This is a genomic window from Pseudomonas sp. KBN12P06040 (genome assembly GCF_037574965.1).
Taxonomy (GTDB): Bacteria; Pseudomonadota; Gammaproteobacteria; order Pseudomonadales; family Pseudomonadaceae; genus Pseudomonas; species Pseudomonas aeruginosa.
The window spans coordinates 4096489-4152616 of the sequence record NZ_JBBELS010000001.1; the positions used below are offsets into that span (position 1 = coordinate 4096489).

52 protein-coding genes and 1 pseudogene (2 of these 53 running past the window's edge) are annotated in these 56128 nt (G+C 67.1%); 19 read left to right on the forward strand and 34 right to left on the reverse strand.

Features of this window, described 5'->3' with window-relative positions; translation table 11 throughout:
• Window positions 1–1291: the 3' portion of an Orn/Lys/Arg family decarboxylase gene (locus tag VQ067_RS19215; protein WP_033990187.1), read on the forward strand. 275 nt of this gene lie to the left of the window's left edge; 1291 of the gene's 1566 nt are visible here — the last part of the coding sequence; its start codon lies off the left edge, out of view; it ends in the stop codon at window positions 1289–1291.
• Window positions 1292–1301: 10 nt separating this feature from the next.
• Here VQ067_RS19215 and VQ067_RS19220 read toward each other — a convergent pair whose 3' ends face one another.
• From VQ067_RS19220 to pagP, 3 genes are all read right to left on the reverse strand, one after another.
• Complete coding sequence (locus tag VQ067_RS19220; RefSeq protein ID WP_074241272.1) at window positions 1302–2891, reverse strand: RimK family protein; 1590 nt, start codon at window positions 2889–2891, stop codon at window positions 1302–1304.
• 183 nt (window positions 2892–3074) lie between these two features.
• A complete protein-coding gene (locus tag VQ067_RS19225; RefSeq protein WP_003082773.1) occupies window positions 3075–3869 on the reverse strand; it encodes an SDR family NAD(P)-dependent oxidoreductase in 795 nt (264 codons plus the stop codon).
• Between the two features lie 95 nt (window positions 3870–3964).
• Window positions 3965–4423 carry a palmitoyltransferase PagP gene (pagP, locus tag VQ067_RS19230; RefSeq protein ID WP_003082771.1) on the reverse strand — a complete coding sequence of 153 codons (459 nt, stop codon included), beginning with the start codon at window positions 4421–4423 and terminating at the stop codon, window positions 3965–3967.
• Between the two features lie 451 nt (window positions 4424–4874).
• On the opposite strand from pagP, the gene VQ067_RS19235 reads away from it, so the two are divergent.
• The 10 genes from VQ067_RS19235 to VQ067_RS19280 all read left to right on the forward strand — a co-directional run bounded on the left by VQ067_RS19235 (window position 4875) and on the right by VQ067_RS19280 (window position 16169).
• Window positions 4875–5783, forward strand: a complete 909-nt coding sequence (locus VQ067_RS19235) for a glutamate/aspartate ABC transporter substrate-binding protein (protein ID WP_003140367.1) — start codon at window positions 4875–4877, stop codon at window positions 5781–5783.
• 202 nt (window positions 5784–5985) lie between these two features.
• A complete protein-coding gene (locus tag VQ067_RS19240; protein ID WP_003082767.1) occupies window positions 5986–6732 on the forward strand; it encodes an amino acid ABC transporter permease in 747 nt (248 codons plus the stop codon).
• Window positions 6729–7397 carry an amino acid ABC transporter permease gene (locus tag VQ067_RS19245; RefSeq protein ID WP_003082765.1) on the forward strand — a complete coding sequence of 223 codons (669 nt, stop codon included), beginning with the start codon at window positions 6729–6731 and terminating at the stop codon, window positions 7395–7397. Before VQ067_RS19240 ends, VQ067_RS19245 begins: the two co-directional genes overlap by 4 nt.
• Window positions 7394–8128, forward strand: coding sequence for an amino acid ABC transporter ATP-binding protein (locus VQ067_RS19250; RefSeq protein ID WP_003082761.1), 735 nt, complete (start codon window positions 7394–7396; stop codon window positions 8126–8128). Before VQ067_RS19245 ends, VQ067_RS19250 begins: the two co-directional genes overlap by 4 nt.
• 77 nt (window positions 8129–8205) lie before the next feature.
• Window positions 8206–9879 (forward strand): gamma-glutamyltransferase, encoded by a 1674-nt coding sequence (gene ggt, locus VQ067_RS19255; RefSeq protein WP_033990188.1) that lies wholly within the window; start codon window positions 8206–8208, stop codon window positions 9877–9879.
• Between the two features lie 85 nt (window positions 9880–9964).
• Window positions 9965–11053 carry an asparaginase gene (locus VQ067_RS19260; RefSeq protein WP_003109247.1) on the forward strand — a complete coding sequence of 363 codons (1089 nt, stop codon included), beginning with the start codon at window positions 9965–9967 and terminating at the stop codon, window positions 11051–11053.
• A 95-nt stretch (window positions 11054–11148) separates the two neighbouring features.
• A complete protein-coding gene (locus tag VQ067_RS19265; RefSeq protein WP_340080887.1) occupies window positions 11149–13050 on the forward strand; it encodes a sensor histidine kinase in 1902 nt (633 codons plus the stop codon).
• Entirely contained in the window at window positions 13047–14372 is a 1326-nt protein-coding gene (locus tag VQ067_RS19270; RefSeq protein ID WP_003086877.1) for a sigma-54-dependent transcriptional regulator, read from the forward strand. The genes VQ067_RS19265 and VQ067_RS19270 overlap by 4 nt, the downstream gene beginning before the upstream one ends.
• A gap of 283 nt (window positions 14373–14655) precedes the next feature.
• Window positions 14656–15768, forward strand: a complete 1113-nt coding sequence (locus VQ067_RS19275; RefSeq protein ID WP_003109249.1) for an alkene reductase — start codon at window positions 14656–14658, stop codon at window positions 15766–15768.
• Window positions 15769–15962: 194 nt separating this feature from the next.
• Complete coding sequence (locus VQ067_RS19280; RefSeq protein WP_003086874.1) at window positions 15963–16169, forward strand: hypothetical protein; 207 nt, start codon at window positions 15963–15965, stop codon at window positions 16167–16169.
• Between the two features lie 5 nt (window positions 16170–16174).
• Here VQ067_RS19280 and VQ067_RS19285 read toward each other — a convergent pair whose 3' ends face one another.
• Window positions 16175–16798: a class I SAM-dependent DNA methyltransferase gene (locus VQ067_RS19285; protein ID WP_023083049.1), complete on the reverse strand. Its 624-nt coding sequence runs from the start codon at window positions 16796–16798 to the stop codon at window positions 16175–16177.
• A 325-nt stretch (window positions 16799–17123) separates the two neighbouring features.
• Between VQ067_RS19285 and VQ067_RS19290 the strand changes: the two genes are divergently transcribed.
• Window positions 17124–18671 (forward strand): TerC family protein, encoded by a 1548-nt coding sequence (locus VQ067_RS19290; protein ID WP_003082751.1) that lies wholly within the window; start codon window positions 17124–17126, stop codon window positions 18669–18671.
• Between the two features lie 55 nt (window positions 18672–18726).
• Here the strand turns inward: VQ067_RS19290 and VQ067_RS19295 are convergent, their stop codons facing one another.
• A complete protein-coding gene (locus VQ067_RS19295) occupies window positions 18727–19506 on the reverse strand; it encodes an SDR family oxidoreductase (protein WP_003082745.1) in 780 nt (259 codons plus the stop codon).
• A gap of 5 nt (window positions 19507–19511) precedes the next feature.
• A complete protein-coding gene (locus tag VQ067_RS19300; RefSeq protein ID WP_003082743.1) occupies window positions 19512–19943 on the reverse strand; it encodes a GlcG/HbpS family heme-binding protein in 432 nt (143 codons plus the stop codon).
• 84 nt (window positions 19944–20027) lie between these two features.
• Between VQ067_RS19300 and VQ067_RS19305 the strand changes: the two genes are divergently transcribed.
• Window positions 20028–20936 (forward strand): LysR family transcriptional regulator, encoded by a 909-nt coding sequence (locus tag VQ067_RS19305; RefSeq protein ID WP_016263741.1) that lies wholly within the window; start codon window positions 20028–20030, stop codon window positions 20934–20936.
• A 3-nt stretch (window positions 20937–20939) separates the two neighbouring features.
• Here the strand turns inward: VQ067_RS19305 and VQ067_RS19310 are convergent, their stop codons facing one another.
• The 12 genes from VQ067_RS19310 to VQ067_RS19365 all read right to left on the reverse strand — a co-directional run bounded on the left by VQ067_RS19310 (window position 20940) and on the right by VQ067_RS19365 (window position 35662).
• A complete protein-coding gene (locus VQ067_RS19310) occupies window positions 20940–22868 on the reverse strand; it encodes a DNA/RNA non-specific endonuclease (protein ID WP_003116047.1) in 1929 nt (642 codons plus the stop codon).
• A gap of 91 nt (window positions 22869–22959) precedes the next feature.
• Entirely contained in the window at window positions 22960–24507 is a 1548-nt protein-coding gene (gene ilvA / locus VQ067_RS19315; protein ID WP_003082739.1) for a threonine ammonia-lyase, biosynthetic, read from the reverse strand.
• Complete coding sequence (locus VQ067_RS19320; RefSeq protein ID WP_003133421.1) at window positions 24504–24911, reverse strand: YybH family protein; 408 nt, start codon at window positions 24909–24911, stop codon at window positions 24504–24506. Before VQ067_RS19320 ends, ilvA begins: the two co-directional genes overlap by 4 nt.
• 265 nt (window positions 24912–25176) lie before the next feature.
• Complete coding sequence (locus tag VQ067_RS19325; RefSeq protein WP_003082734.1) at window positions 25177–25689, reverse strand: prealbumin-like fold domain-containing protein; 513 nt, start codon at window positions 25687–25689, stop codon at window positions 25177–25179.
• 59 nt (window positions 25690–25748) lie between these two features.
• Entirely contained in the window at window positions 25749–26081 is a 333-nt protein-coding gene (locus VQ067_RS19330; RefSeq protein ID WP_003082731.1) for a DUF883 family protein, read from the reverse strand.
• A gap of 128 nt (window positions 26082–26209) precedes the next feature.
• The gene (locus VQ067_RS19335; protein ID WP_003145267.1) at window positions 26210–28408 is read right to left on the reverse strand and encodes a TonB-dependent receptor; all 2199 of its coding nucleotides are present in this window, start codon (window positions 28406–28408) and stop codon (window positions 26210–26212) included.
• 238 nt (window positions 28409–28646) lie between these two features.
• The gene (gene cyoE / locus VQ067_RS19340; protein ID WP_003082726.1) at window positions 28647–29537 is read right to left on the reverse strand and encodes a heme o synthase; all 891 of its coding nucleotides are present in this window, start codon (window positions 29535–29537) and stop codon (window positions 28647–28649) included.
• Between the two features lie 10 nt (window positions 29538–29547).
• The gene (gene cyoD / locus VQ067_RS19345; RefSeq protein WP_003109258.1) at window positions 29548–29883 is read right to left on the reverse strand and encodes a cytochrome o ubiquinol oxidase subunit IV; all 336 of its coding nucleotides are present in this window, start codon (window positions 29881–29883) and stop codon (window positions 29548–29550) included.
• Complete coding sequence (gene cyoC / locus VQ067_RS19350) at window positions 29883–30512, reverse strand: cytochrome o ubiquinol oxidase subunit III (RefSeq protein WP_003086858.1); 630 nt, start codon at window positions 30510–30512, stop codon at window positions 29883–29885. The genes cyoD and cyoC overlap by 1 nt, the downstream gene beginning before the upstream one ends.
• Before the next feature lie 3 nt (window positions 30513–30515).
• Window positions 30516–32492, reverse strand: coding sequence for a cytochrome o ubiquinol oxidase subunit I (gene cyoB / locus VQ067_RS19355; protein ID WP_003082705.1), 1977 nt, complete (start codon window positions 32490–32492; stop codon window positions 30516–30518).
• A 6-nt stretch (window positions 32493–32498) separates the two neighbouring features.
• Window positions 32499–33494, reverse strand: a complete 996-nt coding sequence (cyoA, locus tag VQ067_RS19360) for a ubiquinol oxidase subunit II (RefSeq protein ID WP_003082702.1) — start codon at window positions 33492–33494, stop codon at window positions 32499–32501.
• Window positions 33495–34120: 626 nt separating this feature from the next.
• Window positions 34121–35662: an MFS transporter gene (locus tag VQ067_RS19365; RefSeq protein ID WP_003112370.1), complete on the reverse strand. Its 1542-nt coding sequence runs from the start codon at window positions 35660–35662 to the stop codon at window positions 34121–34123.
• A gap of 157 nt (window positions 35663–35819) precedes the next feature.
• On the opposite strand from VQ067_RS19365, the gene VQ067_RS19370 reads away from it, so the two are divergent.
• Complete coding sequence (locus tag VQ067_RS19370) at window positions 35820–36434, forward strand: TetR/AcrR family transcriptional regulator (RefSeq protein WP_003082696.1); 615 nt, start codon at window positions 35820–35822, stop codon at window positions 36432–36434.
• A gap of 7 nt (window positions 36435–36441) precedes the next feature.
• Here VQ067_RS19370 and VQ067_RS19375 read toward each other — a convergent pair whose 3' ends face one another.
• The gene (locus tag VQ067_RS19375; protein WP_003082694.1) at window positions 36442–36828 is read right to left on the reverse strand and encodes a DUF4440 domain-containing protein; all 387 of its coding nucleotides are present in this window, start codon (window positions 36826–36828) and stop codon (window positions 36442–36444) included.
• Between the two features lie 13 nt (window positions 36829–36841).
• Window positions 36842–38189 (reverse strand): annotated as a pseudogene (locus VQ067_RS19380) (MDR family MFS transporter).
• 107 nt (window positions 38190–38296) lie between these two features.
• Between VQ067_RS19380 and VQ067_RS19385 the strand changes: the two are divergent.
• Complete coding sequence (locus VQ067_RS19385; protein ID WP_003082689.1) at window positions 38297–39208, forward strand: LysR family transcriptional regulator; 912 nt, start codon at window positions 38297–38299, stop codon at window positions 39206–39208.
• Window positions 39209–39258: 50 nt separating this feature from the next.
• On the opposite strand, the gene phnX is transcribed toward VQ067_RS19385, so the two are convergent.
• Entirely contained in the window at window positions 39259–40086 is an 828-nt protein-coding gene (phnX, locus tag VQ067_RS19390; protein ID WP_033990191.1) for a phosphonoacetaldehyde hydrolase, read from the reverse strand.
• A 35-nt stretch (window positions 40087–40121) separates the two neighbouring features.
• Complete coding sequence (gene phnW, locus VQ067_RS19395; protein WP_015503246.1) at window positions 40122–41237, reverse strand: 2-aminoethylphosphonate--pyruvate transaminase; 1116 nt, start codon at window positions 41235–41237, stop codon at window positions 40122–40124.
• 167 nt (window positions 41238–41404) lie between these two features.
• On the opposite strand from phnW, the gene VQ067_RS19400 reads away from it, so the two are divergent.
• Complete coding sequence (locus tag VQ067_RS19400; RefSeq protein WP_003109262.1) at window positions 41405–42265, forward strand: LysR substrate-binding domain-containing protein; 861 nt, start codon at window positions 41405–41407, stop codon at window positions 42263–42265.
• 9 nt (window positions 42266–42274) lie between these two features.
• Here the strand turns inward: VQ067_RS19400 and VQ067_RS19405 are convergent, their stop codons facing one another.
• The 4 genes from VQ067_RS19405 to VQ067_RS19420 all read right to left on the reverse strand — a co-directional run bounded on the left by VQ067_RS19405 (window position 42275) and on the right by VQ067_RS19420 (window position 44601).
• A complete protein-coding gene (locus VQ067_RS19405; RefSeq protein WP_003086848.1) occupies window positions 42275–42799 on the reverse strand; it encodes a DUF2937 family protein in 525 nt (174 codons plus the stop codon).
• A 26-nt stretch (window positions 42800–42825) separates the two neighbouring features.
• A complete protein-coding gene (locus VQ067_RS19410; RefSeq protein ID WP_003082680.1) occupies window positions 42826–43599 on the reverse strand; it encodes a class II glutamine amidotransferase in 774 nt (257 codons plus the stop codon).
• A 3-nt stretch (window positions 43600–43602) separates the two neighbouring features.
• Window positions 43603–44064, reverse strand: coding sequence for an HIT family protein (locus tag VQ067_RS19415; protein ID WP_003086845.1), 462 nt, complete (start codon window positions 44062–44064; stop codon window positions 43603–43605).
• 63 nt (window positions 44065–44127) lie between these two features.
• Window positions 44128–44601, reverse strand: a complete 474-nt coding sequence (locus VQ067_RS19420) for a hypothetical protein (RefSeq protein ID WP_003086834.1) — start codon at window positions 44599–44601, stop codon at window positions 44128–44130.
• A gap of 148 nt (window positions 44602–44749) precedes the next feature.
• Between VQ067_RS19420 and VQ067_RS19425 the strand changes: the two genes are divergently transcribed.
• Both VQ067_RS19425 and lepB read left to right on the forward strand, forming a co-directional pair.
• Window positions 44750–46801, forward strand: a complete 2052-nt coding sequence (locus tag VQ067_RS19425; RefSeq protein ID WP_042852732.1) for a S9 family peptidase — start codon at window positions 44750–44752, stop codon at window positions 46799–46801.
• A 76-nt stretch (window positions 46802–46877) separates the two neighbouring features.
• Complete coding sequence (lepB, locus tag VQ067_RS19430) at window positions 46878–47417, forward strand: signal peptidase I (RefSeq protein WP_003133458.1); 540 nt, start codon at window positions 46878–46880, stop codon at window positions 47415–47417.
• A 6-nt stretch (window positions 47418–47423) separates the two neighbouring features.
• Here lepB and hxuC read toward each other — a convergent pair whose 3' ends face one another.
• From hxuC to VQ067_RS19455, 5 genes are all read right to left on the reverse strand, one after another.
• Window positions 47424–49979, reverse strand: a complete 2556-nt coding sequence (gene hxuC, locus VQ067_RS19435) for a heme receptor HxuC (RefSeq protein WP_031693353.1) — start codon at window positions 49977–49979, stop codon at window positions 47424–47426.
• A gap of 128 nt (window positions 49980–50107) precedes the next feature.
• Entirely contained in the window at window positions 50108–51091 is a 984-nt protein-coding gene (locus VQ067_RS19440; RefSeq protein WP_024947057.1) for a FecR family protein, read from the reverse strand.
• A complete protein-coding gene (locus VQ067_RS19445; protein ID WP_033988803.1) occupies window positions 51088–51615 on the reverse strand; it encodes an RNA polymerase sigma factor in 528 nt (175 codons plus the stop codon). Before VQ067_RS19445 ends, VQ067_RS19440 begins: the two co-directional genes overlap by 4 nt.
• Before the next feature lie 149 nt (window positions 51616–51764).
• Entirely contained in the window at window positions 51765–52214 is a 450-nt protein-coding gene (locus VQ067_RS19450; RefSeq protein WP_003082662.1) for a YcgN family cysteine cluster protein, read from the reverse strand.
• Window positions 52215–52290: 76 nt separating this feature from the next.
• Complete coding sequence (locus VQ067_RS19455) at window positions 52291–52566, reverse strand: metal/formaldehyde-sensitive transcriptional repressor (protein WP_003082658.1); 276 nt, start codon at window positions 52564–52566, stop codon at window positions 52291–52293.
• Window positions 52567–52633: 67 nt separating this feature from the next.
• On the opposite strand from VQ067_RS19455, the gene aitP reads away from it, so the two are divergent.
• Window positions 52634–53596: a CDF family iron/cobalt efflux transporter AitP gene (aitP, locus tag VQ067_RS19460; RefSeq protein ID WP_033958315.1), complete on the forward strand. Its 963-nt coding sequence runs from the start codon at window positions 52634–52636 to the stop codon at window positions 53594–53596.
• 11 nt (window positions 53597–53607) lie between these two features.
• Here aitP and VQ067_RS19465 read toward each other — a convergent pair whose 3' ends face one another.
• From VQ067_RS19465 to rnd, 3 genes are all read right to left on the reverse strand, one after another.
• The gene (locus VQ067_RS19465; protein ID WP_015503252.1) at window positions 53608–54540 is read right to left on the reverse strand and encodes a D-2-hydroxyacid dehydrogenase; all 933 of its coding nucleotides are present in this window, start codon (window positions 54538–54540) and stop codon (window positions 53608–53610) included.
• Window positions 54541–54794: 254 nt separating this feature from the next.
• Complete coding sequence (locus tag VQ067_RS19470) at window positions 54795–55088, reverse strand: YcgL domain-containing protein (protein WP_003082651.1); 294 nt, start codon at window positions 55086–55088, stop codon at window positions 54795–54797.
• Window positions 55085–56128: the 3' portion of a ribonuclease D gene (gene rnd / locus VQ067_RS19475; RefSeq protein ID WP_003086813.1), read on the reverse strand. It continues 81 nt past the right edge of the window; 1044 of the gene's 1125 nt are visible here — the last part of the coding sequence; its start codon lies off the right edge, out of view; it ends in the stop codon at window positions 55085–55087. The genes VQ067_RS19470 and rnd overlap by 4 nt, the downstream gene beginning before the upstream one ends.

Sequence of the window (56128 nt, forward strand, 5' to 3'; positions counted from 1 at the left end):
GGTCGCGCCGTCCATCCCGCTGTTCCTGTTGTTTCGTCAACTGCGCATCGAGCAGTTGTCCAGCCAGCTACCGGACGAGGTCCTGGGATGCTTCAACCTGGCCGCCGGCCCCGCACGCTTCATCGCCGAGCGCATCGACAGCGACCTGCGCGAATGGCGCGCCCCGGCGGGCCCCAGGCGGCTGCGCGACTATGCCCCGCCAGTCCCGCGCACGCCGGTGAGCGCCCGCTACAACGGCCGCGCACGCCTCGACCTGGCGCCGGCCAAGCAGTGGCGGATCGGCTCGGAGAGCACCGCGGAGCACCTGGCGACGCCGCTGAACGACCTCTCCACGGCCTACCGCAAGACGTCCGCAGGAGCCCCGGCGGCGCACGCCGGCGACATCGCCGAGGCCTTTCGCCGGGCGCTCTGGGAAGCCGCCGCGCGGCTCGCCAGGGAGGATGGCGATACGTGGTTCTTCGAGATACTGCGGGGCAACCCGGGGCCTGGCATCGAGGCCGGCCGGGAGACGCCGGCGAAGCGCTGGCACGGGCTCGCCGAGACACTCGACAGCAGTCCTCGGCTGGACCCGCTGCGCGTCGCCCTGAGCGCCCCCGGCCTCGATTCGCGCGGTCGCCCGGCCAGCTTCGGAGTACCCGCCGCGGTGGTCTGCCGCTACCTGCGCCGGCACGGCATCGCCCCGTTGCGCACCGGCGACTATCGCTTCCTGCTGCTGTTTCCCCAGGGCGCCAGGGCGGAACACGCGCAGCCGCTGGTGGACAGGCTGTGCGAATTCAAACGCCGGCACGACGACGATGCGCCGCTGAAGCAGGTGTTGCCGGAGTTGCTCGACAGCTCGCCGCTGTACCGCTACATCGGCCTGCGCGAACTCTGCGCGATGATCCACGAAGCCAGCCTGCGGCTGCACCTGACCGCCCTCGCCGACGCCGCCGCCAGGGCTGCCGGCCACGCCGCGCTGGCGCCGGCCACGGTCTATGGGCACCTGGTCAGGGACGAAACCGAAGCGGTGGCGATCGACAGGCTCGGCGGCCGTGTGGTCGCCAGCCTGGTCGGCGTCCATCCGGCGGCCGCGCCGCTGCTGTTGCCCGGCGAACGGGTGGCCGAGGAATCGCCGGCGCTGATCGACTACCTGCTGGCCTTGCAGGCCTTCGGCGAGCACTTTCCCGGTTTCGCTCCCGAGTTGCAGGGCATCGAGATCGATGAGCGCGGCCGCTACCGGGTCCGTTGCGTCAGGCCGGCCGCCCTCGCCCGCGGCTCCGGCCTGCGCCTGGCCACGCGCCGGCCGGACTGAAGCGCGCCGCTCAGCGCAGCGCCTTGCTCAACTGGCCACGGTGCTTGAGTTCCAGGCGCTGGACGAAGGCCTGGAGGATGCGCCGGTAGAGTTCGTCGCCGAGCTGGCCGTCCTCGATGCCGGCATCGATATTCGGGTTGTCGTTGACCTCGATGACCAGCACCTTGTCGCCGGCCTGCTTCAGGTCCACCCCGTAGAGGCCGTCGCCGATCCGCCCGGCGGCCTCCAGGGCCAGCTCCAGCACCGCCGGCGGCACCTGCTCCAGCGGCACGGCGTGGCACTCGCCGTTGACGTCCTGGCCGTCGGCCTTGTGGTTGTAGATCTGCCAGTGGCCGCGCGACATGAAGTACTGGCAGGCGTACAGCGGTTGGCGGTCGAGCACGCCGATGCGCCAGTCGTACTCGGTGTAGAAGAACTCCTGGGCCAGCAACAGGACCGAGCGCTCGAACAGCTCGCTCGCCGCCGCCAGCAGTTCGCTGTCGTCGTTGACCTTGACCACGCCACGGGAGAAGCAGCCATCGGGAATCTTCAGCACCAGCGGGAAGCCCAGGCGCCGGGCCACCCGCTGCCAGTCCTGCGGGCGTTCCTTGTAGAGGATCTCGGTGAGCGGCATGCCCAGTTGCCGGCAACCAAGCAGGTCGGCCAGGTAGACCTTGTTGGTGCAGCGCAGGATCGATGCCGGGTCGTCCATCACCACCAGGCCTTCGCGCTCGGCCTTCTCGGCGAAGCGATAGGTATGGTGGTCGACCCGGGTGGTCTCGCGGATCAGCAGGGCGTCGAACTCGGCCAGGCGCGCGTAGTCCTTGCGTCCGATCAGTTCGACGTCGATGCCGAGGCTGGCGCCGACCCGTACGAAGTTGGCCAGCGCCTGCGGGTTGGACGGCGGCAGCGCTTCGTCGGGATCGTGCAGGATCGCCATGTCGTAGCGTGCCACCCGCCGCGAACGCGGCATGCGCCAGGCGCGCCGGCTGAAACCGTCGAGGGCATCGGCGAAGACATCCTCCTGGTCGCTGCGCAAGCGGTTCAGCACGCCAGGGCGCACGCCCTCGATATGCCAGCCCTGCTGGCGACGGAACTCCACCAGCAGGATCGGACAGGGAAAGGCTTCGAACAACTGGCGCGCGAGGTCGGCCAGCGGCTCGAACTCAGTATGGCCGAAATACAGGGTCAGGGTGAAGCCGTCGGTGGCGCCATAGGGCGTACGGCACAGCGCCTTGTCCAGGGCCTTGTCGAGGCCACCCAGGGCCAGCCCGTACACCGACTTGCGAGCCAGTTCGCTGATGCAGCGCAGCGACGGGATCACCCGGTGGCCACGGGCCTCGGCCAGCAGCGAACAGTAGTAGCCGAGGCCGAGGTACTTGTAGCCGCGGCACAGGTTGATCACCTGCACGCGGCGGCCGCCGTGGTCGCGCGCCGATTGCTCGAGGTATTCCTGGGCGGTGAGTACTTCCTCGCTGGGCAGGTAGGAGGCCCAGTCCTCGCGTCGCTCGACGACGATCATCAGGCGGCTGCCGAGGTCGGCGAGAGCCGGCGGTCGGGGTTGCTCGACGGGGGTCATGCGGAGCGACCCGTCGAGGGTGGCTAACGAGGCTGCTGACATGAGTGGCGGTATCCTCTGAATGACGGTACCTGCCGTTCTAGACCTGCCGGCGCCTCCTGTCGCGCCTCGTTACGCAAGCTTTACGAGCGCCGCCGCCAGGCGCCGGCGCAGCAACCGGCCAGGGCCGCCGGGTACCGCGCCGCGAGTGCCGAGGAGCATTTTTACGCTGGCGTTGCGCGCTCGTCAGGCCAGGCTGTCGAGCACCCCGCCGTCGACCCGCAGGGCCGCTCCGGTGGTCGCCGAGGCCTGGGTCGAGCAGGTGTAGACCACCAGGTTGGCGACTTCCTCGGGCGTCGCCAGGCGCTGGATGATCGAACTGGAACGGTGCTGCCGGACAAAGGCGGTGCCGGCCTCTTCTATGCTCTGCCCGGCCTTCTGCGCATCCTCGCGGAGCATCTCGGCGACGCCTTCGGTGAGGGTCGGTCCGGGCAGCACCGCATTCACCGTCACCCCGGTGCCGGCCAGGCGCTTGGCCAGGCCGCGCGACACCGAGAGGTTGGCGGTCTTGCTGAAGCCGTAGTGGATCATGTCCGCCGGGATGTTCAACGCCGATTCCGAAGACAGGAACACCACTCGCCCCCAACCGCGCTCGACCATTCCCGGGACGTAGGCGCGGGCCAGGCGCACCCCGGACATCACGTTGACCTCGAAGAAGCGGCTCCACTCGGCGTCCTCGATGTCGAAGAAGTCCTTCAGCTCGAAGATGCCCAGGTTGTTGACCAGGATGTCCGCCTTCGGCTCGGCCGCAACGAAAGCCGCGCAGCCTTCCGCCGTGCCCAGGTCGCCGGCGACGCCGCGTACCCTGGCATCCGGCTGGCCGTTCCGGATCGCCGCGATCGCACGGTCCACCGCCGCCTGGCTGCGTCCGTTGACCACCACGGTGGCGCCGGCGGCGGCGAGGCCGCTGGCGATGGCGAAGCCGATGCCGGCGGTGGAACCGCTGACGATTGCCAGTTTGTCGCTCAGATCGATCTGCATGGGAGTCTCCTGTCGAGTGACGAACCGCTCAGGAACGCGGCTCGGGGAACAGACGACAGCCTAGACCAGCCAGCGTTCCGTGCCCGCCCTGGGCCTCAGAGACGCAGGCCGAGGTTGATCATCGCCGCCGAATTGCCGAGCAGCACCAGCTCGCTGCCCAGCGGGCCGAAGCGAACGCCCACCGAGGGGATGATCGCCGGCGCGACGCCGAAGCGGTTCAGCGGGATCTTGTCGCGGTATTCGCCGCGATAGCCCTGCAACAGGCCGCCGGTGAGCTTCAGGTAGACCGGGTAGCTGTCACTGTCGAAGCGCTTGCCCAGGTAGGCGTAGTTGGAGCGCTGGCTGAACGAGTTGCGGAAGGTCGCGCCGCCGGCCAGCACGCCATCGGCGCGGTTGTATTCGAGGCCGAGCAGGTCCTGGTGATTGTTGTGTTCCGGATCCGGGTTGAAATGCCGGGTGTAGACGCTGGTCTGCAGGTACCAGAAGTCGCCGTCGTCGGCAGCCCAGGCAGGTGCGGCGAGCACGGCCAGCAGGCTCAGGATGAGATAGCGCATGGGGACTCCAGGCGGCCGTCGCCAGGTAAGAAAGGCAAGACGTGACGGCTTGCGCCTCGCAGCGTGAATTCTGCTGAACCCGGCCTGAATCGGGCCTGAACGAAGCCTGAACAATTTCTGAACGAACCGTCAGAAAAACCCGGAATGGCTCAAGAACGGACCTCGGCGAAACGTTCGGAAAACCGAACGCCATGCCCCGAAAATATTCGGAAGAGCGGACGAAAGGCCATTTCGGGGCATTTTCATCCAAATTTAATTTCTTTTACTTTCAAATATTTAGGCTAAAAAAAGCCGGATTTCATAAGCTGGCATGCATCCTGCCACTACACTGTTCGGCAAGCACGATACTCTCGTGGCTTCCCCCGCCGGGGAAAACCGCGAAACACCCTGTCCCGGAGAGGCCAGGCGCTCGCGGCTCAATAAAAATCAAAACAAGTCGAGGAAGAAATTCATGCGTATCGCTCCCAGTCTGCTGAGCACCGCCATCGTGGCCGCTCTGTTGTCCGCTCCGGTCGTCGCTGACGAGCTCACCGGCACGCTGAAGAAGATCAAGGACACCGGCACCATCACCCTCGGTCACCGTGACGCTTCGATTCCCTTCTCCTACCTCGGCACCGAGCCGGGCAAGCCGATCGGCTACTCCCACGACCTGCAACTGAAAGTGGTCGAGGCGGTGAAGAAGGAACTCAACCTCCCCGACCTGAAGGTCCGCTATAACCTGGTCACCTCGCAGACCCGCATCCCGCTGGTGCAGAACGGCACCGTGGACATCGAGTGCGGCTCTACCACCAACAACGAAGAGCGCCAGAAGCAGGTCGACTTCTCCGTCGGCATCTTCGAGGTCGGCACCCGCCTGCTGTCGAAGAAGACCGCCAACATCAAGGACTTCGACGACCTCAAGGGCAAGAACGTGGTGACCACCGCCGGCACCACCTCCGAGCGCCTGCTCAAGGCCATGAACGCGGACAAGAAGATGGGCATGAACATCATCTCCGCCAAGGACCACGGCGAGTCCTTCATGATGCTCGAGTCCGGCCGCGCGGTGGCCTTCATGATGGACGACGCGCTGCTCTACGGCGAAATGGCCAAGGCCAAGAAGCCGGACGACTGGGTCGTCGGCGGCACCCCGCAGTCCTTCGAGATCTACGGCTGCATGGTGCGCAAGGGCGACGCGGCGTTCAAGAAAGTGGTCGACAAGGCCATCACCGATACCTACGCCTCCGGCGAGGTCAACAAGATCTACGACAAGTGGTTCACCCAGCCGATCCCGCCGAAGGGCCTGAACCTCAACTTCCCCATGAGCGAAGAGCTGAAGAAGCTGATCGCCAGCCCGACCGACAAGGCCGCCGAGCAGATGTAACGAGCGCCAGGCGTTCCTCCCGGAGCGCCAGCGCTTCGCGCGTCGCCCCCGCCTCGCGGCGGGGCCTCGGGGACGCGGGAGGGGCCTGCCCCTCCCCAGCCGTCTCCCCCGGAAGAGCAGCGCCGCCGGCCCGCACGGCCGCGCCGGCGCCTGCCTTCCCCGCCAGTGTCTGCAACCGATTGAACCGAGGGGAAACCCCAACATGAATTACAACTGGGACTGGGGCGTGTTCTTCAAGTCCACCGGGATCGGCAGCGAAACCTACCTCGACTGGTACATCGCCGGTCTGGGCTGGACCATCGCCATCGCCCTGGTCGGCTGGATCATCGCCCTGGCGCTGGGCTCGCTGCTCGGCGTCATGCGCACCGTGCCGAACCGCCTGGTATCGGGGATCGCCACCGCCTACGTGGAAATCTTCCGCAACGTGCCGCTGCTGGTGCAGCTGTTCATCTGGTACTTCCTGGTACCCGACCTGCTGCCCGAGGGCCTGCAGACCTGGTTCAAGCAGGACCTCAACCCGACTACCTCGGCCTACCTCAGCGTGGTCGTCTGCCTCGGCCTGTTCACCGCCGCGCGGGTCTGCGAGCAGGTGCGCACCGGCATCCAGGCGCTGCCCTACGGGCAGACCTCGGCGGCCCGCGCGATGGGCTTCCGCCTACCGCAGATCTACCGCCACGTGCTGCTGCCGCAGGCCTTCCGGATCATCATCCCGCCGCTGACCTCGGAGTTCCTCAACATCTTCAAGAACTCCTCGGTGGCGTCGCTGATCGGCCTGATGGAGCTGCTGGCGCAGACCAAGCAGACCGCCGAGTTCTCCGCCAACCTGTTCGAGGCCTTCACCCTGGCCACGCTGATCTACTTCACGCTGAACATGAGCCTGATGCTGATCATGCGCCTGGTGGAGAGAAAGGTCGCCGTACCGGGCCTGATCTCCGTAGGAGGTAAATGATGGACTTCAGTGGAATCGTTCCCGCCCTGCCGAGCCTCTGGGAAGGCATGCTGATGACCCTCAAGCTGATGGTCCTCGGCGTCCTCGGCGGCGTCGCGCTGGGTACCGTGCTGGCGCTGATGCGGCTGTCACACAGCAAGTTGCTGTCGAACATCGCCGGCTTCTACGTCAACTACTTCCGCTCGATCCCGCTGCTGCTGGTGATCACCTGGTTCTACTTCGCGGTGCCCTTCATCCTGCGCTGGATCACTGGCGAGGACACCCCGGTGGGGGCGTTCACCTCCTGCCTGGTGGCCTTCATGATGTTCGAGGCGGCCTACTACTGCGAGATCGTCCGCGCCGGCATCCAGGCCATCCCGAAAGGCCAGATGGGCGCCGCCCAGGCACTGGGCATGACCTACGGGCAGACCATGCGCCTGGTGATCCTGCCGCAGGCGTTCCGCAAGATGACCCCGCTGCTGCTGCAACAGAGCATCATCCTGTTCCAGGACACCTCGCTGGTCTATACCGTCGGCCTGATGGACTTCCTCAATTCGGCCCGTTCGCGCGGCGACATCATCGGCCAGGCCAACGAGTTCCTGATTTTCGCCGGCCTGGTCTACTTCGTCGTAAGCTTCACCGCCTCGTTCGCCGTCAAACGTCTGCAGAAAAGGTTAACCGTATGATTTCCATCAAGAATGTCAGCAAGTGGTATGGCGACTTCCAGGTCCTGACCGACTGCTCCACCGAGGTTGCGAAAGGCGAAGTGGTGGTGGTCTGCGGGCCGTCCGGCTCGGGCAAGTCGACCCTGATCAAGTGCGTCAACGCACTGGAACCCTTCCAGAAGGGCGACATCGTCGTCGACGGCACCTCCATCGCCGATCCGAAGACCAACCTGCCCAAGCTGCGCTCGCGGGTCGGCATGGTGTTCCAGCATTTCGAGCTGTTCCCCCACCTGAGCATCACCGAGAACCTGACCATCGCGCAGATCAAGGTGCTCGGCCGCAGCAAGGAAGAAGCCACCAAGAAGGGCCTGGCCCTGCTCGAGCGCGTCGGTCTCAAGGAGCACGCGCACAAGCACCCCGGCCAGCTCTCCGGCGGCCAGCAGCAGCGCGTGGCGATCGCCCGCGCGCTGGCGATGGACCCGGTGGTGATGCTGTTCGACGAGCCGACCTCGGCGCTCGACCCGGAAATGGTCAACGAAGTGCTCGACGTGATGGTCCAGCTGGCCCACGAAGGCATGACCATGATGTGCGTGACCCACGAGATGGGCTTCGCGCGCAAGGTCGCCAACCGGGTGATCTTCATGGACCGCGGGCAGATCGTGGAAGACTGCGAGAAGGAGGAGTTCTTCGGCGACGTCAGCGCCCGCTCCGAACGCGCCCAGCAGTTCCTCGCCAAGATCCTCCCGCACTGATGTACCCGCCCTCGCCGGCCCGCCCGGCGGGGGCCTGCTCTACCCTCGCCTGCGATAACAATAAATAGGGAAAGCCCATGCAACCTGTGCTCTTCAGAACCCTGTCCCTCGGCGTCGCCATTGCCGCCGCATCCTCCTCGGCCTTCGCCGCCACGCTCGACGGCGGCGCCGTCGCCGCGCCCGACGAGTACGGCGCCAAGGTCGCCGCGCAGATCCTCAAGGCCGGCGGCAACGCGGTGGACGCCGCGGTGGCCACCGCCTTCACCCTGGCGGTCACCTACCCCGAGGCCGGCAACATCGGCGGCGGCGGCTTCATGACCCTGTACATGGACGGCAAGCCGTACTTCCTCGACTACCGCGAGGTGGCGCCGAAGGCCGCGAGCAAGACCATGTACCTGGACGACAAGGGCGAGGTGATCGAGAACCTCAGCCTGGTCGGCGCCAAGGCCGCCGGCGTGCCGGGCACCGTGATGGGCCTCTGGGAAGCCCACAAGCGTTTCGGCAAGCTGCCCTGGAGCGAGCTGCTGACCCCGGCCATCGGCTACGCGCAAAAGGGCTTCAAGGTCGCCGACAAGCAGTTCCAGTACCGCCAGGACGCCGTCGCGCTGTTCAACGGCAAGACCAACTTCGGCGACTACTTCGGCCACATGAAGGCCGGCGAGGCGTTCCTCCAGCCGGACCTGGCGAAGACCCTGGAGCGTATCGCCGACAAGGGCCCGGACGAGTTCTACAAAGGCCATACCGCCGACCTGCTGGTGGCACAGATGCAGCAGGACAAGGGACTGATCACCCACCAGGACCTCGCCGACTACAAGGTCAGGTGGCGCGAACCGATGCGCGTCGACTGGCAGGGCAACACGCTCTATACCGCGCCGCTGCCAAGCTCCGGCGGGATCGCCCTGGCCCAGTTGCTGGGCATCAAGGAAAACCGTGCCGCCGACTTCAAGGGCGTCGAGCTGAATTCCGCGCGCTACATCCACCTGCTGGCGGAGATCGAGAAACGCGTGTTCGCCGACCGCGCCGACTACCTCGGCGATCCGGACTTCTCCAAGGTCCCGGTGGCGCGCCTGACCGATCCGGCATACCTGAAGCAGCGTGCCGCCGAGGTCAACCCGACGGCGATCTCGCCGACCGAGAAGGTCCGTCCCGGCCTGGAACCGCACCAGACCACGCACTTCTCCATCGTCGACGCCGACGGCAACGCGGTGAGCAACACCTACACCCTCAACTGGGACTTCGGCAGCGGCGTGGTGGTCAAGGGCGCCGGCTTCCTGCTCAACGACGAGATGGACGACTTCAGCGCCAAACCGGGCGTGGCCAACGCCTTCGGCGTGGTCGGCAGCGACGCCAACGCCATCGAGCCGGGCAAGCGCATGCTCTCCTCGATGAGCCCGAGCATCGTCACCCGCGACGGCAAGGTCAGCCTGGTGGTCGGCACGCCCGGCGGCTCGCGGATCTTCACCTCGATCTTCCAGGTGCTGAACAACATCTACGACTTCCACCTGCCGCTGGAGAAGGCCGTGGCCGCGCAGCGCGTGCACCACCAGTTGCTGCCCAAGGACACGATCTACTACGACGCCTACGCGCCGCTCGCCGGCAAGGTCGCCGAGGAGCTGAAGGCGATGGGCTACACCCTGGAGGACCAGGGCTGGAACATGGGCGATATCCAGGCCGTCCGCGTCGACGGCAAGGCCCTGGAGACCGCCTCCGATCCCCGTGGCCGCGGCGTCGGCCTGGTGGTGAAACCCTGACAGGACGGCGGGCGGCCGACGCCGCCCGCGCCTGATTGCGTGCAACGACGATAACCCTACCAACCTACCGACACGAGATATCGCCATGAAGCCATTGCTCCACGCGTTCGCCCCCGGTGTTATGGCCCTGATGCTCCTGCTGCCGCAGGCCGCCCAGGCCAAGGAAGTCGCACCGCAACAGAAACTGTCCAACGTGGTCATCCTGGCCACCGGCGGTACCATCGCCGGCGCCGGCGCCAGCGCCGCCAACAGCGCCACCTACACCGCCGCCAAGGTGCCGGTCGACCAACTGCTGGCCAGCGTGCCGCAGCTCAAGGACATCGCCAACGTCCGCGGCCAACAGGTGTTCCAGATCGCCTCGGAAAGCTTCACCAACGAGAACCTGCTGGAACTGGGCAAGACCGTCGCCAAGCTGGCCGATAGCGACGACGTCGACGGCATCGTGATCACCCACGGTACCGACACCCTGGAAGAGACCGCCTACTTCCTGACCCTGGTCGAGCACACCGAGAAGCCCATCGTGGTGGTCGGCTCGATGCGCCCGGGCACCGCGATGTCCGCCGACGGCATGCTCAACCTGTACAACGCCGTGGCGGTGGCCGGCGACAAGTCGGCGCGCGGCAAGGGCGTGCTGATCACCATGAACGACGAGATTCTCTCCGGCCGCGACGCGAGCAAGATGGTCAACATCAAGACCGAAGCGTTCAAGAGCCCGTGGGGCCCGCTGGGCATGGTGGTCGAGGGCAAGAGCTACTGGTTCCGCGCACCGGTGAAGCGGCACACGGTGAACTCCGAGTTCGACATCAAGCAGATCTCCGCGCTGGCTCCGGTGGAAATCGCCTACAGCTACGGCAACGTCAGCGACACCGCCTACAAGGCCCTGGCCCAGGCCGGCGCCAAGGCGATCATCCATGCCGGCACCGGCAACGGCTCGGTGCCCGCGCGCGTGGTGCCGACCCTGCAGGAACTGCGCAAGCAGGGCGTGCAGATCATCCGCTCCTCGCACGTCAATGCCGGCGGCTTCGTCCTGCGCAACGCCGAGCAGCCGGACGACAAGAACGACTGGATCGTCGCCCACGACCTGAACCCGCAGAAGGCGCGCATCCTGGCCGCGGTCGCGATGACCAAGACCCAGGACAGCAAGGAGCTGCAACGGATCTTCTGGGAATACTGAGTGAACCCTTCCGGCGCCGCCTGCCGGCCGTGCCGGAAAACCGCCCGCTCCGCCGCCCATCGTGGCGGCGGGCTGGCCTAGCCGCGACGACTGTGATGGAATCCCCCGACCCGCCCTGCAGCGTACCTCCGTCACTGACCGTGAAGCCCCGCCTCGTCCGCCAGTTGCTGCTCCCCATTCCCCTGCTCCTGCTGATGCTCGGCTTCGGCTACGGCGGCTACCGGATCAGCGAGAGCGCCGGCATCCGTGCCCTCGCCGAGAATGGCGAACGCCAGCTGGAGCTGCATGCGCGGACGGTCGAGAGCGAGATCAGCAAGTACACCTACCTGCCCAGCCTGCTGGAACTGGAGCGCAGCGTCAGCCACCTGCTCACCGACCCGACGCCATACCGGCGCAACCAGGTCAACGCCTACCTCGAAGGCCTCAATCGCCGCGCCGGCAGCCGCGCGGTGTACCTGCTGGACACCAACGGTCGGGTCCTGGCCACCAGCAACTGGAGCGACCCGGACAGCTACCTCGGCGAGGACCTGTCGTTCCGCGCCTACTGGCAGGACGCGATGAAGGGCAAGCCGGGCCGCTTCTACGGCATCGGCAGCACCCGCGGCGAGCCGGGCTACTACCTGGCCCACGGCCTGGTCCACGGCGGCCGGATCATCGGCGTGGCGGTGGTCAAGGTGAAGATGGACGCCCTCGAGGAGCGCTGGGAGAAGGCGCGCCTGGAAGCCTTCGTCAGCGACGAGAACGGCATCATCATCCTCTCCAGCAACCCTGCCCTGCGCCTGAAGGCGGTGCGCTCCCTGAGCGCCGACGACAAGGAGCGCCTGGCGCGCAGCATGCAGTACTACTGGTGGGCGCTGAACGAGTGGCAGCCGCTGCTGCGCGAGCCGCTGGCCGCCGGAGTGGAGAAGCTCAGTTTCCCCGCCGATGAACAGCATCCGCGCGGCGAAGCGGTCACCTACCTGGCGCAGACCCGCGCGCTGAACGACACACCGTGGAACCTGACCCTGCTCAGTCCGCTGGAAGACCTGCGCCGCGACGCGGTACGCAACGGCATGCTGGCCGCCATCGGTTTCGCCCTCCTGGCCTTCCTGCTGATCGCCTGGAACGAGCGGCGCAAGGTACTCGCCACCCGCCTCGCCGCGCGCGAGGCGCTGCAACGGGCCAACGGCGAGCTGGAAGTGAAGATCGCCGAACGTAGCGCCGACCTGCAGGCCAGCAACGCACGCCTGACCGCCGAGATCCACGAGCGCCAGCAGGCCGAGGACACCCTGCGCAAGGCCCAGGACGAACTGGTCCAGGCCGGCAAGCTGGCGGTGATCGGGCAGATGTCCACCAGCATCGCCCACGAACTCAACCAACCGCTGGCGGCGCTGCGTACGCTGTCCGGCAACACCGTGCGCTTCCTCCAGCGCGGCAAACTGGAGACCGCCAGCACCAACCTCGCCACCATCAATGAACTGGTCGACCGCATGGGCCGCATCACCGCCAGCCTGCGTGCCTTCGCCCGGCGCAGCGACGACGCCGGCCAGGCCAGCCTGGCCAAGGCGGTGGACGCGGCGCTGCTGATCCTGCACGGGCGCCTGGAGCAGGACCCGCCGACCCTGCACCGGCATTTCGACGACGTACGCCTGGGCATCGACCAGACCCGCCTGGAGCAGATCCTGGTCAACCTGCTGGCCAACGCCCTCGACGCCATGAGCGGGCAGGCCGACCGCCAGCTCTGGCTGGAAGGCCGGTGCGAGGAGGAGCGCTACGTCCTGCGCGTGCGCGACAACGGCCCCGGTATCCCGCCGGCGGCGCGCGTCCACCTGTTCGAACCCTTCTTCACCACCAAGCCCGGCGAACATGGCCTGGGCCTCGGCCTGACCCTCTCGGCCAGCCTGGCCACCGCCGCCGGCGGCAGCCTCAGCGTGCAGCACCCCGAAAGCGGCGGAACCGCCTTCGAGCTGAGCCTGTCCCTGGTTCCCGCTTCCCCGACTGCGAGTCCCGCCCGATGAACGAGCCGCTTTCCGTCCTGATCGTGGAAGACGATCCGCATGTCTTGCTCGGCTGCCAGCAGGCGCTGGAGCTGGAGGACATCCCCTGCATCGGCGTCGGCAGCGCCGAGGAGGCGCTGCAACGGGTCGACCGCGACTTCGCCGGCATCGTCGTCAGCGACATCCGCCTGCCCGGCATCGACGGCCTGACCCTGCTGGAGCGTCTCAAGGCCCTCGACCCGAGCCTGCCGGTGGTGCTGATCACCGGTCACGGCGACATCTCCATGGCGGTACAGGCGATGCACGCCGGCGCCTACGACTTCATGGAGAAGCCCTTCTCTCCGGAACGCCTGGTCGAGGTCGCCCGCCGCGCCCTGGAGCAGCGCGGGCTGGCCCGCGAGGTCAGCGCGCTGCGTCGCCAGTTGGCCGGCCGCCAGGACCTGGCGCAACGGATCATCGGCCGCTCGCCGGCGATCCAGGCGTTGCGCGAGCTGATCGCCAACGTCGGCGACACCTCGGCCAACGTGCTGATCCTCGGCGAGACCGGCACCGGCAAGGAGCTGGTGGCGCGCTGCCTCCACGACTACAGCCGGCGCCACCAGCATGCCTTCGTCGCGCTGAACTGCGGCGGCCTGCCGGAGAACCTGTTCGACAGCGAGATATTCGGCCACGAGGCGCACGCCTTCACCGGTGCCAACAAGCGGCGGATCGGCAAGATCGAGCATGCCAACGGCGGCACGCTGTTCCTCGACGAGATCGAGAGCATGCCGGTCAACCTGCAGATCAAGCTGCTGCGGGTGTTACAGGAACACACCCTGGAACGCCTCGGCTCGAACCAGTCGATCCCGGTGGACTGCCGGGTGATCGCGGCGACCAAGGCGGACCTCGCCGCCATGGGCAAGAGCGGCCAGTTCCGCAGCGACCTCTACTACCGGCTCAACGTGGTGAGCCTGGAACTGCCGGCACTGCGCGACCGCCGCGAGGACATCCTGCTGCTCTTCGAACACTTCCTCCAGCAATCCTCGCTGCGCTTCGACCGCCCCGCGCCGGAACTCGACCGTGCCACCGTGGCCAGCCTGATGGCCCACGACTGGCCGGGCAACGTGCGCGAACTGCGCAACGTCGCCGAACGCTTCGCCCTCGGCCTGCCGGTGTTCAACAAGGGCGGCCAGGCCGTACAGACCGGCGGCCCGCGCTTCGCCGAAGCGGTGGAGGCATTCGAGAAGGCCCTGCTCGGCGACGCCCTGGCCCGCCACCACGGCAACCTGACCCAGGCCAGCCAGGACCTGGGCATGGCCAAGACCACGCTGTTCGACAAGGTGAAGAAGTACGGCCTGCAATAGGCCGGAGCGCCCTCTTCGCCCTGCCCGCCTGGCGTGGGGCGCAGGACGCGATGCTTCATCCGGCATTTCTCACCCGCCTGCGATTCCGCTCGGCGGATAACGCCAGGGGCGTTATTCGCCCTACCCGCCGGTGTGGGGAATGCGCTATCCGGGCATTCATGAATTGAACTCAAGTGTTATTTTCCCCGGCAGCGGTTTTTCGCACGAATCGTTCCGCCAATAATGCGCTCACCTTCTTCCAGCGCGCCGCGCCACGGCCGGCCTCACGAGCGAGATCGCCATCATGCTGTTCAGCCCCTATGCCCTTGGCCACCTGACCCTCCCCAATCGCATCGTCATGCCACCGATGACACGTTCCCGAGCCGCCAGTGGCGAAGTCGCCACCGCGCTGATGGCCGAGTACTACAGCCAGCGCGCCGGCGCCGGCCTGATCGTTTCCGAAGGCACCCAGATCAGCCGGCAGGGCCAGGGCTACGCCTGGACACCGGGCATCCACAGCGCCGAGCAGGTCGCCGGCTGGCGCCAGGTCACCGACGCGGTGCACGCCGCCGGCGGGCGCATCTTCGCCCAGCTCTGGCACGTCGGCAGGGTCTCGCACACCTCGCTGCAACCGGGCAACGCCGCCCCGGTGTCCTCCTCGGCGCTGGTGGCCGAAGGCGTGAAGGTCTTCGTCGATCCCCAAGGCCGCGGAGCGCAGGCCGGCGGCGGCGAGATGGTCCAGCACTCGGCGCCGCGCGCGCTGGCCGTGGAGGAAATCCGGGAGATCGTCGCCGACTATGCCCAGGCCGCACGCAACGCCCTCGACGCCGGCTTCGACGGGGTCGAGCTGCACGGCGCCAACGGCTACCTGATCAACCAGTTCATCGACTCCCAGGCCAATGCGCGCAACGACCAATACGGCGGCTCGCTGGAGAACCGCCTGCGCTTCCTCCGCGAAGTCGCCGAGGCGGTCACCGCGGTGGTCGGCAGGGAGCGCATCGGCGTGCGCCTGGCGCCGCTGACCACCCTGCAGGGCGCGGTCGACGACACCCCGCAAGCCACCTACCTGGCCGCGGCGCGGCTACTGGACGAGATCGGCGTGGCCTACATCCACATCGCCGAGGCCGACTGGGAAGACGCCCCGGCCATGCCGGCGGCGTTCAAGGAAGCGTTGCGCATCGTCTACCGTGGCAGCCTGATCTACTCCGGCATGTACACCAAGGCGCGCGCCGAGGAAGCCCTGGCCAGGGGCTGGGCCGACCTGGTCGGCTTCGGCCGGCCGTTCATCGCCAACCCTGACCTGCCCTACCGCCTGGAGCACGACCTGGCGCTGGCCGACGGCGACCGCTCGACCTACTTCGGTGGCGGCGCCGCCGGCTACACCGACTACCCGAGCCTGCCGCAGGCGGCCGGTTGAAACCCCTAGCCGACCGGACCGCGAGCGCGCGGCCGGTTGGCGAAACATGCCGCCACAACCTCGCCTTTGGTCGACTAGAACCCACGGCTGGCGAGACCTAGACTCAATTCGCCAGATATTCATTATTAATAGGCCTGATTTCCTGGACAGGGGGGACCACCGATAGCATCGAGGAACATTTCGAGGAATCCGCCATGAGCAAGTCCCTGATCGTCTCCCTGGCCGCCAGCCTGGTCGTCCTGGCCGGTTGCGCCAACCCGCCGCGCAGCGTCGAACGCCCCTACAGCGACGCCGAAATCAAGTCCTACGCCCTCGACAGCCTGGAACGCAGCGACCTCTCGCCGAAGCGCCTCGACCAGTACCGCAGCGTGCTCGGCACGCCGCACCGGCAGACCCTCTAGCGCCTTCAGACGGGGCGCCGCCAGACGCTCGCCAGCCAGGGCTGCTGCTCGCGCGGCAGGCCCGGCGGCCGGTAGTAGTGCTCCAGCTCGACGAAACCGGCTTCCTCCAGCAGGCGTTTCCAGGCCGGGTAATCGTGGTAGGCACCGTAGCGTTGGCCATTCCAGCCCTCGCGGTTGTCGCCGCGCGGGTTGGAGCTGAACAGCACGCCGCCCGGCCGCAGCGCTTCGAAGAGTTCGCCGAGCACCCGCGGCAAGGCGCTGCCGGGCACATGGAACAGGCTGGCGTTGGCGAAGATGCCGTCGAAGTGCCCAGCCGGCAGTCGCAGCGCCAGGAAATTCTGTTGCCATACCTCGCAACCGCTGTCGGCCCTGGCCATCTCGACGAAGCGCGGCGTGCCTTCGAGCCCGACCGGCTGGTGGCCGAGGCGGCGGAAGGTGGACAGGTCGCGCCCGGGACCGCAGCCGAAATCGAGGATCCGGTACGGCGGCGGCCCGTCGATATGGCGCAGCAGCGCCTCGACGTTCTGGCTCACGTCGTGGCCGCGGGTGCCCTCGCGGAAGCCTTCGGCGTTGCGCTGATAGTCAGCCAGGGTGGTGGCGGTGATCGCGTCGAAATCCTCGGTGCTCATGTCTGCTCGCAGTGGCGGGGTTCCGCCCAGTCTAGCGCCGGCAGGGGTTTCGCCTAAGGTTTTGTAATAGTTTCCCGCTGTGGCGAGGGCCCGCGACACAGTAGGATCGACTTCCCTTTGACTCTCAATGGCCATCATGACCACCCTTTCGGAGCCCCCCAGTCGTCCTTCCGGACAACCCTCCCCGCTTCGCCTTCGCCACCTGCGTCCGCCCCTCGACGCCGAATCCCTCGCCTCGTCCCCCGCCGTCACCGCCGGCTGCCGCAGCCGCGCCGTGCAGCGTCGCGCCAGCGCGACGGCCAGCCGGACCGGGAGGTAAGCGCACATGGAATGGATAGCTGACCCGACTGCCTGGCTCGGCCTGGCGACCCTGATCGTGCTGGAGATCGTCCTCGGCATCGACAACCTGGTGTTCATCGCGATCCTCGCCGACAAGCTGCCGCCGCACCTGCGCGACCGCGCCCGGGTCCTCGGCCTGTCGCTGGCGCTGCTGATGCGCCTGGGCCTGCTGGCGAGCATCTCGTGGATGGTGACCCTCACCGAGCCGCTGTTCGAGGTATTCGGCAAGAGCTTCTCCGGCCGCGACCTGATCATGCTGTTCGGTGGCGTGTTCCTGCTGTTCAAGGCCACCATGGAGCTGCACGAACGCCTCGAAGGCCATGTCGCCCAGCACGCCGGCAACAAGACCTACGCGCTGTTCTGGCCGATCGTCGCGCAGATCGTGGTGCTCGACGCGGTGTTCTCGCTCGACGCGGTGATCACCGCAGTGGGCATGGTCGAGCACCTGGAAGTGATGATGATCGCGGTGATCGTCTCCATCGGCCTGATGATCGTCGCCAGCAAGCCGCTGACCCGCTTCGTCAATCGTCACCCGACGGTGATCATGCTGTGCCTGGGCTTCCTGATGATGATCGGCTTCAGCCTGACCGCCGAGGGCCTGGGCTTCCATATCCCGAAAGGCTACCTGTACGCGGCCATCGGCTTCTCGATCCTCATCGAGGTGTTCAACCAGGTCGCCCGCAAGCGCCGCAAGAAGAGCCTGCAGGGCCACCGCCCGCTGCGCGCGCGTACCGCCCATGCGGTGCTGCGCCTGCTCGGCGGCCAGCGCCTGGAGGCCGACGAGGTCGGCGAGGAAGTCGCCGACCTGTTCGAGGAGGGCGACGACCAGGTGGTCTTCGACCGCCGCGAGCGGGTGATGATCAGCGGCGTGCTGCAATTGGCCGAGAAGCCCATCCGCAGCCTGATGACGGTACGCGCCGAGGTCGACTGCATCGACCTCGACAGCGGCCGCGAGGCGATCCGCGCGGCGCTGCTCGAATCGTCCTACTCGCGCCTGCCGCTGGTGCGCGACGGGCGCGTCGAGGAGCCGCTGGGCTACGTGCACAAGAAGGAACTGCTCAAGGAGCTGCTCGCCGGCGCCCAGCCGGACCTGGAAAGCCTGGCCCGCCAGCCGCTCAACCTGTTGCAGGACTGTTCGATCCTCAATGCCCTGGAGCAGATGCGCGAGGCCTCGACCCACGTGGCCTTCGTGGTCAACGAGTTCGGCGAATTCATCGGCCTGCTGACCCTGACCGACATTCTCGAATCCATCGCCGGCGAGCTGCCCGACGCCAGCGAGATCGACGGTCCGGACGTGGTCGAGGAGAACGACGGCTACCTGGTCAGCGGTGCCATGAACCTCAGCCAGGTGCGTCGACGCGTGGGGTTCGACGCGCGCGCCACGGAGGACTACCAGACCCTCGCCGGGCTGGTGATGAGCCTGCTCGACCGCCTGCCGGTGATCGGCGACCGCCTGCAGTGGCAGGACTGGGAACTGCGGGTGGTGGAAGTGGAAGAACGCCGGGTGACCCGGGTCCTGCTGCGCAGGGGCTGAGCGAAGCGGCGGCCGCCGATCCGGCCGCCGCCCTCCCCGGCGCAGCGGCAGACCGCTACAGGCGGCGCTGCCAGGCCTGCGCCTGCTCGTCCTTCACCACCTCGACGAAAGCTTGCGGCAACAGGGTGCGGAACGGGCCTTCGTCAGCCTCGGCCAGCTCGACCATCCGCGCGATCATTTCCTCCGGATCGTACTGCTCGAAGGGAAAGCGCACGCCGCTGTGGTCGGTGAAGTGGCGCTGCGGGTCGTACCAGCGTTTCCAGGTTTCCATCATGCGATCGTTGAAGCCGGTCTGGTACGGGCCGGGATTGATGGTGCCGACCTGGATGCCGAACGGCTTCAGTTCGGCATGCAGGGCCTCGGCGAAGGCCTCCAGGGCATGCTTGGAGGCGCAGTAGGGGCCGGTATAGGGTCCGGTGATCAGGCCGGCGATGGACGACACGAAGAGCACCTTGCCGCCACGCTTCTGCTCGACCATGCGCCGGACGAAACCCTGGGTCAGTTCCAGGTTGGCGAACACGTTGGTCTCGAACAGCGCGCGCACCAGTTCCAGCGGGATCTCCGCGCTGGCCCCGGCCTCGGCGCTGCCGGCGTTGTTCAGCAGCACGTCGATATCCCATTCCCAGGCGCGTTCGCGATCGGCGGCGACGGTGATGTCGAGGGTTTCCACCCGCAGCGGGACGCCACGTCGCCCGGCCTCTTCGCGCAGGTCGGTGGCCTGCCCGGCGCCGCGCACGCCGGCGATCGTCCGATGGCCGCGGGCGGCCAGGCGCAACGCCACTTCCCGACCGAAGCCGCTGCCGGCCCCGGTCACCAGGATTCGCTTCTGTTTCATCTCGATTACCTCTGGATTGTTGCCATGGCCACGGCGGCCTCGGCGATGGATTGGTCCTGGGCCGCGCTGGCGCCGGAGACGCCGACGCCACCCAGGCAGGAACCGCCGGCATCGCCCAGCGGCATGCCGCCGGCGAAGCAGGCCAGCCCGCCGTTGCTCTGCTCGATGCTCCACAACGGCTGGCCCGGCCCGGCGAGTCGGCCCAGCTCGCCGCTGGGCAGGCGGAACAGCGCGGCGCTGCGCGCCTTGCGCTGGGCCAGGTCGATGGCACCGGGAACGCTGTCGTCCATCCGTACGAACGCCAGCAGGTTGGCATGGGCGTCGACCACCGCGACGCAGACCGCCAGGCGCTGCCGCTGCGCTTCGGCAATGGCCGCCGCGATGCAGCGTTGGGCATGTTGCAGAGACAGGTGGGTAGACATGGCCGGCGTCCTCATCGAGTGCTTGCGGGCCAGTCTAGAAAGGTCGAAGCTTTAACAGAACCGGCCTTCTCCTACGTAGACTTTCAAGTTTTTCTAACAATGAATCGACGCGATCCCCTCGCCGGCCTGCATGTCTTCAGGCAGGTCGCCGACACCGGCAGCTTCACCCGCGCCGCCGCCCTGCTCGGGGTGACGCCGGCAGCGGTGAGCCAGGCGATCAACCAACTGGAAGCCGAGCTGCGTCTCAAGCTGTTCCACCGCACCACCCGCGGGGTCAGCCTGAGCGAGGCCGGGCAGCGCTACCACGAACAGACCGAACAGCCCTACCGCGACCTGGTGCGCGCCCGCGAAGCGCTCGGCGAAAGCCTCGCGGAACCCTCCGGGCAGCTGCGCATCAGCGCCCTGCACCTGGCGAAGAACCTAGTGATCGCACCGATGCTCAACGAGTTCGTGCGACGCTACCCGAAGGTACAACTGGAGATCCGCTACGAGGACCAGTTGGTGGATATCGTCAGGGAACGACTGGATGCCGGCATCCGCCTGGCCGACGCCCTGCAGCCGGGCATGGTCGGGGTGCAACTGACAGCGCCGCTGGCGTGCCTGCTGGTGGCCACTCCGACCTACCTCGCCGAGTACGGTACGCCGGCCAGCGTCGCCGACCTCGATGGGCATGCCGCCGTGCGCTTCCGTTTCCCGCGCAGCGGCCGCCTGCACAAGTGGCGCTTGCGGGAAGACGGGCGGGAACTGGAAGTGGACCTGCCGGCACGCTTCGTCAGCACCGACACCGAGACGATCATCGAGGCGGCCCGCGCCGGCGCAGGGATCGCCCAGGCATTCATCCGCGAGCGGGTCGCCGCGGACCTCGCTGCCGGGCGCCTGGTGGAAGTGCTGCCTGGCAGTTGCCTGCCGCTGCCGCCGATGTGGCTGTATTACCTGAACCGCCGCCACGTACCGGCCAAGCTGCGCGCCTTCATCGAACTGCTACGCGAGTGGCGGCAGCCGGCCTGAACCTCAGCGGCCCTTGCCGGCCGGCCCCGGCCGGCTCAGCAGGAGGTCGTCCGGTCCGTCGATCTCGATGAAGCGACCGCTTTCCAGCGCCTCCTCCAGCGGCGTGCCGGCGAGCACGTCGGCCTTGCGCAGGGCGCTGGAGAAACGCAGGTCGGCGCTGGCTTCGACCTTCGCCAACGGCACCTGGTAGGTCTTGAACGCACCGTAGCGGAAGCCTTCGCTGGGCATCATCCCTTCCTGCCCCAGCAGGTAGGCGGACACTCCCAGTTCGCCGCTGTCGGCGTCGATCATCGCCACCACCTTCCAGAACTCCAGCGGCACCTGCACGCCCTGGTAGAGCGGATCGTCGTCGCGGAACACCGGGCCGGTGAACACCGAGATGCGGAAGCCCTCGCTCCTGGCGTTCTGCAGCACGTAGTCCTCCAGCGACAGCCAGCTGCGCTGGTTGAGCTGCGCCACCTGGGGCACCGCGTTGGTGTAGACGAAGGTGTCGTCCTCAGCCTGCCGGGCGACGGCATCGCTGTCGCCCCAGCCGGGATCCTCGCGACGCACCATGTGGCCCTTGTCGAACGAAGCCGGGCCGTAGAAGTCCTTGTGTCCGACCTGCGCGGCCGCCTCGATGCGCGGGTCGAAGCCCCAGGAATCCTTGCGCTTGAGCGAACGCTTGAGCGCGCCGTCGATATTCACCGCGGTGAGGATCGGCAAGCGCCGGCTGGCGCTCATCACCACCGAGAAATGCAGATAGTCCAGGCGCGTGCCCTTGCCCACCGGCAGCACCTGGTGGCTCTTGCCCGGCTTGGGCAAGGCCGCCTTCGGCCCGAGGAAGGCCTCGTCGAAACCCTTGCGCTCGGCCAGGTCGGCGACGCTGCGCTGCTTTTCCTGGAAGCGCGGCACGCCGCGCTTCAGCTCCGCCCCGGCCACCGGCACCCAGGCGCGACGCGCCAGCAGGCTGCGGATCACGCTGGCCTTCACCGCATAGTTGGTCTTGCGGAACTGGCCGCCGAAGTGCAGGCCGACCACCTCGCCGCCGTCGATCGAAAGCACCGCCGAGCCGGAATTGCCGCCCAGGGTCGAGCAGTCGTGGGTCAGGTACCAGGCGTCATGGGGCAATCCCACGACTTCGCCGGGAGCGAAGCGCTTGACGTCGTAGATGTTGCCGAAGATATCTTCCATCGCCCCGGCGTCGTTGCGGCTGTCGCGCGCCGGATAGCCGACCACCGCCACCGCCTGGCGCGGCTCGGCATCCTGGCGCGCGAGGACCAGCGGCGGCGGCAGCAGGTCGCCCTTCACTACCTGGAGGATCGCCATGTCCGGCGCCTCGGAGACGTCCGGGGCGATCCACAGGACCCGCGCGATCACATGCTCGTCGCTTTCCGGCTGGCGGTATTCCTCGCGGAAGTCCACGCGTGTGCGCACCTGCTTGCCGGCCTGGTTGAGACGGAAGCGGAACAGGCTGCCCTGGCGTTCGGCGAACAGGCTGGCGACATGCCGGTTGGTGACGATCAGGTCGTCCTCGATGCGCCAGCCGGTACCGCACCAGTCCATGCTGTCGTGGTCGATCAATTCCAGCCGACCGACCGAGCGGATCGGCGTGGCCAGCGCGGCGCGATGCTTCTTCAGGCGCTGCTCCAGGCCGGCCAGCGGCGCTTCGTCGAAGATACCGTTCTTCACCAGCAGCACCGGCCGGCTCTTGAGCAGGACGATCGCCTCGCTGAAGCGCCGCGAGTCGAAGAACGAGGCGTCGGATTCCGGCGACACGCTCTTGCCCAGGTGGTCGGCGATCTGCTCGCGGCTGGCGTTGTACGCCGGCACGTTGCTCCACTCACCGCGGGCGGCGAGGTGGGCGAGTTCCTCGCGGGTGCCCTTTTCCTTCAGTACCGAGCAGACCCGCAGTTCTTCCGGCGTGGCCCGCCGGGGGTTGCGCTTGCGCATGGCCATGTCCCTCGCTGGGCGGATATCCCTGGCAGGAGTCTAGCCGAGGGACATGACAGGGCCATGTCCCGCTGGCGCACCGCCGCGCAGCTCAACCGGCGAACAGCCGGTAGGCCGGGTTGTGGGTTTCCTCCCAGTACGGATAGCCGATGGCTTGCAACGCCGCCTCCAGCTCGCCGCGCTCCTCGTCCGGCACCTGCAATCCGGCCAGCACCCGACCGTCGGCGGCGCCGTGGTTGCGGTAGTGGAACAGGCTGATGTTCCAGCGCGAGCCGAGCTTGTCGAGGAAGTTCAGCAAGGCCCCGGGGCGTTCGGGAAACTCGAAGCGGAACAGCCGCTCGCGGCGCACCTCGGTACCGTGGCCGCCAACCATGTGGCGGATGTGCAGCTTGGCCATCTCGTTGTCGGTCAGGTCGAGTACCGGGAAGCCCTGCTCGCGCAGGCCGGCGAGCAGGTCGGCGCGGCTGTCGGTGAGCGGATGGGTCTGCACGCCGACGAACAGGTGGGCCTGGCGGTCGCTGTGGTAGCGGTAGTTGAACTCGGTGATCTGGCGCCGGCCCAGCGCCGCGCAGAAGGCCTTGAAGCTGCCCGGCCGCTCGGCCACGGTGACGGCGATGATCGCTTCGCGCTGTTCGCCCAGTTCGGCGCGCTCGGCAACGTGGCGCAGGCGGTCGAAGTTGATGTTGGCACCGGAGTCGATGGCCACCAGGGTCTGCCCCTCGGTGCGTTCGCGGGCCACGTACTTCTTGATCCCCGCTACGGCCAGGGCGCCGGCCGGCTCGGTGATCGAACGGGTGTCGTCGTAGATGTCCTTGATCGCCGCGCAGATTTCGTCGCTGCCGACGGTGATCACCTCGTCGACATGGTCCTTGCAGACCTCGAAGTTGCAAGCGCCGATCTGCGCCACCGCCACCCCGTCGGCGAACAGCCCGACCTGGCCCAGCACCACCCGTTCGCCGGCGGCCAGCGCCGCCTGCAGGCAGTTGGAATCCTCCGGCTCGACGCCGATCACGCGAATATCCGGACGCAGGTGCTTGACGTAGGCGGCGATCCCGGCGATCAGGCTGCCGCCGCCGACCGGCACGAAGATCGCGTCGAGGCGGCCGCTGTGCTGGCGGAGGATCTCCATCGCCACCGTGCCCTGTCCGGCGATCACGTCCGGATCGTCGTAGGGTGGGACGAAGGTCATGCCTTCGCGCTCGGCCAGTTGCAGGGCATGGGCCAGCGCATCGGGGAAGGCGTCGCCGTGCAGCAACGCCTCGCCGCCGCGCGCCAGCACGCCCTTGACCTTGAGCTCGGGAGTGGTGCGCGGCATCACGATCACCGCCCGCACGCCCAGGCGCTGCGCCGCCAGGGCCAGGCCCTGGGCATGGTTGCCGGCGGAGGCGGTGATCACCCCGCGGGCCTTCTGCTCGTCGCTCAGGCGCGCGACACGGGTGTAGGCGCCGCGGATCTTGAAGGAGAACACCGGCTGCAGGTCCTCGCGCTTGAGCAGCACCCGGTTGCCCAGGCGCTGGGACAACTGCGGCGCGACCTGCAAGGGGGTTTCCACGGCGACGTCGTACACTGGCGCGGCCAGGATGCTTTCCACGTAGCCGGCCAGCAGGGGTTTGCTTGCGCTGAGGGTCGAGGCGCTCATCGGCTGGCCTCCGCGCTCGCCGCCACCGAGGCCAGCAGGTCGGTGCCGTAGGAGTTGTCCACCGCGCAGCGCCACTGGCCATCGGCCTCCTGGCGGAACACGTAGGTGGCCCGACGTTGCAGGCGTCCGGCCTTCGACTCGATCAGCGCCTCGGCCATGACCAGCGCCGTATCTCCCGCCTCGATCACCCGCAGGTCGTGCTGGCGCACTCGCAGGCTGTGCTCGAAGTGCCGGGCGATGGCGTCGAACGCCTGGCGGATCTGCGCCTTGCCGCAGGCGTTGAGGCCCGGCTTGACCACCAGGGTGGCGTCGTCGCAGTAGAAATCCATCAGGGCATCGAACTGCCCGGCATTGATCAGGGCGTCGGCCCGGCCAACGAGGTTCTGGAGGGTCTGGTGCTGCATGCTGTTCTCCCGGTTCGGTGGTTTTGGCCCAGGAGACAGAACGAAGAACCCGCCTCGAGGGCGGGTTCGGAGTGGACGCTGGCTAACCCGCCATAGCTGGAATGGCGGTAATAATGCTGCGGCGGGTAAGCAGGGTCGCGAAGGTCATGGGTATCGAAACTACGGCGCAGGCCCGTTGGCTGTCAAGCGGTCCGGCCGCGCCGGCAGGAAAAAGCCCCTGCCGCGATGGCAGGGGCTTGCCGTTTTGGCCGAACACCGCCGGAGGTCAGCGGGTCAGCAGCACCTTCTGCGGCTGCGAGCCGCTCACGGTGACCAGCTTGGTGACGGTGCCGCCCTCGGTGATGGTCTTGCCATCGCTCTGGGCGCTCCAAGTCAGCTCGCTGGAAATGTAGTAGGTGCCGTTGGGGATGTGGTCGAAGTCGAAGCGACCGTTCTGGTCGGTGGTCGCCTCGCGCACGTAGGTGGCGCGTCGCGGGTCGAGCACCGGCGGTTGCACGTCGGGATCGCGCTTGGCGGCATCGAGGTTGCCGAACTTCGCGTAGTAGGCCTTCATGTAGCTGGTCGCCGGCTCCAGGGTGACCTTGGTGTTGGTCCCCTTCTGGATCGCACCCGACGCGCTGGTCAGGTACAGGTCGCCGTTGATCACGCCCTCGCCCACCTGCTGGGTCGCCGCGTATTCATGCTCCGGGAAATCCGGCAGGTCGTTGGGGTTGGAGGCGCAGGCCGCCAGGGCCACGGTCATGGCCAGGAGGCCGAGGTTCTTCTTGATCGAAAGCATGGGCAATTCCTTTTTTCAAGCGAAGGTAACGAGTCCGTTGTGCGGCACCGACCGCGTGCTCAGGAGCGGCGCCCGAGCAGGAAGCCGGCGAGCAGGCCCACCGCGGTGGTGATGGCCACGGTCTGCCAGGGATTGGCGCCGATATAGCTTTCCGTCGCATCCACCGCGTGGCGGCTGCGTTCGGCCACGGCGCTACCGCCCTTGCCGAGGGCATCGTTGGCCTTCTCCAGCAGCGCGCCGATCCGCGCACGGGCGCTGTCGGCCTTGTCGCCGGCGAAGGCGGCGCTGTCGGCGAGCATGCTGTTGGCTTCGGAGAGCAGTTCCTGCAGCTCGCTGTAGCTCTGGTGCTGGATCTGCTCGAGGTTGTCTTTCACTGCGTTTTTGCGTGCCATCGAAGAGGCTCCCTGAAAAATGACTTGCAAAGGAGTTGATAGGCGCCGCAGTGAAAAAGTTCAGAGGAAATCGCCGAGAAGAACCGGCGCCCAGGCAGTGGGCGCCGGCTTCCATGGCCTGCCTGCCGTCAGAACGCGTAGATCGCCGAAAGAATCGCCGTGCGACCGTCGCCATACTCGATGGCCGAGGAGCGCGACTGATTGCCGTACACCTGGCGCACCCGCTCGACGTAGGCCTTGTCGAACAGGTTGTCGAGGTTGAGTTGCAGTTTCAGGTCGCGCGTCGCCTGGTAGCCGAGCATCATGTTGTGCACCCAGTAGGCATCCAGCTTGCCGTTGTCCACCGAGGTGACGTTGCGCTGGCTGACATAGCGTGCGCCATAGCCCAGGGTCACGCCCTCGGGCAGTTCGTAGGTGCTCCAGAGGCTCAACGAGCGCGGCGGGGTATTGCCCAGGGCCTGTCCCTCGCGCTGCGGGTTGCTGGATTTCAGGGTTTCGCTGTCGAGGTAGGTGTAGGTGGCGAAGAGGTCCCAGTGCTCGTTCAGCTTGCCGCTGGCGCTCAGCTCCAGGCCACGCACGCGCTGTTCGCCGGCAAGCACGTAGCTGCCGTCGGCCAGGCGTTCGCGGGCGTCTTCCTTCTTCACCTGGAACAGCGCCGCGTCCAGCTCCAGGCGCCGTCCGAGGAACTCCCACTTGGTGCCCAGCTCGTAGGTGCTGTTCTTCTCCGGCGCCAGGCCTCCGGTCGCCTCGGTCACGCCCGAGCCGGTGGTGACCAGGTGTTCCGCCGAGGGGTTGAAGGAGGTGCCGTAGGAGACGTACACCCGCCCGTTCTCCAGCGGCTTGAATACCAGCCCCGCCCGTGTGCTCAGCTTGCCGTCGGAACTGTCGGCGCGCACCGTCGGCTTGCCTGAGGGCGTGCTCCGCGAGGTGCCGTCGATCCAGTCGTAGCGCAGGCCCAGGCTGAGGTCCCAGCGCTCGTCCAGGGCGATGGTGTCGAAGGCGTACAGCGCCTTGACCTCCAGTTCGGTCCGGTTGCGCGCGCTGTCGCGCTTGTCGGTGGGGCCGTTCCAGTAGCCCGGCGGGTTGTGCAGGTCGAAGCCGTTGGCCGGGTAGAACTTGCCCAGGTTGTAGGAGTAGGTGGTGCGGTCGTAGGTCTCGCGGGACAGCTCGAAGCCGCCGATCAGCGTATGCGCCAGGCCGAAGGTATCGAAGCGGCCGGTGAGGTTGGTCTGGTTGATCCACATCCGCGTCTTCGAATCGCGCCCGTAGGCTTGCGGTCCCGCCGGCAGGTAGCGACCCGGCGGCAGGCCCTTCTGGTTGACGTGGGAGGCGGAGATCACCGTGTCCCGATGCAGGTGGGAATAGCGGATGAGGTTCTGCAACTGGAAGTCGTCGCTGAAATCGTGTTCGAGCTTGAGGGTGGCGACGTCGTTGTCGATCCGTTCCTCGTCCAGGTTGCGCCAGCCGAAATAATCGTGGCGGCTGACGCCGTCCAGCTTGCGCCCGTTCAGCGCCGGCACGCCATAGTCGGGAAGGTTGTCGTCGCGTTGGTGGAAGTAGCTCAGGGTCAGGCGGGTCGGGGTGTCCAGGCCGAAGGTCAGGGATGGCGCGATGCCCCAGCGCTGCTTGTCGATCTGTTCGCGCCCGGCGACATCGTTGTGGTGGGCCATGAGGTTGAGGCGGAAGGCGGTCGACTCGCCGAGCCCTTCCAGCGGCTGGTTGGTGTCCAGGGTCAGGCGCCGGTAGCGGTCCGTGCCCAGCCCGGCGCCCAGGTGGGTGAAGGCTTCGGCCTTGGGCTGCTTGCTGACCATGTTGATGCTGCCGCCGCTGGTGCCGGCGCCGCCGAACACCGAGTTCGGTCCCTTGATCACTTCCACCGCCTCCAGGTTGAACAGGTCGCTGCGGCTGGTCTGGGCGCTGTCGCGCAGCCCGTCCACCTGCATGTTGGCGTTGGCGCTGAAGCCGCGGATGTTGATGCTGTCGCCGGAACCGCCGCCGCCTTCGCCGGCGTTGAAGGTGATGCCGGAGACGTTGGACAGCACCTGGCGCAGGCTCAGGGCGTTCTGCTCCTGGATCACCTTTTGCGGCACCACCGTGACGGTCTGCGGGGTATCCAGCAGCGGCACGGCGTACTTGGCCGAGGCCGAGCGTTCGACCCTGGACGAGGCCTGCTCGCCGGTGACCGTGTCGGCTCCCAGTTCCAGGGGATCGTCCTTGCGCGCCGCGTCCTCGGCCAGGGCCGGCGAGGAGCAGGCGGCCATCAACAGCATCAGCGGCGCCAGCGGGCGTTTGGTGGGCAAGGGGGACGGCTCGTTGCGACGATCCATGAAGTACTCCATCTTGGTTATTGAGAATCATTGGTATTTGATTGATGGAGGGTTTTTTTCACAAGCCGGACAGCTCCGAAAAAGCTCCCGGAAAAATCTGATAACCAACGGCAGAGTCCCGGAACAGAGGGCTCGCCGCGCGGCCCTTCTGCCAGGCGGCGTCCGCATCCCTGCCATCGCGCAGACAAAAAAAAGCCCCGCCAATCGACCGGCGGGGCTTTCCCTAAAGCGTGTCGCCTCAGAACAGCGAGGCGACCAGATGGGTGGCGGGCGCCACCTGGAAGTCGATGGACATCATCACGCTCAGCGCGGTGATGGCGACGATGGAGAAGGCGAACAGCTTGCGCGCCCAGACCCGGTCGTCGGCGGTCCAGTAGCCGGTCAGGGCGATGGCCAGCCACCACAGGCTCACCGCCACCGCCACCAGCAGGTAGCCGTAGCCGGCGTAGCCGCCCAGGCACAAGGCGAGGGTCGCCGCCATGAAGGCGAGGATGTAGAGCACGATGTGGATCTTGGTCACCGCGATGCCGCGCGCCACCGGCAGCACCGGGATGCCAGCCGCCTCGTAGTCCTTCAGGCGGAAGATGGCGATGGCATAGGAGTGCGGCATCTGCCACAGGCAGAAGATCGCCAGCAGCGAGGCGGCGCCGGCGTCGAACTGGCCGCTCACCGCGCAGTAGCCGACCACCGGCGGCATCGCCCCGGAGAGGCTGCCGACCAGCGTGCCGTACTGCGAACGACGCTTGAACCACAGGCTGTACAGGCCGACGTAGACGAAGTAGCCGAAGCCGGCCAGCGCGGTGGTCAGCGGGTTGGTCCGCCACCACAGCAGGCCGAAGCCGGCGACCCCGAGGACCAGGCCGTGGGCCAGGGCAGCCTTCAGCGAGATCTGCCCGGTCACGGTGACTCGCCCGCGGGTCCGCTCCATGTGCCGGTCGATGTCGCGGTCGATGCAGTTGTTCAGTACGCACCCACTGGCGACCACCAGCGACAGGCCGATGACCGTGGCCAGCAACAGCATCGGCTCGACGCTGCCGCGGGCGGCGAGGAAGTATCCCCCCGCCACCGCGATCAGGTTGCCGAAGATGATTCCCGGCTTGGCCACCAGGAGATAGCGTTTCAGCTTCACGTCATGGCCCTCAGGGCATCGGCATCATCAGCATGTCGGCGCTGAAGATGATCCACAGCGAGAGACCGACCACCAGCAGGATGACGATCACCGTGAAGATGAACGCCATCACGTTCCAGCGCCCTTCCGACGACATGTTCATGTGCAGGAAGCAGATCAGGTGCACCACCACTTGCACCAGGCCGAGGACGACCATGGTGAGGATGGTCGCGTGGCGCGAGAAGCCACCGTCCATGACCATGTAGAACGGGATCGCGGTGAGGATCACCGAGAGCACGAAGCCGATCGCGTAGGAACCCAGGCTGCCGTGGCCGGCGCCGTGGTTGTCGTGTGCAGCGCTGCTCATTACAGGGCCCCCATCAGGTAGACGACGGTGAAGACGCAGATCCAGACGATGTCGAGGAAGTGCCAGAACAGGCTCAGGCACATCATCCGGGTGTTGTTCTGCGCGGTGAGGCCGCGGGTCCAGATCTGCGCCATCAGCACCAGCATCCACAGCAGACCGGCGCTGACGTGCAGGCCGTGCATGCCGACCAGGGTGAAGAAGGACGACAGGAAGGCGCTGCGGCTCGGGCCGAAACCTTCGGCGATCAGGTGGTGGAACTCGTTGATCTCCATGCCGATGAACGCGGCGCCGAGCAGGAAGGTGACCCCGAGCCAGGCGATCGCCTGGCCCTTGGCGCCCTTGTGCGCAGAGAGCATGGCCAGGCCGTAGGTGCAGCTGGAAACCAGCAGGATGGCGGTTTCCACCAGCACGTAGGGCAGCTCGAAGATGTCCTTGCCGCTGGGGCCGCCGGCGGTGTGGTGAACCAGCACCGCGTAGGTGGCGAAGACGCTGGCGAACAGCACGCAGTCGGTCATCAGGTAGAGCCAGAAACCGAAGACGGTGTTGCCGCCGCTATCGTGTGCATGATCGTGGTCGTGGCCCACTTCGTGGGCGTCGGCCAGATGCTTGTTCAATACTGCCGTCGACATGGTTCAGACCTGCTTGGCGAGTTGCTGGAAACGGGCGCTTTCGATCTTCTCGATCTCTTCGGGCTGGACGTAGTAGTCGACGTCCTGGTTGTAGCTGCGCACGATGAAGGAGCCGATCATGCCGACGAAGCCGACCGCCATGAGCCACCAGATATGCCAGATGGCGGCGAAGCCGAAGACGAAGGCGAACACGGCGATGGAGAAGCCCGCGGCGGTGTTCTTCGGCATGTGGATCGGCTGGTAGGCCGGCAGCTTGCGGTAGGCGGTACCGGCCTTCTTCATGTCGTGGAAGGCATCCACGTCCTGTACCTTCGGCAGCTCGGCGAAGTTGTAGAACGGCGGCGGCGAGGAAGTGGCCCATTCCAGGGTGCGGCCTTCCCACGGGTCGCCATTGACGTCGGCCAGTTGCTTGCGGTTGCGGACCGAGACGAACAGCTGGATCAGTTGGCAGGCGATGCCGCAGAAGATCAGCACGGCGCCGAAGAACGCGACCACCAGGTAGGGCTTCCACAGCGGGTTGTCGTAGTGGTTCAGGCGACGGGTCATGCCCATGAAGCCGAGGATGTAGAGCGGCATGAAGGCCATGTAGAAGCCCACCAGCCAGCACCAGAAGGAACGCTTGCCCCACTTCTCGTCGAGGGTGAAGCCGAACGCTTTCGGGAACCAGAAGGCGAAGCCGGCCAGGTAGCCGAATACCGCGCCGCCGATGATGGTGTTGTGGAAGTGGGCGATCAGGAACAGGCTGTTGTGCAGCAGGAAGTCCGCGCCCGGGATGGCCAGCAGGACGCCGGTCATGCCGCCGATGGTGAAGGTCACCATGAAGCCCAGGGTCCACAGGATCGGCGTGCTGAAGCGCAGGCGGCCCTTGTAGATGGTGAACAGCCAGTTGAACAGCTTCACCCCGGTGGGGATCGAGATCAGCATGGTGGCCACGCCGAAGAAGCCGTTGACGTCACCGCCCGAACCCATGGTGAAGAAGTGGTGCAGCCACACGGTGAAGCCGAGGAAGGTGATCGCGGCGCTGGCCCAGACCATCGACTTGTAGCCGAACATGCGCTTGCCGGCGAAGGTCGCGGTGACCTCGGAGAAGATACCGAAGGCCGGCAGGATCAGGATGTACACCTCGGGATGGCCCCAGGCCCAGAAGAGGTTGATGTACATCATGGCGTTGCCGCCGAGCTCGTTGGTGAAGAAGTGCATGTCCAGGTAGCGGTCGAGCGACAGCAGGCCCAGCGCAGCGGTGAGGATCGGGAACGAGGCGACGATCAGGATGTTGGCGAAGGTGCAGGTCCAGGTGAAGATCGGCATCTGCATCAGCTTCATGCCCGGGGCACGCATCTTGAACACGGTGACCAGGAAGTTGATCCCCGTGAGCAACGTGCCCATCCCGGATATCTGTAGCGCCCAGATGTAGTAGTCCACCCCTACCCCGGGGCTATAGGCCAGCTCCGACAGCGGCGGATAGGCCACCCAGCCGGTACGGGCGAATTCGCCCAGGCCCAGCGACACGTTGACCAGCATGGCGCTGACCACGAGCAGCCAGAAGCTCAGCGAGTTGAGGAAGGGGAACGCCACGTCGCGCGCGCCGATCTGCAGCGGCACGGCCAGGTTCATCAGGCCGGTCATGAACGGCATGGCCATGAAGATGATCATGATCACGCCATGCGCGGTGAAGATCTGGTCGTAGTGCTCCGGCGGCAGGTAGCCGTGGTTGGCGCCTTCGGCCAGGGCCAGCTGGCCGCGCATCATGATCGCGTCGGCGAAGCCGCGGACCAGCATGACCAGGGCGACGACGATGTACATCACGCCGATCTTCTTGTGGTCGACCGAGGTCAGCCACTCGGTCCACAGGTAGGTCCACTTGCGGTAGTAGGTGATCGCACCGACCACGCCGAGGCCCAGCAGGGCGACGACGGCCAGTGTGACCATGACGATGGGCTCGTGGTAAGGCACGGCCGAGAGTGTCAGTTTCCCGAACATCTGCGCTTACTCCTGGGTACTCGGTTGCATGTGCATGTCCTTCATGTCTTTCATGCCCTGCATGGCTTGCATGTCCATGTCCTGCATGTCGTGACCGGTCATGGCGGCTTCGTGCTCAGCCCCGGCGTGCTCGCCGTGCGCGGCACCCTTGGCGTCGCCGTGGTGCTCGTACTTGGTGAGGATGTGGCCAAACAGTTCCGGGCTGACCGAAGAGAAGTAGGTCGGCGGAACGTTCTCGCTCGGCTTGACCAGTTCCGGATAGGTGCCGATCGACAGGCTGGCCGGTGCCGCCTTGACCTTGGCGACCCAGTCCTGGAAGCCCTGCTCGGAGGTGGCGATGGCCTTGAAGCGCATGCCGGAGAAACCGCCGCCGCTGTAGTTCGCGGAGATACCGTCGAACACGCCTTCTTCGTTGGCGATCAGGTGCAGCTTGGTCATCATCCCGGCCATCGAGTAGATCTGGCTGCCCAGCTGCGGGATGAAGAACGAGTTCATCACCGAATCCGAGGTGATCTGGAAATTCACCGGGGTGTCTTTCGGGAAGGCGATCTCGTTGACCGTGGCGATACCCTGCTCCGGGTAGATGAACAACCACTTCCAGTCCAGCGAAACGGCCTGGATGGTGACCGGCTTGACCTCGGAGTCCAGCGGACGGTACGGGTCGAGCTTGTGGGTGCTTTCCCAGGTGATCCAGCCGAGGATCGCGATGATCACGCAGGGCACCAGCCAGACCACCGCCTCGATGCGGTTGGAGTGGTGCCAGTCCGGCTTGTACTCGGCCTGGGTGTTCGAGGCGCGGTACTTCCAGGCGAACGCCAGGGTCATCACGATCACCGGGATGACCACGATCAGCATCAGCAGGGTCGCGGTAATGATCAGGGTGCGCTCGTCCATGCCCACCTGCCCTTTCGGGTTGAACAGGGTCATGTCGCAGCCGCCGAGCAGCAGCGCGGGCGCCAGGGAAAGCCATTTCAATGCGGCAAACGGGTTTGCTTTGGTCATCTTCCGGCCTTAATCGATGGAAGGAGCGAGTGGTCGCTCATGGATGTCTCCTTGCAAGGCTTGTGGCGGAGACCGCTGGCTTCAGCCAGTTCCAGACATGCAGTCGCCGCCGGGGTACGGAACGGCCATTGCCCGGCCACGGGAGAAGGCAAGCGGATACCTTTCCCGATTCCGGTGGCGGACTCGTTCCACGCGCTGAGTCGTTCCTTGATGAACAGCGTTTTCGAAGCTGTGCCGGAAGAGGCCAAGGGCGGCCAAGGCACGTGCATGCCTGGGCGAGAAGGATTGCCCTTCCCGCCGGGTGATCAGGTCGCAGTTATCGGTCGGCTATTTGTTGTGCAACAGGCAAGGCAGGAACCCATTTATCGCGATGCGGAGCAGAGACTCGCGCGACGCTCGTTGGACCGAAACTGAGCGTCAGTTATTACAATTCATTTCAGCTGAGGAGCCTATGACACATCTTGCAATAGACTTTCTCAAACATAGATAAAGTAGGGCTTTTACCTGCCTGCGACAGGTTGTCGCAGGCCATACCCTAGCACAACAGTTGGAATACGCGAATATTCTTCGCTTCGAGCAGCATAACGCAAGGAAATCGCCCCCACGCCAGCATCGTGACCCGAGAGTCAGTGTCTATCGGCCTGCAACTGTACCCCTGCCGTTCGTCCAGATGCGCCAACTGTATCCGCCGCCGGGCCGGCGCTAACGCGCAGGCGCCAGAGCAGCGCGGCGGCCAGCAGGGCGCTGGCTCCGGCCACCAGCATAGCCAGACGGAAGCCCTCGGCCAGCGCGGCCGGCAGCTCGGCGTCGAGCCCCGCCAGGGAACCAGGCAAGCGATGGGCCGTGACCGCCTGGGTGGCGAGCCGTTGCGCATCGGCAATCCCCAGCCCCTCCAGCCGATCGCCCAGGACGACGATCGCCCGCCCGCTCAGCAGCGCTCCCAGCAACGCGATGCCGACGGCCATGCCGGCCTGGCGCAGGGTATTCATGGTCGCCGAGGCCATCCCGGAACGCTCGCGGGCCACGCTCGCCATGACCGCCAGACCGGTGCCGGGAACGGCCAGGCCCATGCCCAGGCCGAGCGCCACCAGCAACAGGCCGACCCAGGGATACGCGGTTCCCGTACCGCAAGCGGCCAGCGCCAGCATGGCCAGGCCGATCACCAGGTAGCCCAGCACCAGCAGGCGTCGCAGCGGTACGTGCCGCTGCAACCGGCCGAACAGCATGGACAGTGCGCCCATGGCGAGGAACTGCGGCGCCAGGTAGAAGCCGGCCTGCTGCGCCGAGGCACCCTGCACCTGCTGGAAGAACAGGGAGAGGAAGAACAGGCTGGCGTAGCCGGAAAACCCGAGGACGAACGAGGCCAGGTTGCAGACGGCGAACCCGGCCTGGCGGAACAACCCCAGGGGCAGCAGCGGTCGGGCGGTCCGCCGCTCGACGAAGAGGAAGCCAAGCAGGCCGACCCCGGCCAGGAGCAGCGCCGGCCAGGCCGTGGGAGACAACCAGCCGCCCTCTCCCGCGGCGATCAGGGCGTAGGTCAACGCCCCCAGCCAGACCACGCTGAGCAGCTGCCCCAGGGGATCGAAGGCGGCGTGCTCGGGGTGCGCGGTTTCCTCGATGCCCCACAGGCCCAGGGCGAGCGCCAGCAGGCCGAGCGGCAGGTTGATCAGGAAGATGCTCTGCCAGCCGGCGTGCTCCACCAGCAGGCCGCCGAGCAGCGGGCCGAGGATCAGCGACAGCGCGCTGAAGGAGGTCCAGCCGCCGATCACCTGGGCGCGCTGGCCGGGATCGTGGAAAGCCTGGGTAAGGATCGACAGCGCGCCGGGTATCAACAGCGCCCCGGCGATGCCCTGGACCGCGCGTCCGAACAGCAGCAGCGGCAGCGAGGTGGCCAGCGCGCAGAGCAGCGAACCGAAGCTGAACAGGCCGACCCCGAGCAGCCAGGTCAGCTTGCGACCGTAGCGGTCGCTCAGCGGTCCGGAAGACAGCATGAAGGCGCTCAGGCACAGCGCATAGGCGTCGACCACCCACTGCAGGCCGGCCAGGTCGGTATCCAGGGCGTACTGCAGCGTCGGCAGGGCGAGGTTGACGATGCTGATGTCGAGCGAGGCGATGAAGGTTCCCAGGTAAATGGCGGCGACCAGGGCGACACGACGCGAAGGGTTCATGGAGTACTCCGATGAGAGGGCGCTGGCCCAGGAATAATCCATTGACCGACGGTCAGTCAATAAATATCGCGAAACATTCTCATCTTCCTGTCATGCCTCGTCTTCCCCTCCACGCTCTTTTACACTGCGGCCAACCCAACCACCGGATCCGCGCTCCATGCCCGATCGCCACGCCGAACAGCCTGCCCGCCAACCGCGCACCAAGCCTGCGGAGGTTCGTCTCGAGGAACTGATGGCGGCGGCGCAGCAACTGTTCCTAGACAAGGGTGTGGACGCCACCACCATCAGCGACATCGTCGCTGCCGCGGGGGTCGCCAAGGGTACCTTCTATCACTACTTCCAAGCCAAGACCGACATCCTCCTGGCCCTGCGCGAGCGCTTCACCCAGGCTTTCCAGCAGCGCATCGCGAATGCCGTCGAGGCCTGTCCGGCGAACGACCATCCCGGCCGCCTGCGCGCCTGGACCGAGAGCGGCCTGGCGGGCTACCTGGAGGGCTACCGGCTGCACGATGTGGTCTACAGCGAGCACCATCACCACCAGCGCGGCAACCAGGAGCGCGACCGCGTGCTGGAGCAATTGGCGGAGCTACTGGAGAACGGCGCGGCGGCCGGCGCCTGGCCGCTGCGCAACCCACGGCTGAACGCCCTGCTGCTCTACTCCGGGCTGCATGGCGCCGCCGACGACGCCATCGCCGGCGGCCGCCTGGATACCCAGCCGCTGGCCGGCGAACTCGCCGATGCCTTCCTGCGCCTGCTCGGTGCCAGCGACTGAGGCAGGCTCAGCCGCAGAAGGTTTCCTGCAGGTGGCGCCAGTACAGCCGCCCTTCGTCGTCACGGTGCAGGACTACGGTGGACAGGCGCTCGCTGCGACCCGCCGCGTCGGACTGGATTTCCCGATAGGCCAGGGTCGCGCCATCCACGCCTGAAGCCAGCAGACTCTCGCCGTCGATCTCGATGCGCAGCCCAGGACGGGTGCCGCCCTTGCTGCGGAACAGCTCGCCCAGAGCAGTCTTGTCCAGGACCACGCCATGCGGCGTGACCATCGAGAAGTCCTCGGCGAAACGCGCCATCAACGCATCCAGCGCGTCAGCCCGTGAGTCGCCGGCCAGCCAGTCGCGGATCGCCACGTGGGCATGGTGGATTTCCCGGCGGTAGGCACAAGTCATGGTGTAGCTCCTTTCAGGTCTGGACCAGGGCGCGAACCCCGGCGGAATCGATACGCCTCACCCACGGCAGAGGCAATAGCGTGAAAGCGGCGGAGAACAGGAAGCAGTGGACGAAGGCCGCGGGGTCGGCCCGCGCCTGCAATAGGTTGAGCAACCCACCGAGCACGGCCATGCCCAGGCAGAACGCCAGTTGCCGATTGATGTTCCACAAGGCGCTGGCATGGCCCATGCGCGCCGCCGGGACGTCGAGCAAGGCCATGCCCTGTGCCGCGCTGCTACACAGGCTGCCGCCGAATCCCATGGTCGCGTAGGCCCCCGCCAGTTGCCAGAAGCCGCTCCCCTCCCCGCTTCGAGCCAGCCACAGCAGGCCGCCGGCCTGTATCGCCATGCCCGCCAGCAGCAAGGATTTCGGCCCCCAGCGATTGAAGCGTCGCCGGGTCAGGCCGATGGCCAGGCCGGCCGCCAGCGCCCAGGGCAGCATCAGCGCACCGGCACGGCTCGCGCTGAGGCCGAGGGGGCCTTGCAGATAGAGCATGGCGACCAGGTTGGCGCCCATGAAGGCTCCCGGCACGCAGAGATAGACCAGCATCGCCGTACGCAGCAATGGCGCCTCCAGCAAGCCAAGGTCGAGCAGCGCGTCGGTACGAGCGCGCCCGTCACGCCAGTAGCAGCAAGGCCAGCAGCGCCAGGAGCAGGCCACGCCCGCCGCCGCCGGGCGATCCCAGCCAGGCGAGCGCCACCAGCAGCGTGGCCAGCGCCGCCGAGCCGAGCAGCAGGCCGCGCAGGTCCAGGCGCTGCGCCGCATGCTTGTGCCTGGGCAGCCAGCGCATCGCCAGGGCCAGCACCAGCAGCGCTGGCGCCACGCTGGCGAAGAAGATCCCACGCCAGGACAGGCTGTCCACCAGCCAGCCGCCGAGGGCAGGCGCCACGGCGGGAACGATCAGCGCCACCAGCATCACCCGTGCGGTCAGGCCGGCCCGTGCCGACGCCGGGACATTCCGATAGGCCATGGCCTGGCCGAGGGGGATCAGCAACCCGCCGGCCAACCCCTGGCACAGGCGCCAAACGATCAACGTCGCCGCCGATCCAGCCAGGCCGCAACCCAGCGAAGCGCTGGCGAAACCGGCCAGTGCCAGCAGCATCAGTCGCCGTTCTCCCAGGCGCGAAGCGAGCCAGACGCTCAACGGAATCACCAGGGTCAAGCCGAGCAGGTAGGTGTTGCCGATCCACGCCAGGGTCGCCACCGAAGCGCCAAGGGAACGCCCGATGTCCGGGTAGGCGACGCTGGCGATGAAGATGTTCACCAGGTCCAGGGCGAACCCCAGCAGGTACAAAGTGGCCAGGCGGGACGGTTGATTCATGGGCGCTCCGGAGGTTTGCCGGGGAGCATAGCGAGGCGCTCGCGCTATCTGGAGAGGCTAATCGCGCATAGACTGTCAAATCGAATTTGACAATAGGGTCGCCTTCCATGGTCAGCCTCGACCGCTTCGAAACCTTTCGCGCCGTGGTCGACTGCGGTTCCCTCAGCGCCGCCGCCGACACCCTCGGCCAGACGCGTGCGGTAGTCAGCTTCAACCTCAAGCGGCTGGAGGCCGAGCTGGGCGTTTCTCTGCTCAGCCGCAGCACCCGGCGGATGGCCCTGACCGATGCTGGCGAACGCTTCTACCAGCGCTGCGTGAAGGTGCTCGACGAGGCGCGCCTGGCCATCGACGACGCCCGCGCCGAGCATGGCGAACTGCGTGGCAGCCTGCGCGTCACCACCACCCAGGAATACGGCCTGCGCCAACTGGTGCCGGCCCTGCAGGCATTCGCCCGGCTGCACCCGGCGTTGCAGGTACAATTGTCGACCTCATCGCTGCATGCCGACCTGATTGGCGAACGCTTCGACGTCGCGATCCGCCTGGGGCGCCTGGAGGACTCCACCCACCATGCGGTGCAACTGGCCAGCTTCGAGGTCCTGGCGGTGGCCAGCCCGGCCTGCCTGGCGGCGCTCGGCGAACCGCCGCCGACCGACCTGGAGAGTCTGGAGCGCCTGCAGAATCTCGGTCACAGCCGGCTGGCGGACTCCCTGCCCTGGCAAGTACGCGCCCCCGACGGCGCCCTGCGCAGCTACCGCGGACCGCGCCATCCCATGCTGCTGGCCGACAACGCCGCGGCCCTGCGCGCCTTTGCCCTCGACGGCCTGGGTATCGCCGTGCTGCCGGACTGGCTGGTGCAGGCCGACTTGCGCTGCGGCGCACTGCAACGCCTGCTGGCGGACCACGGGTTTCCGCTCCAGGGCGTGCATGCCGTTTATCCGCCGACCCGCCACCTGCCGTCGAAGGTCCGCGCGTTCATCGACTTCCTCAAGACTCGCCTGGGGCACCCGGACGCCGGTTAGAAAACCGAGGCCGCCGCGGTTGCCCGCGGCGGCCTCGGCACAGACGTGGCTCAGTTACCCTGCGGCATCTCGCCGCGCGCCAGGCGCGCATTGATGTCGCGGACCACCGCTGGCAGCTCGGCGATGGTCTCGATCAGGTAGTGCGGACGCGAACCTTCGAACATCTGTTCGATACGCGTCCGCTCGCGCTCCAGTTCGGCCGCCGGCAGCGCCTTGTACTGCTCGTAGGTGAGGCCCAGGGCATTGCCCGAGCAGGTCAGCGCCACCGTCCACATCCCGGCGCGGCGCCCTTCGAGGATGCCCGGCCAGGTGTCGTCGACCTTCACGCAGGCCGCCACATCGTCGATCCCCAGGGCGATCACGTTGGCCAGCGCCTGGGCCGGCCATGGCCGGCCGTTGGGCACTTCGTCGGTGGCCACCACGTGGTCGGCGACGTAGCCGTTGGTCTCGGCCAGGGCTACCACCTTCTCCATCACCACCGCCGGGTAGCCGGAACAGGAACCGATCTTCAGGCCCATCCCGCGGAGTTCGGCGATCGCCTGCAGGACGCCGGGGATCAGCGCCGAATGTTCGGCGATCTTTTCGATCTGCAGCGGCATGAAGCGCTCGTAGATGGCGGTGACATCGTCGTCGCTGGGCAGGCGGCCGAAGGCGGCGCGGTAGCGCTCGGCGATCGCCGGGATGTCGCAGAGGGTGCGGATGTGGTCCCACTTGCCCATTCCCATCGGACCGCGCGCTTCCTCCAGGCTGACCTGGACGCCGAATTCGGCGAAGGCCTCGACGAAGATCTGGGTCGGCGCGAAGGAGCCGAAATCGACCACGGTTCCCGCCCAGTCGAGGATGGCGGCCTGGAGGGTGGCTGGCTGGTTGTAATTCATTGTCGTGAACCCTTTTCTGCTCGTTGTCGTTCAGTTCAGATCTCGAGGACTTCCAGTTCGCGCAGCGCCTCGCCGATGGCGGCGACCGCCTGCCGCATCTCCGCGGCGTCGACGTGGCCGATGCAGCCGACGCGGAAGGTTTCCACCTGGGTCAACTTGCCCGGATAGAGGATGAAGCCCTTCTCCCGCACGCGTTGGTAGAAGTCGGCGAAGCGGTAGCGCGGATCGCGCGGCGCGTGGAAGGTAACGATGATCGGCGCCTGGATTTCCGCCGGCAGGAAGCTGCGGAAACCGAGCCGGGCCATCTCGCCGAGCAGCGTTTCGCAATTGCTCGCGTAGCGCCGCTGGCGCGCCGGCAGGCCGCCCTCCTCTTCGTACTGGCTGAGCGCTTCGTGCAGGGCGGCGACCACATGGGTCGGCGGGGTGAAGCGCCACTGCCCGGTCTTGCGCATGTAGGCGTGCTGGTCCTGCAGGTCCATGGCCAGGGAGTGGCAGTTGCCGGCGCTGGCTTCCAGGGCGGCGCTGCGGGCGAAGACGAAGCCCATCCCCGGGACGCCCTCCAGGCACTTGCCGGAGGCGGCGATCAGGGCGTCGAACGGGACTGTCCGGGCATCGATCCCGATCGCCCCGAAGGAGCTCATGGCATCGACGATCAGGCGCTTGCCGTGACGCTCGACGACCTTGGCGATGGCCTCCAGCGGATTGAGGATGCCGGTGCTGGTCTCGCAGTGGATCAGCGCCACATGGCTGATCGCCGGATCGGCGGCCAGCAGGCGCTCGACGTCAGCGGCGGTGGTCGGCACGTTCTCTTCGGTCTCGAAGGTGCTGAAGGGCCGTTGCAGGACCTCGCAGATCTTCGCCAGGCGCTTGCCGTAGGCACCGTTGATCAACACCAGAACCTTGCCGTCGCGCGGCACCAGGGTGCCGATCGCCGCTTCCACGGCGAAGGTGCCGCTGCCCTGCAACGGTACGCAGGTGTGGCTGCCTTCGCCGCCGACGATCTTCAGCAGGCGCTGGCAGACGCTGGCGGTGAGTTCGTTGAAATCGCTGTCCCAGGAGCCCCAGTCGACCATCATCGCCCGACGGGTACGGTAGGAGGTGGTCAGCGGACCGGGGGTCAGCAGGATGGGTGCGCGTTCGGCAGTGCTCATGCTCATTTCCTCTGCGGGAATCGGCGAAAGAAACCGGATCGGGCTTCGCGGCCCGGGCGGTCGTTCCGCGCCGGCGTTCCGGGGAAGCCTGGAGACATAAGGTGAGCGCCGCGCTACTATCGTTCAAATTGTTTGTTCCGATGCCAGCCATAAGCCAGGCCGATACCATGAATCTCTTCCAGCTCCGCGCCTTCGACGCCGTCGCCCGCGAAGGCAGTTTCACCCGCGCCGCCGAGCGCCTGTGTATCAGCCAACCGGCGGTGACCGGACACGTCAAGGCACTCGAGGAGCACTACCAGGTCACCCTGTTCCGACGCACCGCCCGGCGCATCGAACTGACCGAGGAAGGCTCGCGCCTGGTGGCGATCACACGCACCCTGTTCGCCCTGGAGGAAGAAGCCGAGGCCCTGCTCGACGCCAATCGACAATTGGTCTCCGGCCGCCTCGAGGTCGCCGCCGACGGCCCGCACCTGGTGATGCCGATGCTCGCCCGGCTGCGCGCGAGCTATCCGGGAATCACCGTCAACCTGCGCCTGGGCAACGCCCAGGAAACCCTCGCGGCGCTGCTCAGCGAACACGTCGACGTCGCCGTGCTGACCGAGGTCGAGGCGCGTCCCGGGCTGTTCCTGGAGGAGTTGGTGAATTCGCGCATCTGCGCCCTGCTGCCTCGCCAGCATCCCTGGTGCGAACGCAGCGAAGGCGTACCGCTGGAAGAACTCGACCAGCAGATCATGGTGCTGCGCGAACCCGGCTCGATCACCCGCCGCACCTTCGACCGCGCCTGCGCCAGCCAGGGCGTGCAGCCGCGGGTGCTGCTGGAGCTGGACAGCCGGGAAGCGGTGACCGAAGCGGTGGCCGCCGAACTGGGCGTCGGCGTGGTGTCTTCCCTGGAGGTCGGCAACGATCCGCGGGTTCGCGCGGTGCCGCTGGTCGGTCCCGAGCTGACCAACTGCCACCTGATCGGCTGCCTGGAGAAGCGCCGCGGCCTGCGGGTGATCAGGGCGTTCCTGGAACTAGCGGCGGCCTGAGTCGCGCCGTCAGCTCCAGTGACGCTCGCGGGTGCGGCGGTCTTCGCCGAAGCCGAACAGCGAGGCCAGCGAATACACGATCAGCTCGGCGATCCAGGCGACCAGCAAGGCGCAGCCCAGGCCCCAGGCGATCACCTCGGGCTTGAGCAGGACCTGGTAGCTGTAGCTGGCATAGGTTTCCATCAGCAACTCATGGTTCGGTGCGCGCAGCATGTGCCAGGCGCGGGCGTACCAGGGCCCCTGCATGGCCTGCCACTCGGCGTCGAGCATGCGCGCGCGGCGCATCAGGCGGTCGAGGTTCTCGCCGTCGCGCTGGAACACCGGATCGCTGTTGCTGCGGTAATGCCTGACCAGTTCCTCCAGGCTGCCGTTGAAGAACTGCCCGGCGGTCTGCTGGAAGCCCTGGATGTTCTGCGCGGCCTCCAGGCGATGGGCGTCGACGCGTTTGGCGTAGTCGTCGATGAAGCCGGGCACCTGCACCCCGAGCAGCAGGCCCAGGGTGAACAGCACCAGTCTCAGGTAACTGCGGAACATGCGCTCTCCTCGTCCACGGCGGCGATTCAGACCCGCCCCTTGGCCAACACCTCGCCGCCCCACCAGAGGACCCACTCGCCGCTCTGCTGCAAGGTCCAGTTCTCGTTGTCGGTGAGCGGCTCGGTGGCGATCACCGTGACCACGTCGTCCGGCGTGGTTTCCGCATGGAAGTCCACGGTCAGGTCGGCATCCTTCAACCGTGCCGGGCCGAACGGCGCGCGGCGGGTAATGTAGGCGAGTTTGCTGGAGCAGAAGGTGAACAGCCAGTCGCCGTCGCTGATCAGGGCATTGAACACGCCTTTCTTGCGATATTCGTCACAGGCCGAGATCAGCACCGGCAACAGCACCTCCACCGGCACCGGCTCGGGGAAAGCCCGGCGCACGCGGTTCAGCAGGTCGCAGAAGGCCGCCTCGCTGTCGGTCTCGCCGACCGGGCGGTAGAAGCCGGGCTTGGGCTGGAAGTCGGCCAGTTGGCCATTGTGCGCGAAGGTCCAGTAGCGCCCGCCGAGTTCGCGGATGAAGGGGTGGGTGTTGCTCAGCCCGACCTTGCCGACGTTGGCCTGGCGGATGTGCCCGATGACCGTCTCGCTCTTGATCGGGAAGCGCTGCACCAGCCGCGCCACCTCCGAATCGACGCTCGCCAGCGGGTCCTGGAACAGCCGCACGCCGCGTCCTTCGTAGAAGGCGATGCCCCAACCGTCGCGGTGCGGGCCGGTGCCGCCGCCGCGCTGCATCAGTCCGGTGAAGCTGAAGACGATGTCCGTCGGGACGTTGGCGCTCATGCCCAATAGTTCACACATGGCTCAAACCTCCCTGAGCAAGGCTGTACGTAGTAGTTCTCCTTCCCGCTGCAGACGCGCCTGCAGGCTCGCGCGACCGATCGGCAGGAAACGGGTCAGGGCGCGCCAGAGCAGTCGCGGCAGGTCGCCGCGACGCCGGGGAATCAGGTGCAGATGCAGGTGCGCCACGTGCTGGTTGGCCGCCACGCCATCGTTGAGCAACAGGTTGATGCCTTCCACGCCGAAACCGGCCCGGCGCAACGCGCGACCGGTACGCTCGGCGAGCGCCGGGAGGGCGTCGCGGGCGGCGGCGGAAAGATCGCTCAGGTGCGGGGCGTGCTCGCGGGCTACGATCAGCACGTGCGCCGGTCGCAGCGGAAAGATGTCCAGCAGGACGATGAAATGCTCGTCCTCGAAGAGTCTGTGCGCCGGCTCGCGGCCACCCGCTATGGCGCAGAACACGCAATCCATGGGAAATCCCGACATAGGCCTCGCCTCATGCTGAACGCCTGCCGGGCGTAGTGCAAGAATGGATTTCGTCGCGAAAGGCTACAGGCGCGGCTCGATGCGCATGCGCCGGTCGCCGTGCTCGTCGGTGCGGGTGTCGACGTCCGGCATCAACTCGGGCTGCATCATCTGCCGCAGGGTCGGCTCGTCCTCGGCGTCCTGCGACGGATGCCGGCGATTCTTCCAGGCCCGCTCCAGCGGCCAGCGGATGGCGGCGATCAGCAGGTACAGGCCGAAACCCAGCAGCGCCACCAGGGCCAGGTCGGAGACCGCGCGCCAGGCGTTGTTGCCGACCTTGAACACGACGTCCAGCGCGGTGATCGCGATGGCCGGGGCGTAGAGGTCGTTCTGCGGGTCCACCGGAGTCGGCGTGAACAGCAGGATGAAGACGATCAGCCGCAGGGGTTCGCGCAGCCAGCGCCACATCCAGCCGGTCATCAGCCAGAACACCAGCATCAGGCCGAGTCCGGCGATGGCGTAGGCGCCCCAGGCGATCAGATAGTCTTGTTCATTCATGCGGCGTGCGTGGCGATAGCGGTGATGGGGGGCTTATGATAGCCGCTTTTGCATGCCGACGCGCCTACCCACCGATGGCGGGCGCCGCGCCGCCAGTTTTATTCAGATTTCCCGGCCTCGCGCATGGCCGGATCGACGAGGATTCCCGATGCCCCATCCGCAGCCCCCCATCGCCCGCCGCGACGCCGGAAGCGACCCCTACGCCTGGCTGGAGGAGCGCGACGCCCCGGAGGTGCTCGACTACCTGAAGGCCGAGAACGCCTACCTGGATAGCGAACTGGCCGACCAGGCCGGGTTGCGCGAGACCCTGTTCGAGGAGATCAGGGGACGCATCCGCGAGACCGACCTGTCGTTGCCCAGTCCCTGGGGTCCGTGGCTGTACTACCAGCGCACCACCGCCGGCGATGAATACCCGCGCCACTACCGCTGCCCACGTCCGGCGGACGGCAGCCTGGCGGTCGACGAAGGCGCCGAGCAACTGTTGCTCGATCCCAACCAGTTGGCCGACGGCGGCTTCCTCTCCCTCGGCGCCTTCAGCATCAGCCCCGACCAGAGCCTGCTGGCCTACAGCCTGGACACCAGCGGCGACGAGATCTACCGCCTGTTCGTCAAGGACCTCGCCAGCGGCGCGGTGCAGGCCCTGCCCTTCGACGACTGCGACGGCAGCCTGACCTGGGCCAACGACAACCGCACACTGTTCTTCGGCGAACTGGACGACACCCACCGCCCGCACAAGCTCTATCGCCACCGCCTGTGCGAGGCCGGCGCCGAGCTGGTGTTCGAGGAAGGCGACGGGCGCTTCTTCCTGCACTGCTACCGCTCCAGCTCGGAACGCCAGTTGATCCTCCTGCTCAACAGCAAGACCACCAGCGAGGCCTGGGTGCTCGACGCCGACCAGCCGCAGGGAACGTTCCGCTGCCTGGCGCCGCGCGAGGAAGGCCATGAGTACTACCCCGACCACGGTCGCCTCGACGGCCGGGGCCTGTGGTTGATCCGCAGCAACCAGGCGGGGATCAACTTCGCCCTCTACCAGGCCGAGGAGTCGCGGCCGACTCGCGAGCACTGGCAACTGCGCGTGGCCCACGACCCGCAGCGGACCCTGGAAGATGTCAGCCTGAACGCCGAGGCGGTGATCCTCGGCCTGCGCGACGGCGGCCTGCCGGTGATCGAGGTGCAACCGCAGGGCCTGCCGGCCTACCGCGTGCAGTTGCCGGACGCCGCCTACAGCCTCTACGTGCAGGACAGCCTGGAATTCGACAGCCTCTGCGTGCGACTGCGCTACGAGGCCCTGAACCGTCCGGCGCAGGTACGCCAGCTGAACCTCGCCGATGGCACGCAGACCGTCCTCAAGCAGACCCCGGTGGAAGGCCCCTTCGACGCCGACGCCTACGCCAGTCGGCGCATCTGGGCCAGCAGCGGCGACGGCACGCAGGTGCCGGTCAGCCTGGTGGCGCGCAAGGAAGTCCTCGACGGCATCGCCGCCGGGCGCCCCGCGCCGCTCTATCTCTATGGCTACGGCGCCTACGGGCATAGCCTCGATCCCTGGTTCTCCCACGCCCGCCTGAGCCTGCTCGAACGCGGCTTCGTCTTCGCCATCGCCCATGTCCGTGGCGGCGGCGAACTGGGCGAAGCCTGGTACCGGGCCGGCAAGCTGGAACACAAGCAGAACAGCTTCGACGACTTCATCGCCTGCGCCGAGCACCTGCTCGCCGAGGGCTACTGCCGTCCCGAGGGACTCGCCATCAGCGGCGGCAGCGCCGGCGGGCTGTTGATCGGCGCGGTGCTCAACCAGCGCCCGCAACTATTCGGCGCGGCGATCGCCGAGGTGCCGTTCGTCGACGTGCTGAACAGCATGCTCAATCCGGACCTGCCGCTGACCGTCACCGAATACGATGAGTGGGGCAACCCGCAGGAGCCCGAGGTGCATGCGCGGATCGCCGCCTACGCGCCCTACGAGAACGTCAGGGCCCAGGACTACCCGCACCTGCTGGTGGTCGCCGGCTACAACGACAGCCGCGTGCAGTACTGGGAAGCCGCCAAGTGGGTGGCGAAACTGCGGGCGACCAGGACCGACGCCAACCTGCTGCTGCTCAAGACCGACCTCGGCGCCGGCCACGGCGGCATGAGCGGCCGCTACCAGGGGCTGAAGGACGTGGCGCTGGAATACGCCTTCCTGCTCAAGGTCCTCGGCCTGGTATGACGACCGCGGGGGCCGGCGACGCCGGCCTTCCGCCACGAAAAAGGGAACCTTCGTGAAACGACGCTTCTGGCCCGCCATGGGCCTGCTCGCCGCGATCATGCTGGCCGTCTACCTGGCGAATCCGTTCGGCACCGCCAGTCTCGACCCGCGCGCGCGGCTCCTCGGCGTGGCGCTGTACAAGATCCCTTCGCGCTCGATGGAACCGACCTTGCAACAGGGCGACTTCATCCTCGCCAACGCCGCGCGCTACGCCTTCGCCGACCCGCAGGTCGGCGACCTGGTGGTGTTCCGCTTCCCGCCGCAGCGCAGCATCGCCTATGTGAAGCGCATCGCCGGGATACCCGGCGATCGCGTGCGAATCGATGGCGGCCGGCTCTACGTCAATGACCACCAGGTGACCGAGCCCTACCTGGCGCAGCAGGCGCTGCGCCAGCCGGACTCCCTGCGCATGGCCGAGCGGACCGTCCCCGCCGGCCACTACTTCATGCTCGGCGACAACCGCGACAACTCCAACGACAGCCGCTACTGGGGCTACGTACCGCGCGCCGACCTGGTCGGCCGGGTGTTCGTCGTCTGGTATGCCGAGGACACCCGGCGCATCGGTTCGGTGCGCTGACGCCCCTCAGAAGAACTGGGTGACGCTGATCTTGGCGTTGCGTCCCTGGCTGTAGACCAGGTCGCCGCCCAGCGGCTGGCGATAGGAGCGGTTGAACAGGTTGTCCACGGTGAAGTCGATGCGGGTGTCCTTCAGGCCCAGCTTGGCCGGGACCCACTCGGCGAACAGCCGATGGGTGTCGTAGCTGTCGTTGGCCGCGTGATCCCAGTAGATATCGCCGGAACCGGTACCCATCCCGCCGCTGTAGCGATCGCTGGGCAGGCGGTCGGTCTTGCGCACGAACTCGCCCTGCCAGCCGAGCTTGGCGTCCCATTCCGGAACCTTCAGGCCGAGCATGGCCACCCACTTCGGCGGCGGGATGTCGCGCGCCCACACGTTCGGTCCCCAGGGATTGCTGTAGGCACCATCGTGCTTGCCGGTCATCCACGAGTAGGACAGGCTGCCGAACAGTCGCTGGCTGTCGTAGAAGCTCTCGATCTCGAAGCCCTTGATGGTCAGGCCCGGCAGGTTGCGGTAGTTGCTCAGCGGCAGCATGTCGCCGCAGCTACCGCCGATACTGCCGTTGTCGATCGACTGCTGGCGGCAGCCGACGCTGCGGGTGCGGAATATCTCGTCCTTGATGCGGTTCTGGAACAACGTGGTGCGGATCTGCAGGCTGTCGCCGGCGACCAGCAGGTCCGGCAGGTTGATCACGCTGCCGCCACGGATCGCATGGATGCGCTCGGCGTCCAGGTCGCGGCTGCTGCCGCCGATGGTCGAACTGTTCTGCACTTCGTACTGTTCGTCGATCACCGGCGCTCGCCAGGTCTCGGTGTAGTCGGCGAAGAACGCCAGGTTCGGCGTCGCGGTCCAGAACACCGACAGCCGCGGCGACCAGCCGGAGTAGGTCTGGGCGCGATAGTCATGGCCGAGCTTGGGATTGTCGTAGATCGGCGCCAGGTTGGCCTGGCCGTCGTTGCGCACGCTGTCGAAGCGCATCGATGGGGTGACGGTCAGGCTGCCGTAGGTGATCGCGTCCTGGATGTAGAAGCTCTGCGTGTCCTGCTTGCCGGCCGGCATGAATGCCGGTTGCAGCCAGCCGTAGTTGTAGCGCGGGGTCTCATAGGTCTTGCCCGGCATGTGCATGAGGATGTCGCGCTTGTGCTTGTGCAGCGCCGCGCCCAGGGTCAGCTCGTGTTGTAGCGCTCCGGTATCGAAACGGCTGGTGTTGCGCAGTTCCAGGACCTTGTCCTGGTACTCGGTACGCATCCGCTTGCCGCCGGTGGCGAGCTGGTAGAAGGCGGTGTCCTCGCGACGGTCGAGTTGCTCGGTGCGGGCGTCGGAATAGCTCAGTTGCAGGTCGATCCAGGGGTTGTCCAGCGGATGGTAGTTGTACTTGCCGGTCCAGGTGGTGTCGGTGGTATCGCGGTGGGCCAGCAGGCGGGTCAGGCCCAGCTCGTAGCCGTAGCGGTCGATGGTCCACTGGCTCGGCGGGGTCGGGTAGCTGCTGGCGGAGAACGGCGTCCAGCGCGAGCTTTTCGAGCGCAGGTAGGTGAAGCCCAGGTCGTGCTCCTCGGTGGGGTGCAGGTTTAGCTTGAACAGGCCGGTCTTCTCGTCCTGAGCGCTGTTGGGCAGGCGCTTGGGGTTGATCGGGTAGTCGGTGGGCGACAGCGGCAGGTTGTCGGCCAGCTTCATGTCGCGGCCGTCGCGGCCGTTGAGGTAGAGCAGGGCATCGACGCGGCGGTCTTCGCTGCGACCGAACACGGCGCCGGAGTAGATCTTCTGCTGGTCGTTGGAGTGATAGCCGTACTTGAGCATGGCGCCGAGGTCGCGGTCTTCGCGCAGCAGGTCCGGCGCGTCCTTGGTCTCCATGTGCACGGTGCCGCCGAAGCCGCCATTGCCGGTGAACACCGAGTGCGGCCCCTTCTCCACCTCGATGCGCTTGATCATTTCCGGTTCGATGAACACGGTGCCTTGCTGGTAGCGCTCGAAGCCGCTCTTCTGCGCGCCGTCCAGGGTATAGGGCACGTCCTCGGCGTCGCCCAGGCCCCAGATGTTGGTGGTCTGTCCGCCCGGCTTGGGCGAGCCGCCCATGGTCACCCCGGGCAGGGTCTGCAGCAGGCTGGGGATGTTGTCCGCCTGCTGGCGTTCGATATCCCGCCGGGTCAGGGTCGAGCGGCCGACGTTGCTGGCGTCCACTTCGCGACCGTTGCCGACGATGGTCTGCGCGTCCAGTTGCAGCGCGTTGTCGCTGTAGGCGTCGACCTGGCGCTGGCGCACCACGTAGCCGCCGCCCGCCTCCACCAGCTCCAGCTCGGAACCGACCAGCAACCGCTCCAGCGCCTCGCGCACCCCGTAGCTGCCGCTCAGCGCCGGAGCGCGCAGGCCCCGCAGGAGCGACTCGTCGAACAGCACTTGGACCTGCGCCTGCTGCGCCAGGCGCGACAGCGAGGCGGCCAGCGGCTGCGCCGGCAGGTCGAAGCGTCGTTCGGCAGCGCTGGCGCCGGCGGCCCACAACGCGGCGCCGAGCACGGCGGCGGAACACAGCGGGCGCCAGGCGGCGCGGGTGAAAGGCAAGGTCATGCTGGAACTCTCCCCAAGTGACTGCTGGATGTCGCCGGCAGCGGCGACGGACAGCAGAGAAGACGCAGCAGGGAGAAAAACCCACATATGCGAATGAAAAATATTTTCATTAACGCTGAAGACGCGCCTCAGCGCGCCAGGATCAGCACCTCGCCGCCAGCCTGCGGCTGTACCCGCACCGGCAATAGCGCCGGCAGAGCGAGGAGAAAATCGTCGGGGCGGGCGATCCGCACCGTACCGGAGACCCGCTTGCCGGCAAGCCGGGGATCTCCCAGGCGGATCGGCGCGGCACGATAGCGCGACAGTTCCTCCACCAGTTCGCCCAGCGGCTTGTCGCGGAACACCAGTTGCCCATCGCGCCAACTGGCGACCTGCTCCGGCGCCACATGGCCGAGCTCCAGGCGCTGGTCGGCGAGGTCCAGGCGCGCGCTGTCGCCAGCCAGCAGCACATGTTCGGCATCCTTCTCCAGGGACGGCTGCAACGCCACGCGCCCCTGTTTCACCGCCACGGCGAGGGCCTGCGCGTTGCGCCGGACGCTGAACTGGGTACCGAGTACGGTGACCCGGCTGTCGCCGCTGCCGACCCGGAACGGCCGGGCCGGATCGTGGCTGACCACGAAGAACACCTCGCCTTTCTTCAACAGCACGTCGCGGGTGCGCTCGGCGTAACGCACCTGCACTTGGGTATCGACGTCGAGGAACAGCTTCGAGCCGTCCGCCAGGACCACCTCGCGCTGCTCGCCAGGCGCCGTGCCGTAGGCGAGGTTCGGCCCGAGCGACTGGTCGCGCCAGAACAGGGTGGCGACGAGCAGCGCGCAGAACACGAAGAACGCCGCCGCCAGCGCCCGTGGCAGGCGCCAGGCCGGCACCGGCTCGGGAATATCCTCCAGCGCCGGGCGCGGCAGGCCGTCGAACTCGCGCCAGAGCCGCTCCATGCCCTCGAGCGCTTCGCGATGGCGCGGATCGGCGCGTAGCCAATCCTCCAGCTCGGCCCGGCAGGCAGCGCTGAAATGCCCGGAACGACGCCGGCTGAACCAGTAGGCGGCGCGGTGATCGATGTCCTCTTCGGTTTCGTCGGCGAACAGCGGTTCCAGTCGTTCCAGCGGCTTCATCCTTCGCCTCCCTGGCCAAGCCGCCGCTTGCAGTGCAGCAAGGCGCTGGCGATGTGCTTTTCCACCATGCTCAGGGAGATTCCCATGCGCTCGGCCACTTCGACCTGGGACAGGCCGTCGAACTTGTGCAGGACGAACGCTTCGCGCCGCCGCGGCGGCAGCTCGGCCAGCGCGGCCGCCAGGTGGCCGAGGCGCTGCTGCTGTTCGAAACGCTCGCCCGGCCCGGCCGCCTCGCCTTCCAGCGCGACGGGTTCGTCGTTCGCCGCCGGCCGGTCGAGATCCTGGCCGCGGCTCTGCTGCCGGCGCCAATGGTCGCGCAACAGGTTGCGGGCGATCTGGAAAAGAAATGCGCGCGGCTGCTCGACCGATTGCCGGCCCGGCCATTTCAGCCACTGGGCGAAAGTATCCTGGGCGAGGTCGGCGGCGTCCGCCGAACTGCCCAGGTGCTTGCGCAGGAAGCGCAGCAACTCGCCATGGAACGCCTGATAGGCATGCGAGACGGAACCACGGAAGCGCTCATCCATCCGTGCATCCTCCGGCGGCGCCCCCCGCGCCGTTGACCCGCTGCAACACCTCGCCTCCCCGCTTCCGTCGGATACGGAAGTCCCTTCGCAAATATGCGAATGATAATACATATCATTTCAAAAGGTAAGGAAGTGCGACGGACGCGAGCTCAGCCGGCGCGGAAGATCAGGTAGTCCTCCCAGTCGTCCTCGGCCACCTGGGTCTCGCTGAGCATGCGCCCGGACTGGGAAATGCGTTCCTTGTGGACCCGCTCCGGGTCGCCGCAGACCAGGTGGTGCCAGAGCGGCAGGTCCTTGCCTTCGGCAACCAGGCGATAGCCGCAGGTCGGCGGCAACCACTGGAACTCGTCGGCCTGCGCCGGGGTGAGCTGGATGCAGTCGGGGACGAAACGGATGCGCTCGGCGTAGTTGGTGCAGCGGCAGCTTTGCAGGTCGAGCAGCTTGCAGGCGATACGCGTGTAGTAGACGCTGCCGTCGTCCTCGTCCTCGAGCTTCTGCAGGCAGCACAAGCCGCAACCGTCGCACAGCGACTCCCACTCGTCCTGGTCGAGTTGGGCGAGGGTCTTGCGTTTCCAGAAGGGTTCGACTTTGGCGGCCATGGCATCGGGGGCTGGTGAAAAGGCGCGATAGTCTAGTCCCCTGCCCCCTCCAGGCCAAGCACCGGCCGGCACATGGCTACTTCAGGTAGGAGCGCAGCGCGGTCACCACCAGCTCCAGGTCTTCGCGACGCTGCTCCGCGCTCGCCTGCTCGGCGCCGAGGTGTTCGCGGATGTGCCCCTCCAGCACTTCGTTCATCAGGCCGTTCACCGCACCGCGGATCGCCGCGATCTGCTGCAGCACCGCCGCGCATTCGCTGCCCTCTTCCAGCGCCTGCTCCAGCGCCCGGGTCTGCCCGGCGATGCGGCGCACCCGCGCCAGGAGCTTCTTCTTCCCATGGATGGTATGGGCCACCGCTCTCTCCTCCAGGTAAAATACTGGGGTATAGTATATTTTCGACGTCTCGACAGGACAGTAGCCAATGCCCGGCACCCCGACTACCCGGCCCCTGCGCCACTCCCATCGGTTCGACCAGGGCAACCCGCTGGCCGAGCGCAACACGCGCTGGGCGGTATTGCTCACCGCCTGCATGATGGTCGCGGAAATCGCCGGCGGCTGGCTGTTCAACTCCATGGCCCTGCTCGCCGACGGCTGGCACATGAGCTCCCATGCCCTGGCCCTGGGTCTTGCGGTACTCGCCTACGGCGCCGCGCGGCGCTATGCCAACGACCCGCGCTTCAGCTTCGGTACGTGGAAGATCGAGGTGCTCGGCAGCTACACCAGCGCCCTGCTGCTTCTGCTGGTGGCCGGGCTGATGCTCTACCAATCGGTCGAACGCCTGCTCGACCCCAGCCCGATCCACTACCAGCAGGCGATGCTGGTCGCCGCGCTCGGCCTGCTGGTCAATCTCGCCTGCGCCTGGCTGCTGCGCGACGGCCATGCCCACCACGGGCACGGCCACTCGCACCATCACCACGACCACGACCACGACCATCATGCCCACCGGCACGATCTGAATCTGCGCGCCGCCTACCTGCACGTGCTGGCGGATGCCGCCACCTCGCTGCTGGCGATCGTCGCGCTGGCCGGCGGCCTGCTGTGGAACGCGGCCTGGCTGGACCCGCTGATGGGTATCGTCGGCGCGGTACTGGTCAGTGTCTGGGCATGCGGCCTGATCCGGCAGAGCAGCCGGGTATTGCTGGATGCGCAGATGGACGCGCCGGTGGCTGCGGAAATCCGCGCAGCGATCGCCAGCAGCCCGCTGCCGGCGGAACTGCTCGACCTGCACCTGTGGCAGGTCGGCCAGGGCAAGTACGCCTGCCTGCTGAGTCTGCTGACCACCGAGGAAGGCAGCGCCGACTATTTCAAGCGCCGCCTGGCCGAGCATGAGGAACTGGTGCACATCACCGTCGAGGTGAATCCGCTGCTCCCGCTCGCTGCCTGAGGGAACGCGGCTCAGTAGCCGCGAGCGAAGTCCACCTCGCCACGCATGGCGGTGCCCGCCCAGAAGCGCGCGAGGTTGTCGCGGAACAGTTCGACCATCGCCCCCGGCAGGGTCGGCGCGGCGGTGTGGCCGGTCAGCAAGAGGCGCGGGGTATGCCAGAACAGGTGGTTGGCCGGCAGCGGCTCTTCGCGGCAGACGTCGATCACCGCGCCGGCCAACTGGTTGTTCTCCAGCGCCGCCACCAGGTCGGCGTCCACCACCGCGACGCCACGCCCGGCGTTGATGAACAGCGCCGTGGATTTGAGCCGGGCGAACAGCGCACGGTCGTAGATGTCGTGGGTATCGGGGGTGTCGGGCAGCAGGTTGATCAGGTAGTCGGCCGTCTCCACCAGGCGGCCGAGGTCGTCGAGCGAGCCCATGCGGTTGAACGGCACCAGCGAACGCGGATTCTTCGCCACCCCGGTCAGGTCCATGCCGAAGCCGGACAGGGTATGCGCCACCGCCTGGCCGATCTCCCCGGTACCCACGATCACCGCCTGCCGGCCACGCAACCCGCCAGGCGCGCGGCTATCCCATTGCGAACCGACCTGGCTGGCCAGCCGGCCGAGGAACTGGCGCTCGTGGGCGAGCATGTAGGTCAGCAGGTATTCGCTCATCACCTGGCCGAAGATGCCTACCGCGCGTGTCAGGCTGTAGTCCTTCGGCAGGTCGGCGGCCAGCAGTGGCGTGATGCCCGCCCAGGTCGACTGCACCCAGACCGGATGCACGCCCTGGCGCAGCATCTGCGCCACCAGGTCGGGCTGGCCGAGCCAGATCGAGCACTCGCTGGCGGCGTCGATGAGTTGCAGGGGGTCGTCCCCCGCCACCACCTTCAGGCTGGGGTCGGCCGCCATCAGCAGCGCGGCATAGAGAGCGTGGTCACGTTCGAGAATCAGCAAGCGCATGGGTCACACTGCCAAGCCGGACAAGGGCTGGCGATCAGGCCGGAGAATATTGTTCTTTCATGCATCACGGCTCCTGGAGGGAAGCCCTCGAGAGCAGCAGGATTGGCGCTGGTAGACCACGGTCGCTGCCAGGGGTTCCGCTATCGTGCGACATCTTGCGGACATCATGCACCGAAGGCGCAGCCTTGCACAGAGCGGGTTTCACGTCGTGAAAGTGGCGCCGGTAAGCCGGCGCCAGCGGGGTACGGCTCGCGTCAGAGCGGGTCGTTCATGCGCAGCAACTCTTCCGGGAGATGCTCGATGTACTCTTCTTCGCCCGGCGGCATCTGCAGGTGGAAGCCCTGCTTCTCGATGTTCTCCAGGACCTTGGCGACATCCTCGCGGGCCAGTTGGCGCTCGGGGGTGAGCAGCAGGTCGAAGACATGTTGCGGCGCGCCGAACGGCACCAGCAGGGCCTCGGGCACGCGGCTCAACGCCTCGCGCTTGTCGACGTAGAGGTACATCTCGTTCTTGCGCGGGCTCTTGTAAACGGAACAGATTCGTTTCATGCGCTCTCCAGGGCGTCCAGCAGGGCCTGGCCCATGCGTTCGCGGCGCCAGCCGCGGAGGGAATCGGGTAGTTCGTAGGGACCGTCGGGATAGCCGCTCTTGAGCAGTGCCTCGAGGATCTTCTTGCGCAGCATCAGCTCGGGCGCCATGCCCAGGGTCTCCGCTTCGCGCTGGCCGATGGCGCGCAGGCTCTTGAGCAGCGGGGTGACCTCCGGCGGCAGCGGCTCGGGCAGCGCCTCGGGCCATTCGCTCTGCGGCAGGCGCGCAGCCTGGGCGATCAGTTCGATGAGGAAGTCGCCGTCCTGGCGCACGGTGCGCGGATGCATGTCCTCGATCGCCGCCAGGTCGGTCTTGTTCTTCGGCAGCAGGCGCGCCAGCGGCCACAGGGTGCGTTCGCGCAGCACGTGGTTGCGCGGCCGGTTGCGCAGGCGTGCCTGCTCCTCGCGCCAGGCGCAGAGTTCGCGGAGCACCGCCAGTTGCTGCGGACGCAGCCGCCAACCCAGCTTGACCTCGCGGTAGGCCTCGCGCGGATCGCTCTCGCGGCAGAGGTTGGCGACCAGTTCGGCGCCGTCCTCCAGCAGCCAGGCGCGTTTCTCCTCGCTCAGCCGCGCATCCAGGGCCAGGTAGACCTGGGCGAGGTGCTGGACGTCGTCGGCGGCGTAGCGCATCTGCATCTCGGTGAGCGGCCGTTGCAACCAGTCGGAACGGGTCTCGTCCTTGGGCAGGTCGATGTCCAGCACCTCCTTCACCAGCTTCGAATAGCCCATCGAATGGGCCATACCGAGATAGGCGGCGGCCAACTGCGTATCGAACAGCGGCACCGGCAGGCTGCCGGTGAGGCGCAGGAACACCTCGAGGTCTTCGCTACAGGCGTGCAGCACCTTCACCACCCGCTCGTCTTCGAGCAGTTCGGCGAAGGGACTCCAGTCCTGGATCAGCAGCGGATCGATCAGCCACTCCTGCCGGCCATCGCCCACCTGCACCAGACCGGCCGCGGGATAGAAGGTATCGACGCGCATGAACTCGGTATCGAGCGCGAG

Bases quoted from the DNA above. Each gene is read 5' to 3' on its own strand.
- VQ067_RS19375 (WP_003082694.1), bottom strand. From the start codon at position 36,828: ATGACTTGTGCCTACCGCCGGGAAATCCACCATGCCCACGTGGCGATC.
- VQ067_RS19405 (WP_003086848.1), bottom strand. From the start codon at position 42,799: ATGTTCCGCAGTTACCTGAGACTGGTGCTGTTCACCCTGGGCCTGCTG.
- VQ067_RS19450 (WP_003082662.1), bottom strand. From the start codon at position 52,214: ATGGCCGCCAAAGTCGAACCCTTCTGGAAACGCAAGACCCTCGCCCAA.
- VQ067_RS19290 (WP_003082751.1), top strand. From the start codon at position 17,124: ATGGAATGGATAGCTGACCCGACTGCCTGGCTCGGCCTGGCGACCCTG.
- VQ067_RS19320 (WP_003133421.1), bottom strand. From the start codon at position 24,911: ATGCAGCACCAGACCCTCCAGAACCTCGTTGGCCGGGCCGACGCCCTG.
- VQ067_RS19280 (WP_003086874.1), top strand. From the start codon at position 15,963: ATGAGCAAGTCCCTGATCGTCTCCCTGGCCGCCAGCCTGGTCGTCCTG.
- VQ067_RS19305 (WP_016263741.1), top strand. From the start codon at position 20,028: ATGAATCGACGCGATCCCCTCGCCGGCCTGCATGTCTTCAGGCAGGTC.
- VQ067_RS19410 (WP_003082680.1), bottom strand. From the start codon at position 43,599: ATGTGTGAACTATTGGGCATGAGCGCCAACGTCCCGACGGACATCGTC.
- cyoA (WP_003082702.1), bottom strand. From the start codon at position 33,494: ATGACCAAAGCAAACCCGTTTGCCGCATTGAAATGGCTTTCCCTGGCG.
- VQ067_RS19440 (WP_024947057.1), bottom strand. From the start codon at position 51,091: ATGAAGCCGCTGGAACGACTGGAACCGCTGTTCGCCGACGAAACCGAA.
- VQ067_RS19225 (WP_003082773.1), bottom strand. From the start codon at position 3,869: ATGCAGATCGATCTGAGCGACAAACTGGCAATCGTCAGCGGTTCCACC.
- VQ067_RS19285 (WP_023083049.1), bottom strand. From the start codon at position 16,798: ATGAGCACCGAGGATTTCGACGCGATCACCGCCACCACCCTGGCTGAC.
- VQ067_RS19385 (WP_003082689.1), top strand. From the start codon at position 38,297: ATGGTCAGCCTCGACCGCTTCGAAACCTTTCGCGCCGTGGTCGACTGC.
- lepB (WP_003133458.1), top strand. From the start codon at position 46,878: ATGGGCCTGCTCGCCGCGATCATGCTGGCCGTCTACCTGGCGAATCCG.
- VQ067_RS19270 (WP_003086877.1), top strand. From the start codon at position 13,047: ATGAACGAGCCGCTTTCCGTCCTGATCGTGGAAGACGATCCGCATGTC.
- VQ067_RS19330 (WP_003082731.1), bottom strand. From the start codon at position 26,081: ATGGCACGCAAAAACGCAGTGAAAGACAACCTCGAGCAGATCCAGCAC.
- VQ067_RS19465 (WP_015503252.1), bottom strand. From the start codon at position 54,540: ATGCGCTTGCTGATTCTCGAACGTGACCACGCTCTCTATGCCGCGCTG.
- hxuC (WP_031693353.1), bottom strand. From the start codon at position 49,979: ATGACCTTGCCTTTCACCCGCGCCGCCTGGCGCCCGCTGTGTTCCGCC.
- phnW (WP_015503246.1), bottom strand. From the start codon at position 41,237: ATGAGCACTGCCGAACGCGCACCCATCCTGCTGACCCCCGGTCCGCTG.
- VQ067_RS19260 (WP_003109247.1), top strand. From the start codon at position 9,965: ATGAAGCCATTGCTCCACGCGTTCGCCCCCGGTGTTATGGCCCTGATG.
- VQ067_RS19310 (WP_003116047.1), bottom strand. From the start codon at position 22,868: ATGCGCAAGCGCAACCCCCGGCGGGCCACGCCGGAAGAACTGCGGGTC.
- VQ067_RS19370 (WP_003082696.1), top strand. From the start codon at position 35,820: ATGCCCGATCGCCACGCCGAACAGCCTGCCCGCCAACCGCGCACCAAG.
- cyoB (WP_003082705.1), bottom strand. From the start codon at position 32,492: ATGTTCGGGAAACTGACACTCTCGGCCGTGCCTTACCACGAGCCCATC.
- ilvA (WP_003082739.1), bottom strand. From the start codon at position 24,507: ATGAGCGCCTCGACCCTCAGCGCAAGCAAACCCCTGCTGGCCGGCTAC.
- VQ067_RS19295 (WP_003082745.1), bottom strand. From the start codon at position 19,506: ATGAAACAGAAGCGAATCCTGGTGACCGGGGCCGGCAGCGGCTTCGGT.
- ggt (WP_033990188.1), top strand. From the start codon at position 8,206: ATGCAACCTGTGCTCTTCAGAACCCTGTCCCTCGGCGTCGCCATTGCC.
- VQ067_RS19235 (WP_003140367.1), top strand. From the start codon at position 4,875: ATGCGTATCGCTCCCAGTCTGCTGAGCACCGCCATCGTGGCCGCTCTG.
- VQ067_RS19250 (WP_003082761.1), top strand. From the start codon at position 7,394: ATGATTTCCATCAAGAATGTCAGCAAGTGGTATGGCGACTTCCAGGTC.
- VQ067_RS19335 (WP_003145267.1), bottom strand. From the start codon at position 28,408: ATGGATCGTCGCAACGAGCCGTCCCCCTTGCCCACCAAACGCCCGCTG.
- pagP (WP_003082771.1), bottom strand. From the start codon at position 4,423: ATGCGCTATCTCATCCTGAGCCTGCTGGCCGTGCTCGCCGCACCTGCC.
- VQ067_RS19300 (WP_003082743.1), bottom strand. From the start codon at position 19,943: ATGAGGACGCCGGCCATGTCTACCCACCTGTCTCTGCAACATGCCCAA.
- VQ067_RS19425 (WP_042852732.1), top strand. From the start codon at position 44,750: ATGCCCCATCCGCAGCCCCCCATCGCCCGCCGCGACGCCGGAAGCGAC.
- cyoD (WP_003109258.1), bottom strand. From the start codon at position 29,883: ATGAGCAGCGCTGCACACGACAACCACGGCGCCGGCCACGGCAGCCTG.
- VQ067_RS19325 (WP_003082734.1), bottom strand. From the start codon at position 25,689: ATGCTTTCGATCAAGAAGAACCTCGGCCTCCTGGCCATGACCGTGGCC.
- VQ067_RS19420 (WP_003086834.1), bottom strand. From the start codon at position 44,601: ATGAATGAACAAGACTATCTGATCGCCTGGGGCGCCTACGCCATCGCC.
- VQ067_RS19245 (WP_003082765.1), top strand. From the start codon at position 6,729: ATGATGGACTTCAGTGGAATCGTTCCCGCCCTGCCGAGCCTCTGGGAA.
- cyoC (WP_003086858.1), bottom strand. From the start codon at position 30,512: ATGTCGACGGCAGTATTGAACAAGCATCTGGCCGACGCCCACGAAGTG.
- phnX (WP_033990191.1), bottom strand. From the start codon at position 40,086: ATGAATTACAACCAGCCAGCCACCCTCCAGGCCGCCATCCTCGACTGG.
- VQ067_RS19240 (WP_003082767.1), top strand. From the start codon at position 5,986: ATGAATTACAACTGGGACTGGGGCGTGTTCTTCAAGTCCACCGGGATC.
- VQ067_RS19365 (WP_003112370.1), bottom strand. From the start codon at position 35,662: ATGAACCCTTCGCGTCGTGTCGCCCTGGTCGCCGCCATTTACCTGGGA.
- aitP (WP_033958315.1), top strand. From the start codon at position 52,634: ATGCCCGGCACCCCGACTACCCGGCCCCTGCGCCACTCCCATCGGTTC.
- VQ067_RS19470 (WP_003082651.1), bottom strand. From the start codon at position 55,088: ATGAAACGAATCTGTTCCGTTTACAAGAGCCCGCGCAAGAACGAGATG.
- VQ067_RS19265 (WP_340080887.1), top strand. From the start codon at position 11,149: ATGGAATCCCCCGACCCGCCCTGCAGCGTACCTCCGTCACTGACCGTG.
- VQ067_RS19275 (WP_003109249.1), top strand. From the start codon at position 14,656: ATGCTGTTCAGCCCCTATGCCCTTGGCCACCTGACCCTCCCCAATCGC.
- VQ067_RS19445 (WP_033988803.1), bottom strand. From the start codon at position 51,615: ATGGATGAGCGCTTCCGTGGTTCCGTCTCGCATGCCTATCAGGCGTTC.
- VQ067_RS19400 (WP_003109262.1), top strand. From the start codon at position 41,405: ATGAATCTCTTCCAGCTCCGCGCCTTCGACGCCGTCGCCCGCGAAGGC.
- VQ067_RS19220 (WP_074241272.1), bottom strand. From the start codon at position 2,891: ATGTCAGCAGCCTCGTTAGCCACCCTCGACGGGTCGCTCCGCATGACC.
- VQ067_RS19415 (WP_003086845.1), bottom strand. From the start codon at position 44,064: ATGTCGGGATTTCCCATGGATTGCGTGTTCTGCGCCATAGCGGGTGGC.